49 protein-coding genes (2 of these 49 cut by a window edge) are annotated in these 57,671 nt (G+C 43.6%); 33 read left to right on the top strand and 16 right to left on the bottom strand.

Annotated features, from left to right (window positions below; all coding sequences use genetic code 11):
* The 4 genes in view from GQA99_RS13545 to GQA99_RS13560 are tightly spaced (each overlapping or abutting the next) and all read left to right on the top strand, a layout consistent with a single transcriptional unit that may run on beyond the window.
* Positions 1-2,626: the 3' portion of a helicase-related protein gene (locus GQA99_RS13545; protein ID WP_160054436.1), read on the top strand. 587 nt of this gene lie to the left of the window's left edge; only the last 2,626 of its 3,213 coding nucleotides appear in the window; its start codon lies beyond the left edge, outside the window; the stop codon is at positions 2,624-2,626.
* Complete coding sequence (gene drmB / locus GQA99_RS13550; protein ID WP_160054438.1) at positions 2,623-4,470, top strand: DUF1998 domain-containing protein; 1,848 nt, start codon at positions 2,623-2,625, stop codon at positions 4,468-4,470. Before GQA99_RS13545 ends, drmB begins: the two co-directional genes overlap by 4 nt.
* Positions 4,470-5,642 (top strand): AAA family ATPase, encoded by a 1,173-nt coding sequence (locus tag GQA99_RS13555; protein WP_160054440.1) that lies wholly within the window; start codon positions 4,470-4,472, stop codon positions 5,640-5,642. Before drmB ends, GQA99_RS13555 begins: the two co-directional genes overlap by 1 nt.
* On the top strand, positions 5,630-7,300 hold the full coding sequence (locus tag GQA99_RS13560; protein WP_160054442.1) for a hypothetical protein: 1,671 nt from the start codon (positions 5,630-5,632) through the stop codon (positions 7,298-7,300). Before GQA99_RS13555 ends, GQA99_RS13560 begins: the two co-directional genes overlap by 13 nt.
* Positions 7,301-7,541: 241 nt before the next feature.
* Here the strand turns inward: GQA99_RS13560 and GQA99_RS13565 are convergent, their stop codons facing one another.
* The 4 genes from GQA99_RS13565 to GQA99_RS13580 all read right to left on the bottom strand — a co-directional run bounded on the left by GQA99_RS13565 (position 7,542) and on the right by GQA99_RS13580 (position 11,659).
* Complete coding sequence (locus tag GQA99_RS13565) at positions 7,542-8,915, bottom strand: DNA cytosine methyltransferase (protein WP_160054444.1); 1,374 nt, start codon at positions 8,913-8,915, stop codon at positions 7,542-7,544.
* Between the two features lie 83 nt (positions 8,916-8,998).
* Entirely contained in the window at positions 8,999-9,340 is a 342-nt protein-coding gene (locus GQA99_RS13570; protein ID WP_160054446.1) for a hypothetical protein, read from the bottom strand.
* Positions 9,341-9,381: 41 nt separating this feature from the next.
* Positions 9,382-10,596, bottom strand: a complete 1,215-nt coding sequence (locus tag GQA99_RS13575; RefSeq protein ID WP_160054448.1) for a tyrosine-type recombinase/integrase — start codon at positions 10,594-10,596, stop codon at positions 9,382-9,384.
* 199 nt (positions 10,597-10,795) lie between these two features.
* Positions 10,796-11,659, bottom strand: coding sequence for a YicC/YloC family endoribonuclease (locus tag GQA99_RS13580; protein WP_160054450.1), 864 nt, complete (start codon positions 11,657-11,659; stop codon positions 10,796-10,798).
* A 242-nt stretch (positions 11,660-11,901) separates the two neighbouring features.
* Here GQA99_RS13580 and rph point away from each other — a divergent pair, with 242 nt between their 5' ends.
* Positions 11,902-12,615 (top strand): ribonuclease PH, encoded by a 714-nt coding sequence (rph, locus tag GQA99_RS13585; RefSeq protein ID WP_160054452.1) that lies wholly within the window; start codon positions 11,902-11,904, stop codon positions 12,613-12,615.
* A gap of 383 nt (positions 12,616-12,998) precedes the next feature.
* Positions 12,999-13,640 (top strand): orotate phosphoribosyltransferase, encoded by a 642-nt coding sequence (gene pyrE, locus GQA99_RS13590; protein WP_160054454.1) that lies wholly within the window; start codon positions 12,999-13,001, stop codon positions 13,638-13,640.
* A 196-nt stretch (positions 13,641-13,836) separates the two neighbouring features.
* Here the strand turns inward: pyrE and folE are convergent, their stop codons facing one another.
* The 5 genes from folE to coaBC all read right to left on the bottom strand — a co-directional run bounded on the left by folE (position 13,837) and on the right by coaBC (position 19,337).
* The gene (gene folE / locus GQA99_RS13595; RefSeq protein ID WP_101088524.1) at positions 13,837-14,487 is read right to left on the bottom strand and encodes a GTP cyclohydrolase I FolE; all 651 of its coding nucleotides are present in this window, start codon (positions 14,485-14,487) and stop codon (positions 13,837-13,839) included.
* A 466-nt stretch (positions 14,488-14,953) separates the two neighbouring features.
* Entirely contained in the window at positions 14,954-16,903 is a 1,950-nt protein-coding gene (locus tag GQA99_RS13600) for an alpha/beta hydrolase family protein (RefSeq protein ID WP_160054456.1), read from the bottom strand.
* Between the two features lie 156 nt (positions 16,904-17,059).
* Positions 17,060-17,653 (bottom strand): nucleoid occlusion factor SlmA, encoded by a 594-nt coding sequence (slmA, locus tag GQA99_RS13605; RefSeq protein WP_160054458.1) that lies wholly within the window; start codon positions 17,651-17,653, stop codon positions 17,060-17,062.
* Positions 17,654-17,688: 35 nt separating this feature from the next.
* On the bottom strand, positions 17,689-18,147 hold the full coding sequence (gene dut, locus GQA99_RS13610) for a dUTP diphosphatase (protein ID WP_160054460.1): 459 nt from the start codon (positions 18,145-18,147) through the stop codon (positions 17,689-17,691).
* Positions 18,144-19,337 carry a bifunctional phosphopantothenoylcysteine decarboxylase/phosphopantothenate--cysteine ligase CoaBC gene (gene coaBC / locus GQA99_RS13615; protein ID WP_160054462.1) on the bottom strand — a complete coding sequence of 398 codons (1,194 nt, stop codon included), beginning with the start codon at positions 19,335-19,337 and terminating at the stop codon, positions 18,144-18,146. Before coaBC ends, dut begins: the two co-directional genes overlap by 4 nt.
* 224 nt (positions 19,338-19,561) lie before the next feature.
* On the opposite strand from coaBC, the gene radC reads away from it, so the two are divergent.
* The 5 genes from radC to GQA99_RS13640 all read left to right on the top strand — a co-directional run bounded on the left by radC (position 19,562) and on the right by GQA99_RS13640 (position 23,258).
* Complete coding sequence (gene radC / locus GQA99_RS13620) at positions 19,562-20,239, top strand: RadC family protein (RefSeq protein ID WP_160054464.1); 678 nt, start codon at positions 19,562-19,564, stop codon at positions 20,237-20,239.
* A 121-nt stretch (positions 20,240-20,360) separates the two neighbouring features.
* A complete protein-coding gene (rpmB, locus tag GQA99_RS13625; RefSeq protein ID WP_160054466.1) occupies positions 20,361-20,597 on the top strand; it encodes a 50S ribosomal protein L28 in 237 nt (78 codons plus the stop codon).
* Between the two features lie 6 nt (positions 20,598-20,603).
* Positions 20,604-20,777 carry a 50S ribosomal protein L33 gene (gene rpmG / locus GQA99_RS13630; protein ID WP_160054468.1) on the top strand — a complete coding sequence of 58 codons (174 nt, stop codon included), beginning with the start codon at positions 20,604-20,606 and terminating at the stop codon, positions 20,775-20,777.
* 521 nt (positions 20,778-21,298) lie between these two features.
* Entirely contained in the window at positions 21,299-22,618 is a 1,320-nt protein-coding gene (argA, locus tag GQA99_RS13635) for an amino-acid N-acetyltransferase (protein ID WP_170293545.1), read from the top strand.
* 100 nt (positions 22,619-22,718) lie between these two features.
* The gene (locus GQA99_RS13640) at positions 22,719-23,258 is read left to right on the top strand and encodes a PH domain-containing protein (protein ID WP_160054472.1); all 540 of its coding nucleotides are present in this window, start codon (positions 22,719-22,721) and stop codon (positions 23,256-23,258) included.
* Here GQA99_RS13640 and rarD read toward each other — a convergent pair.
* The gene (gene rarD / locus GQA99_RS13645; protein ID WP_160054474.1) at positions 23,255-24,175 is read right to left on the bottom strand and encodes an EamA family transporter RarD; all 921 of its coding nucleotides are present in this window, start codon (positions 24,173-24,175) and stop codon (positions 23,255-23,257) included. The two genes, GQA99_RS13640 and rarD, sit on opposite strands and share 4 nt — an antisense overlap.
* Positions 24,176-24,313: 138 nt before the next feature.
* Complete coding sequence (locus GQA99_RS13650) at positions 24,314-24,778, bottom strand: thioesterase family protein (RefSeq protein WP_160054476.1); 465 nt, start codon at positions 24,776-24,778, stop codon at positions 24,314-24,316.
* A 188-nt stretch (positions 24,779-24,966) separates the two neighbouring features.
* On the opposite strand from GQA99_RS13650, the gene recQ reads away from it, so the two are divergent.
* Positions 24,967-26,811, top strand: coding sequence for a DNA helicase RecQ (gene recQ, locus GQA99_RS13655; protein WP_160054478.1), 1,845 nt, complete (start codon positions 24,967-24,969; stop codon positions 26,809-26,811).
* A 50-nt stretch (positions 26,812-26,861) separates the two neighbouring features.
* Here the strand turns inward: recQ and GQA99_RS13660 are convergent, their stop codons facing one another.
* On the bottom strand, positions 26,862-28,685 hold the full coding sequence (locus tag GQA99_RS13660) for a diguanylate cyclase domain-containing protein (RefSeq protein ID WP_160054480.1): 1,824 nt from the start codon (positions 28,683-28,685) through the stop codon (positions 26,862-26,864).
* Positions 28,686-29,237: 552 nt separating this feature from the next.
* Here GQA99_RS13660 and leuA point away from each other — a divergent pair.
* From leuA to glpK, 6 genes are all read left to right on the top strand, one after another.
* Positions 29,238-30,806: a 2-isopropylmalate synthase gene (leuA, locus tag GQA99_RS13665; protein WP_160054482.1), complete on the top strand. Its 1,569-nt coding sequence runs from the start codon at positions 29,238-29,240 to the stop codon at positions 30,804-30,806.
* Positions 30,803-31,897 carry a 3-isopropylmalate dehydrogenase gene (leuB, locus tag GQA99_RS13670; protein WP_160054484.1) on the top strand — a complete coding sequence of 365 codons (1,095 nt, stop codon included), beginning with the start codon at positions 30,803-30,805 and terminating at the stop codon, positions 31,895-31,897. Before leuA ends, leuB begins: the two co-directional genes overlap by 4 nt.
* Positions 31,897-33,309: a 3-isopropylmalate dehydratase large subunit gene (gene leuC, locus GQA99_RS13675; protein ID WP_160054486.1), complete on the top strand. Its 1,413-nt coding sequence runs from the start codon at positions 31,897-31,899 to the stop codon at positions 33,307-33,309. The genes leuB and leuC overlap by 1 nt, the downstream gene beginning before the upstream one ends.
* Positions 33,310-33,328: 19 nt before the next feature.
* Positions 33,329-33,934 (top strand): 3-isopropylmalate dehydratase small subunit, encoded by a 606-nt coding sequence (gene leuD, locus GQA99_RS13680; protein WP_160054488.1) that lies wholly within the window; start codon positions 33,329-33,331, stop codon positions 33,932-33,934.
* Positions 33,935-34,451: 517 nt separating this feature from the next.
* Positions 34,452-35,804, top strand: coding sequence for an outer membrane protein transport protein (locus GQA99_RS13685; protein ID WP_160054490.1), 1,353 nt, complete (start codon positions 34,452-34,454; stop codon positions 35,802-35,804).
* Between the two features lie 286 nt (positions 35,805-36,090).
* Positions 36,091-37,587 (top strand): glycerol kinase GlpK, encoded by a 1,497-nt coding sequence (glpK, locus tag GQA99_RS13690; RefSeq protein WP_160054492.1) that lies wholly within the window; start codon positions 36,091-36,093, stop codon positions 37,585-37,587.
* Between the two features lie 280 nt (positions 37,588-37,867).
* Here the strand turns inward: glpK and GQA99_RS13695 are convergent, their stop codons facing one another.
* The 3 genes from GQA99_RS13695 to GQA99_RS13705 all read right to left on the bottom strand — a co-directional run bounded on the left by GQA99_RS13695 (position 37,868) and on the right by GQA99_RS13705 (position 39,982).
* Positions 37,868-38,188: a hypothetical protein gene (locus GQA99_RS13695; protein WP_160054494.1), complete on the bottom strand. Its 321-nt coding sequence runs from the start codon at positions 38,186-38,188 to the stop codon at positions 37,868-37,870.
* A 91-nt stretch (positions 38,189-38,279) separates the two neighbouring features.
* A complete protein-coding gene (locus tag GQA99_RS13700; RefSeq protein ID WP_160054496.1) occupies positions 38,280-39,350 on the bottom strand; it encodes a PepSY domain-containing protein in 1,071 nt (356 codons plus the stop codon).
* The gene (locus GQA99_RS13705; protein WP_229785904.1) at positions 39,347-39,982 is read right to left on the bottom strand and encodes a peptidase; all 636 of its coding nucleotides are present in this window, start codon (positions 39,980-39,982) and stop codon (positions 39,347-39,349) included. Before GQA99_RS13705 ends, GQA99_RS13700 begins: the two co-directional genes overlap by 4 nt.
* Positions 39,983-40,464: 482 nt before the next feature.
* On the opposite strand from GQA99_RS13705, the gene mraZ reads away from it, so the two are divergent.
* The 15 genes from mraZ to lpxC all read left to right on the top strand — a co-directional run bounded on the left by mraZ (position 40,465) and on the right by lpxC (position 57,467).
* On the top strand, positions 40,465-40,923 hold the full coding sequence (gene mraZ, locus GQA99_RS13710) for a division/cell wall cluster transcriptional repressor MraZ (RefSeq protein WP_160054500.1): 459 nt from the start codon (positions 40,465-40,467) through the stop codon (positions 40,921-40,923).
* A 24-nt stretch (positions 40,924-40,947) separates the two neighbouring features.
* The gene (rsmH, locus tag GQA99_RS13715) at positions 40,948-41,889 is read left to right on the top strand and encodes a 16S rRNA (cytosine(1402)-N(4))-methyltransferase RsmH (RefSeq protein ID WP_160054502.1); all 942 of its coding nucleotides are present in this window, start codon (positions 40,948-40,950) and stop codon (positions 41,887-41,889) included.
* A gap of 14 nt (positions 41,890-41,903) precedes the next feature.
* Entirely contained in the window at positions 41,904-42,218 is a 315-nt protein-coding gene (gene ftsL, locus GQA99_RS13720; protein WP_160054504.1) for a cell division protein FtsL, read from the top strand.
* Positions 42,219-42,229: 11 nt separating this feature from the next.
* Entirely contained in the window at positions 42,230-43,978 is a 1,749-nt protein-coding gene (locus tag GQA99_RS13725; protein ID WP_160054506.1) for a penicillin-binding transpeptidase domain-containing protein, read from the top strand.
* Positions 43,962-45,455 carry a UDP-N-acetylmuramoyl-L-alanyl-D-glutamate--2,6-diaminopimelate ligase gene (gene murE / locus GQA99_RS13730; RefSeq protein WP_160054508.1) on the top strand — a complete coding sequence of 498 codons (1,494 nt, stop codon included), beginning with the start codon at positions 43,962-43,964 and terminating at the stop codon, positions 45,453-45,455. The genes GQA99_RS13725 and murE overlap by 17 nt, the downstream gene beginning before the upstream one ends.
* Positions 45,452-46,825, top strand: coding sequence for a UDP-N-acetylmuramoyl-tripeptide--D-alanyl-D-alanine ligase (locus tag GQA99_RS13735; protein WP_160054510.1), 1,374 nt, complete (start codon positions 45,452-45,454; stop codon positions 46,823-46,825). The genes murE and GQA99_RS13735 overlap by 4 nt, the downstream gene beginning before the upstream one ends.
* Positions 46,826-47,908: a phospho-N-acetylmuramoyl-pentapeptide-transferase gene (gene mraY, locus GQA99_RS13740; RefSeq protein WP_160054512.1), complete on the top strand. Its 1,083-nt coding sequence runs from the start codon at positions 46,826-46,828 to the stop codon at positions 47,906-47,908. It abuts the gene before it with no gap.
* Between the two features lie 21 nt (positions 47,909-47,929).
* Positions 47,930-49,252, top strand: coding sequence for a UDP-N-acetylmuramoyl-L-alanine--D-glutamate ligase (gene murD, locus GQA99_RS13745; protein ID WP_160054514.1), 1,323 nt, complete (start codon positions 47,930-47,932; stop codon positions 49,250-49,252).
* Positions 49,242-50,456 (top strand): cell division protein FtsW, encoded by a 1,215-nt coding sequence (gene ftsW / locus GQA99_RS13750; RefSeq protein ID WP_160054534.1) that lies wholly within the window; start codon positions 49,242-49,244, stop codon positions 50,454-50,456. Before murD ends, ftsW begins: the two co-directional genes overlap by 11 nt.
* Entirely contained in the window at positions 50,456-51,559 is a 1,104-nt protein-coding gene (gene murG / locus GQA99_RS13755; protein ID WP_160054516.1) for an undecaprenyldiphospho-muramoylpentapeptide beta-N-acetylglucosaminyltransferase, read from the top strand. Before ftsW ends, murG begins: the two co-directional genes overlap by 1 nt.
* Before the next feature lies 1 nt (position 51,560).
* Entirely contained in the window at positions 51,561-53,027 is a 1,467-nt protein-coding gene (gene murC / locus GQA99_RS13760) for a UDP-N-acetylmuramate--L-alanine ligase (RefSeq protein ID WP_160054518.1), read from the top strand.
* 112 nt (positions 53,028-53,139) lie between these two features.
* A complete protein-coding gene (locus GQA99_RS13765; protein WP_160054520.1) occupies positions 53,140-53,910 on the top strand; it encodes a cell division protein FtsQ/DivIB in 771 nt (256 codons plus the stop codon).
* Positions 53,907-55,142, top strand: coding sequence for a cell division protein FtsA (gene ftsA / locus GQA99_RS13770; protein ID WP_101088499.1), 1,236 nt, complete (start codon positions 53,907-53,909; stop codon positions 55,140-55,142). The genes GQA99_RS13765 and ftsA overlap by 4 nt, the downstream gene beginning before the upstream one ends.
* A gap of 26 nt (positions 55,143-55,168) precedes the next feature.
* Positions 55,169-56,335 carry a cell division protein FtsZ gene (gene ftsZ, locus GQA99_RS13775; RefSeq protein WP_160054522.1) on the top strand — a complete coding sequence of 389 codons (1,167 nt, stop codon included), beginning with the start codon at positions 55,169-55,171 and terminating at the stop codon, positions 56,333-56,335.
* Positions 56,336-56,546: 211 nt separating this feature from the next.
* The gene (gene lpxC, locus GQA99_RS13780; protein WP_160054524.1) at positions 56,547-57,467 is read left to right on the top strand and encodes a UDP-3-O-acyl-N-acetylglucosamine deacetylase; all 921 of its coding nucleotides are present in this window, start codon (positions 56,547-56,549) and stop codon (positions 57,465-57,467) included.
* 3 nt (positions 57,468-57,470) lie between these two features.
* Here lpxC and GQA99_RS13785 read toward each other — a convergent pair whose 3' ends face one another.
* Positions 57,471-57,671, bottom strand: the final stretch of a protein-coding gene (locus GQA99_RS13785) for a DUF721 domain-containing protein (protein ID WP_160054526.1). The gene runs 252 nt beyond the window's last position; 201 of the gene's 453 nt are visible here — the last part of the coding sequence; the start codon falls outside the window, past its right edge; the stop codon is at positions 57,471-57,473.

Below are 57,671 nucleotides of genomic sequence, written 5' to 3' on the forward strand. Positions count from 1 at the left end.
CAATGGCCATATTGGTACTTATCCTTCGCCCAATCGTTATTCTTGGGATAAAGAAGAGGAAGAGTTGGCACTGATTTATCAGCATAAAAAAACCTTTGCTATTGGTCATGGCTGTGCACCGATGTGGCCGATAGTTAAACAGCAGGCTTTTGTGGCAAGTATTGAGACGTCTTTTATTCCGCAATATGAGGTACCACCGGTTACATCTGAATTGGCTGATGATCATGCGCTTAAGCACAGTGATGTCTTCTCTCTTCAGTATTTAGCCAATGATTCGATTGAATGGGAGCAAAAGAAACTAAAATTGGAAGCATTTATTCTCAGCTATACCGACTGGGTTAAAAATGAAAGTGAGAGAAAGATCCCAGCAGGACTGAGTGAGGCATCAAAACGAATTTTGTCTCGGTTGGATACCGCAGTTGAAAGAATGAATAAAGGTCTGAGTTTTTTATGTGATAACCCTGGAGCAAGGAGTTGTTTTGTCTTGGCTAACCGAATCATGTTGATGCAGATGATACATTCTGATGATGCCTTTGGCGGCACTATGCGTCATGCGAATAGTTTTGATATTACAGTACCCGACTATATGGATTCAATATGGGGGAAATTTCGTTGGCGTCCATTCCAGTTGGCGTTTCAGTTGTTGGCGATTGAATCTATAGGTAATAGCAATTCTGACGACCGTGAGGTTGCTGACTTGATCTGGTTTCCTACCGGTGGAGGTAAAACAGAAGCATATTTGGCTGTATCAGTATTTGAGTTATTCCATCGCCGATATCAACATGGCGACTCCGGTGGTGGTACTGCTATTATTCTGCGTTATACGTTGCGCCTTTTAACCACACAACAATTTCAACGTGCAGCGACAATGATAAGTGCTTGTGAAGTAATTAGAAAGGCTGATGCTGAACAGTGGGGTGACGAACCTTTTAGCCTAGGACTTTGGGTCGGAGGTAGCACTACACCTAATTACCTAGATTCTGATTCGGAACAATCGTTGGGTTCCTATCAGAAATATAAGATGGTGCGTGAGCAGTCCCGGCCGGAGAACCCGTTCCAATTAGTGCAGTGTCCTTGGTGCGGGACCCGTATTGTGCCGGAGGTTCAAAGTCAAGAACCAAAGGATTATGGGATTAGAGCTAGTGCTGCCAGTTTCAGTTTTTTCTGTCCTTCAAAAAAATGTACTTTTAATAAGCTCTTGCCTATTCAGGTGATAGACGAAGCGCTTTATGAAAAGCCTCCATCATTTTTGATAGGCACTATCGATAAATTTGCTCGACTGGCTTGGCGGGATGAACCTAGCGCATTTTTTTCTGGTGGGAAGCATAAGCGCCGACCACCATCTATGGTACTACAAGATGAGTTACATTTAATATCTGGGCCTCTGGGTACTATAGCTGGTGTGTATGAAGCTGCTATGGACGTTGTAATGAAGCAGCATGGTGCAAACCCAAAATATATTGCAGCAACTGCAACAATTCGTCGTGCAGAAGAGCAAGTTCGACGTTTGTATGCCCGTGATTGTATGGTTTTCCCTCCAACTGGCATAACGGCTGAAGATTCATTCTTTTCCAGAGAAGAAGCATCCAGTGAAACTAACCCCGGGCGCTTATATGTAGGTGTGATGGGGCAATATCATACGCCGGTAACTTCACTGGTTCACACCAGTGCAGCATTGGCGCAATCGGCCATTGATGTAAAGTTATCAAAGCAAGCTGCAGACGGTTATTGGACGCAGATTATTTTCCATAATAGTCGGCGGGAGCTAGGTAAAACAATGACTATGTCGTTGGATGATATTCCTAAAAGGGCGGAGGTTATAGCTTTACATGCCGCACATTCAAGAAAAATTCAGCCTATCGAAATGTCGGCCAATATATCGTCGAGGGAAATCCCTGAGATATTGGAAGCACTTAAAGCGCCTAAGGGGAATGCATTAGCTATTGACTGTTTACCTTGTACTAATATGTTTTCTGTTGGTGTTGATGTAAAGCGATTAGGGCTTATTCTGATGAATGGACAACCCAAAACAACATCGGAGTATATTCAGGCTTCTTCACGAGTTGGGCGTGATCTTATTCCAGGTTTAGTTGTAGCGTTCTATCCAAATAACAAGTCTAGGGACCGTTCACAGTATGAATCGTTTATCCCCTACCATCAGGCGCTTTATCGTGCGGTCGAGCCTACGAGTGTTACACCTTATGCACTGCCGTCTATGGAGCGAGCCTTACATGCGGCGTTGGCTATTGTCATGCGTTATTGTGCTGGTTTGTCTGGTAATGAAGGCGCAAAACATTTTGATAAATATAAACCTGAAATTGCTCTGGCTATTAATGCCCTTCGGCAAAGAATGTTGCTGGCTGAACCTCACGACAGTAAAACTCAGGCTGGTATAAATCTATACCTTGATATCTGCATTGCTGCTTGGCAGGAAAAGGCCGAACTATCAAGACAGAGCGGCATTCAGTTACGGTATGACGTCAAGTCATCACCGAACTTAGACCCCTTACTTATAGACTATAGGCCGGGAGCTGCTACAAAACCTGAAATTCCATGGCCCACATTGAATTCAATGCGGAATGTAGACAGTGATTGCAAAGTGTATGTATGGGGAGAAACAAAATGAGTATTGATAGAACGGTTAGGCGAGCGCAAACCATTACGCCATTTGGGGTTGGTGGTATTTATGACTTTGGTTCTGAATCTTTCGTGGGCATGGATACTACTAAATGGAAAATTAAGGGTGACCCCGATGTTCGATTACCCCGTTTAGAGCGTATTTTAAAAGTACAGGGATTTAGAGCTGCACCAGTCGCTGGTCAGGCACTTTTCCCTGGAGCCTACAGAAGTGGTAGCCCTGTACCATATTTACGTTTTCCCAGTTGGTTATTTTGTCCAAATTGCAGGGCAGTGAAGCAATGGTTTGCACGCATGGAAAAAGATGGAGAACACCCATCCTGTGAGTCTTGTGGGAAAAAAAACCATCTAGTCCCTATGCGTTTTATGGCGGTATGTAAAGGAGGTCATCTTACCGATATACCTTGGGATAAGTGGGCGCATATAGGTACCCGAAGTAATTGTAATAATCCACGTTTAGAATTTAAATCCGATCCGAAACGTGGCGCTGGATTACAATCTCTAGTCGTTGCATGTTTGAACTGTAAATCCGAAAATGATTTAGAGCGTTTACCGTTTAAAGATTCTTTGACAGGGGTTATGAAAGGGTGCAAGGGGACTCACCCATGGCAAAGTGGAGACCTAGCGGAATCCTGTGATCAAGTTCCTCAAGTGGTACAGAGGGGTTCTAGTAATGCCTATTATCCCGTTGTCGCATCGGCGATTGATATCCGAGTGGGGGAGAAGAAAGAAGATTCACTTTTTGATCTGATAAGGATTCACCCTCAGTGGCAACCACTGGTTGCACTTAAGGAGCATCTTCAGTCCTATGACGAGCCGGTGGCCTCAACGTTTATCGGTCCTATTGTCGCAGATGAAAAGTTACAAAAACTCAATGTAACAGCAGAGATTGTTTGGGAATGCCTGTTTGATACAAGGCAAGAGGGAGGTGCTTTACCAAGAGCTAATGAAGATGAAAGCCTCCTGATTGACGAATGGAAAGCTTTTCTTAACCCCCCTGAAAGTCTACCAGGTGCTGAGTTTATCGCTGAGAAAGCTAATTTGGATGACTTTATAACACAGTTGCCAGATGATGAATTGCAGTCTTGGACTGAATTCCGAAGATTAATAGCACAGGTCACACTAGCCAAAAAACTGAGAATTGTTCGCGCACTGAAAGGTTTTACTCGGTTAGACCCAAATTACGAAAATATGGTTACTCCCTCGCTAGGTGCAAGTATCAACTGGTTACCCGCGAATGAAATTTATGGTGAAGGTATTTTTATTGCACTGGATTCTGAGGCTTTAGATAGTTGGGAGAAGCGGCTACCTGAGCAGGTACTTGCTGGCATGCGTAGCGCTAGGAATCGTTCCACTTTAGGTTTTTTACCTGAGGTTACAGATCGATTCGTCTTATTGCATACTTTATCTCACTTACTAATTCGTCAATTATGCTTTGAGTGTGGTTATTCTTCTTCATCATTATCAGAACGTATTTACAGCGATGAAAAAGAAGAAATGGCTGGAATATTGATCTATACAGCTTCCGCTGACAGTGAAGGTGCATTGGGTGGGTTGGTAAGAGAAGGATCTCCCGATAGGCTCTACAGCACTCTTAAAACCGCATTATTCCGTTCAAACTGGTGCTCTAGTGATCCAATTTGCAGTGAGATGGAACAACAGGGAGTGCAAGGTCTTAACAAGTCTGCTTGTCATGCTTGCACCTTGGTTGCCGAGACCAGTTGTGATCATGCTAATAGTTTGCTTGACCGTTCAGTTATTATAGGCACCGATGATACTCCGACAATAGGATATTTTAACTCTTTTATATCTTTAATTGAGGACTCAATTTAATGCGTTTGCCAAAACGATCTGAATTAAGTGTTCAGCAGGAAGATTTTTTGATGGAGGCTCCTTTTGATCGACCAGTATTGTGTGTTGGTCCGCCAGGTACTGGTAAGACTGTTTTGGCACTTTATCGTGGAGCAATGTTAAATAAAAAGGGGGAAAATGTTGACTTTATTATGCACAGTAAGTTGTTGAATCGGTATGTTGAGCGTTCCGTTGAAGAGCTTGATATGGATTTTGATTCAAAAACTTGGCATTCGTGGGTATATAGTTTGTGGCAAAAAGGCAATGGCCGCTCTAAGTTTCCGGAACTCGAAAAATATCTACCTGACTTTATAAAGGCTATTAGCTTGGTAAAGGAGGGGAAAACCACGAAGTTAAAGAATATGTATTGGGAACACCTCATTATTGATGAAGGCCAAGACTTCCCAAAAGAGTTTTATTTGTTTCTAACGGTTTTGCGACATGAAGAAAATATGCTTGCTGGACGACGGACACCAGCAATCACCATATTTGCTGATGAGAATCAACGTATGGAAGAGACACGGAATTCTACGATTCGAGATATACAGAGTTACACTCCGGATATTGTTAAATACGAAGTGACCTTCAATTATCGTAATTCTGGGCCAATTGCAAATCTGGCTAGTTATTTTTATGTAGGATTGTCTACTGGGATTCCTGATGCACATAAAAATCCGATCGGCTTAATGCCCCAAATTCGACGGTTTGATAGTCTCGAAGATGAACTACAATCAGTAGTGAGTTGGTTGCATAACAATGATGATCTTTCCGTCGGTATTATTGTACCTGATAGGACGGTGCAAAATAGAATTGTTAATATTATTAGTCCGTTGGCAGCAAAAAAAAATTTTAAGGTTCAAAAGTACTCTTCAGGTACTGATGCAAATACAATAGATTTTTATACTAATCGAACTATAACAGTAGTTTGTGATAAAAGTTGTAAAGGATTGGAGTTTGATAGTGTTTTCATCCCACAGATCCAATGTTATAAAACTGATGGAGCTAATGAAGACTTTTTTAAAATGAAGATGTATGTGATGGTCAGTAGAGCAAGAAGTTACCTTCAATTCTCCTTCTCTGAGTGTACTGAAAGTCCACAAGTATTAAAAATGTTACCTACTCCAGAACAGGAGCTTCTCAAATGGAGAATATAATTGATATGCAAGGGCTACATTTAAGTCACTCAAATGAAGATCGCTGTTATTTCATAACTAGCCAGCGAAACTTAATGTCCTTTCTTGGTGCCGGGATGATTGTCCCAGCTAGCAGTCAGTTTCGGTATAAAGAAGACAGTAGGCAACGTTTCGATGGTTTAATACCTTTTTGGAAAGGAGGGATCCCTGCGTTAAAAGAGAGCATGGGGTGGGTTGATAGAAAGCGGATGGTAGTTCTTGAATATTATATTGATGATATTAGGATATTTGCTGATAATTTTATAGTGGCAGAAAACATAAATCTGATGGTCGTGAACGCACCTATTCCACTATTGAATGTTGTTACCGTATATCTAGACTCAGATGAAGAGATTAAAGATTTTGTTATGCGCTTACCAAGTGACGTCATAGTTGAATCTAAATTATTCAAAGCCTTACCAAGTTTCAAACCCATATATGAAGAGCCTCTAGAGGAAATGAAAGGGGTAGTAGATATTGCTCCAAAAGTATCTTTTATTGATTCGTTTGGGGGAGGAGTAAGGGCTTTAAATCACTTAAATTCCCTGCATTTAGAAAATAATTCATACTTATCAGGTCTACTTTTATGTTGTTTGGATCATTATGGTTATAAAGCATTATGTTCACCTAATAGTTATCCTTTAGAGTGTAAAACAGAAATTTCAGATTCGGCCAAATGTATCATTCATCGATTATTACCAATACTCCAAGGAGTGAAAGTTGAGGAAGGGTATGATCAGTTTTATATTTTGGAAAGGCTCGAAGCATCCCTTCATCAAGAGGGCGAAAACTTCTCTGCTGAAGTTGATGAGTGGTTAACCTATGTAAGAAGAGTGTTAGAAGCAGATATTGAAGCTCCTGTTTTAGCTGATGATGGTGATCTATTTAAAAGAGCTATCCTTTTATTTTTGTTGCGTCCAAACTTATCTAGGCTAAAAGGATCTGCTGACTCTGCAATATCACCGGGTCCAATAGTTTTGTCTATTGCGGTTTTCTTTGCTGGGTATACTGACGGGTTGTGTCGATTAGATGCTGAATATAAAGGTCATTATGAAGAGTTTAACCAGTTTGCGAAGTTACTGATAGACAGCCTATGGAATAACTTTGAAGTAGTTATAAATATTTCTTGCTTGCAACAATCAGATAATAGTTCTTCTTTAATATATGAGTTAAATAACCAAGCGAGACAGCAAGTATTTAGTACAAAGTTTATGATATTGGATCAGGTTTTTAATTTATTAAAATTAGCTGGTTACGAGTTAATATTTGATCGTCAAAAACAAGAGTTATTGTATGATTTTAACTTGGAAGGTGGTCGGCATCAGGTTGTTTACATTGAAATGATGAAACCGAAGGTTGAAGGTTTAAATATAGTTAAAATAGTTTCACCATGTTTAGATCTTAGTGGGAGTAAACTAAAATCATTAACAAAAAATGTTGCTGTTGATTTTCTTAAACGAAATAGCTCTGATTCAATGTTTTGTTCTTTTGCTTTCAGTGAAAAACGACAGGCTATAGTAGCTCAATCATTACAGGTTGTTAATACCTTGAATGGAGAGGATCTCATTGCTTTTTTAAAGCATATTGCTGAAGTGGCAGATGAATTTGAAAGAGATATTCTTGGAAAGGATTATTTTTAGCAAGCATGCAATACACAGGGTAAGAACGTGAACGTTTTTCATACTGATTAAGTATGCTTTTAGAGCTATATTTGTTCAGTACGTTATCACTTCATGAATGATTGGAAGTTATTGAGTATTGAAATTATTCATAGTGTTCAAAAAACGCACACTCATGCGGTTGCCCTGATACAACATACTAGCTTAGCCATTCCAAATTAAGCTAGTTTTGTTACGAGCTTATACAAATATTAACTATTCACTATTGTTTAAAATAGCCTTCAATTGTTTCGCTATTTTCTTTGCCAATAGTGGATGGCGCTTTACTAAGCTGGACTCTAAACCTATCTGAGAATTTTCCACTTTCCCAGTTTTTATGCTCAGGCCGTAAACCCGGTAAATCAAATTCTTTATGCCCCTTCGGTGATTTACCAAACACTTTTGCAAAACATGCAGCATATCCATAACGACCTAAGTCACTATTCATGTGTCCACGAGTTTCATTGTTGAGCCAAACATTTAATTTTGAATCTAGATACCAGTCATCAAGATATGGTATCTCAGTCGAACCGTTACCGGATACCTTTGGATACCTTATACTACCAGGTGAGCCATTTTTGGTTATATACTTGGCTGTTTTTGACAGTTCTACAGAAAGTTTTTTGCTGGTGGTTGAACTTGCCAAAGCTTTAAGCTGTACTTCAATACAAACTTGCCAAGCTTCTGCAGAGTCAGGCCCTTTACTGAGTTTGCTTCGTAGTTCTGGAAGGTTACCAATCACCTTTTCAACTGTAACTGAATAGTGCTTTGTTAACGATTCAAGCTCACCAGAGATATCATCTCTGATACCGACAAGTATTACACGGTGCCGTGCTTGTGGGATCCCGAACTCCTCAGCTTTAATAATAAATTTTTTGGGGTCTAATAAACTGGGATCATCTCCTTTTCTAAAAATTTGATTATCAACTAGTGAACATATTCTGTACGTATGGCCTGATTTTGAGGCTTTAAGCGCTGTGTCGGGATCTACTAGGTCATTAAGTATTTCGTCAAATATTCTTTTACCTCCTACTTTGGCTGACAGGATCCCTTTTACATTCTCCATCACAAATATGGCAGGATGATATTGTTGAATAATCCTTAAATATTCTTTGTATAGAAAATGACGATGATCCTCTTCAGCTTTGTATTCTGCATTTCCTTTATTTCTCGCCCGGCCCACTAAAGAATATGCTTGGCATGGAGGACCACCGATTAGAACCCAAGGTTTATTCGTATCTAGTTTATTTTCGATAATTTGGTCTAGTTCTGTATTGCCTTCAGGGGAGCCTAATGTAATTTGGCGAGCTCCTAATCCTGCCTGTTCCCATTCTTTTATAGTTTTAGATGTATAGGGTTTATCAGTATTACCGTTACAAAAGTCATAATAATCATGTAACCCTTCAGTATTTTCTCTGAGTAATATCCTGAAGAAGGCCCGAAGCCTAAGTGTTTCATGAGCCGAAGAATCTTTTTCTGCAGATACGGTAATGTTGAAGCATTGATTATTTTTAAGTGATGAAAAACCTTCGCCAAGACCACCAGGGCCTGCAAATAAATCGATAATTGGTATTGGTGAATTAGGCATTTTAATCATTACATCTTGGAAATATTAGAATCGCCAGGATACCAGGATAATGATGCTTATACTAGTCTATCAAATACTCAATGTTTCAGGTATTAGCTAACTGTATGACCTTGTTGACAAGTAAGACTCTCCAAAAAAGTACTTATATCTTCGAACAATTCACTTTCAAAAATTATGTCACCATCAGAACTGTAGATTTCTGGATGTGTTTCATCCCTTTCGTTCGTAGCTTCTTGGATTAAGTAACGGCCGTTTGAGTCTTCACGTTCAGTTGGATCAACATGATCAACCCATAAGACGTAGTACTGTTGCCCGATGCTGAAGTAAAAGCTTGGACTTACATCGTTATGCCAACTTTTATCTTTAAGATAAGGGTAATCGTTTAAGTTGAAGCCTAAGTCAAAATCAGTACCAAATTCATTTTTGTATAACATCTGTATCTCCTTTAAGGCCGTAATGATTCTTATTATTAAATTTAGTTGTTAATGATAGTCTGCAATGATTTGGATAATGTATTTAGAGCTTCTTTCCTTTCTTCAAAATAATCATGCTGATTATAGATCCCTTCTACACCTTTAAGCTTATGATTCAGGCAACGCTCTGCTACATGTCCGAGCGTACCTTGCTTAGCTAGTAGAGTACGGCAAGTGCGGCGTAAGTCGTGAACGGTAAAGTGGGCCATATCACTCATTACGTTGGGAGGTTGTTTCTTTTTACCAGCTTCATGACCAAAGAGTTTGGTTATTGCACGGTTTAGAGTATCTCTACCCATGTGTGGGTTCTTGCTTGAACGTCTGCTAGGAAACACATACTCAGATCCACAAGCTCTTACCTTTAATTCTTGTATCCAGTTCATGACAACTTCAGGTAATGGAATAACAATACCAACACCTGATTTACTGCGCTCTTTCGATAAGTTCCAAACCTGCTTCTCTAAATCCAATTCCTTCCATGGCGCTTCTGCCAATTCAGACTTCCTAATACCCAATGTAACCAGTAATGCACAAGCTAGATAATTGTCACGGCTAAAGCTGTCTTTGTTGTCTCGTGCCGTATGAAAGAACTGAGTGAGCTCTTCGATGGTTAATGCTCTGTCTTTGCTTTTTTCCACGCCACCAGCATCAGTAACAGAAAATGCACTCGCTGGATTTGCACCAAGCAGATCCAGTTTTATGCCGTGATTGAAAAGTTGTTTACAGTACATCAGAGCGTCGTTAGCGATCGCTGGACGGCCAGTAGCGGCAATGGCCTTCAATACTTCTCTTATGTCTCTAGCGTTGACGCTATTGACGTTAAACGTACCTATATGTGGCGCAATGTCTTTGCGGTAGATGCGTTCGGGGATTTCGTGGTGTTTGAGTCTTTTAACGTTACCGATATGCCAATCGGCGAAGAGGTCATCGACGGTTTTAATTTCGGCTTGTTCGGCGCGTTTCTTCGCGACAAGAGGATCTAAGCCATCGCGAAACTGCTTCATTTTAACTGCGGCGTCGGCACGAGCATCAGCAAGAGAAAGATCACTGTATTTGGCTAGTGTCATTTCTTTGCGTTTATTGTTGGCCGTGTAGCGGAGCATCCAAAACGCTTTGCCGGATTTGGGTACAACAAAATACAGGCCTTCACCATCGGCGAATCGACCAGGCTCTCCCTTGGATTTTGCTGCTACTTCCTTTGCGGTTAATTTTCCCATCAGCTCTAGTTCTCCAGCCAATTATAAGGGTGGGTGCTTTACCCACCACTACACATTGACTAGATACTAGCATACTCACCATATTACCCACCAGTTAGTTCGAGAAAGTGGTGGGTATCTTTGGACCTCTATGGATTGAGTTTGAAAGCAAATCCTTTTAAAACAATGGATATGTTACGTTTTTGGACCTAAATGGACACTATTCAACGTTTTGGATCTGCTCGCGCATTTGCTCAATCAATACTTTTAATTCAACAGCGGCTGAAGTGATTTCTGCACTGATTGATTTTGAGGCTAAGGTGTTTGATTCGCGGTTAAACTCTTGCATCATAAAGTCTAAACGACGACCTTCGCTGCCGCCTTTTTTAAGGATGCGGCGAGCTTCAGTTACGTGGGCTTCAAGGCGATCCATTTCTTCGGCAACATCTTGCTTTTGCGCTAGGAGTACCATTTCTTGCTCAATGCGCGAAGGGTCGAGTTCTCCTGAGATATCGGCTAAGCGGTTGGTGAGCTTGTCGCGTTGGTATTGCATCACGGTTGGCATGTGTTCGCGCACAATATTAACCTGCTCCATTACGCCATCTAAACGGGTCAATAGCATGTCTTTAATCGCTTCACCTTCACGGCCGCGTGCTTCGATAAACTGATCGATTGCACTGTCGAAGGCTTTCATTAGCTCTGCGCCAATGGCATCCATGTCTTGCTCGGCTGATGCGAGCACGCCTGGCCAGCGTAATACTTCAGTGAGGCTTAATTCGCCTTGACCGGCTTCTTGCTTTAACCAGTTAGCTGCGCTTAATAATTGCTTTGCTAATGGTTGGTTTAGCTGTAATTCGTTGCTGCTGTTGTCGGCTAGCTCATAACGTAGATTCACTTCTACTTTACCGCGGTTAAGGCGTTTACGTAGGCGATCGCGTAAGACAGGTTCAAAGCTACGGAACTGCTCAGGTAGGCGCAGGTAGGTTTCTAGGTAGCGCTGGTTGACTGAACGAATTTCCCATGAGGCGGTACCCCATTGTGCTTTGTGCTCGATACGAGCGTAGGCTGTCATGCTTTGGATCATGAAGTGTCCTGTTAAGTTATTACGCAAATGTGGGTTGATTATAGCCGCTTTAGGCCTTGGGATTAAAGGATTAGTGCTGAGATTTGTGCTGTATCTTGGTTGATATCAATCATATGGATACTAAAGTGGGAGAGGTCATATGTTAGCGATGACGAATTGGATGGGTTTGTCGTGGCATCTGGCGGCGTGAACCTCTATAATATGCGCTCAAATCTGATATGAATTCGACTACAGGACTTTTCATGCGCCCAAGTAACCGTACACCAGCTCAAACTCGCCCTATTACTATTACGCGTTCTTTTACTGCACATGCTGAAGGCTCTGTTTTAGTTGAGTTTGGCGACACAAAAGTATTATGTACTGCCAGCTTCACTGAAGGTGTACCACGTTTTCTTAAAGGCCAGGGCCAAGGCTGGGTTACTGCTGAATACGGTATGTTACCGCGTTCAACTCACAGCCGTATGGACCGTGAAGCTGCTCGTGGTAAGCAGTCTGGCCGTACTCAAGAAATTCAACGTTTAATTGGTCGCTCTTTACGTGCAGCTGTAGACATGAAGTTGTTAGGTGAAAACACTATCGTTATCGATTGTGACGTGATTCAAGCTGATGGCGGCACACGTACTGCGGCAATTACTGGTGCTTGTGTTGCATTGGTCGATGCCCTGAACTGGGCTCGTGGCAAAGGCATTATTAAAGCCAACCCACTTAAGTTTTTAATTGCTGCTGTGAGTGTGGGTATTTACAAAGGCGAAGCGATCAGTGATTTAGAATACATTGAAGACAGCGCTGCTGAAACTGACATGAACGTAGTGATGACTGAAACTGGCAAGATTATTGAAATTCAAGGTACGGCGGAAGGCGAGCCGTTCAGCCATGAAGAATTAATTGAACTACTTGGTCTGGCTAAAAACAGTATTCGCGAAATCGTCGATGTGCAAAAAGCCGCATTAAGTTAATATGCTGTTGAAAAATGAGGACCGATTACGGTCCTTTTTTTATACCATTTCCATTAATTATGTGACCAATCAGAGCCACTCAGACTTTTCAGTTTGAGGCGCATTGTTGAAAGAATGGTTATTCCCTTTTAAGGCGATGCAACAAAGAAATGGAAAGTCTGAGTGTCTCCTACAAGGCGGGTTTCTGTGCCTTCTATACTGCTTAATAGCATTTTGACGTACGACTGCATGGATGCAGGAGGTAGAGTAACGCAGGAGCTGTTGCCGAGAGCAACTATGCCTACAATCCTATTACTTGCCTAGAAGACACAGAATTCCCGCTGAATGACCAGATAATTGCTGGAATTGGTATTAATCTAAAATTTGATGAAAGAGGAATAACCGTGAAAGCCTATCAACGCGAATTTATTGAGTTTGCTTTAGCCCGCCAAGTATTACGTTTTGGTGAGTTTACCCTTAAATCTGGCCGTACGAGCCCGTACTTTTTTAACGCTGGATTATTTAATACGGGTAAAGACTTAGCGCGTTTAGGTCGCTTTTATGCCGCTGCGTTAATGGATTCTGGTATTGAGTTCGATTTGTTGTTTGGCCCAGCTTATAAAGGCATTCCGATTGCCACCACGACAGCGGTTGCCTTGTGCGATCATCACGATGTGGATGTTCCTTACTGCTTTAATCGCAAAGAGGCTAAAACCCACGGCGAAGGCGGTAATTTAGTCGGTAGCGAGCTTAAAGGTAAAGTGATGCTGGTGGACGATGTGATCACAGCGGGCACAGCTATCCGTGAGTCGATGGAGATTATTAATGCCCACAATGCCCAACTTGCGGGCGTATTGATTGCGCTTGATCGTCAAGAAAAAGGCAAGGGTGAGCTGTCAGCGATTCAAGAAGTTGAGCGTGATTTTGGTTGTCAGATTGTGTCGATTATTAAGCTGGCCGACTTAATCAGTTACTTGTCTGAAAAGCCGGGCATGGAAGCTGAACTGGCTAGCGTCAGTGCTTATCGTGAGCAATATGGTATTTAACCTGAGTAAGGATCAGGTTAAATAGTCCTTTGTCTTTCTCAGGGCGTTGAATGAACTTGCAATAGGCTAGGTTTAAACTGATGCGCTGAGGCTGGACAATTAAAAAAGCTGCACAATAGTCATATTGATGCAGCTTTTTATTGCACATTTTGTGGTAATCCGTAATCCGTAATCCGTAATCCGTAATCCGTGTACGCTATTTCACTTGGTGTAAAAACTCAGCACGGGTTGCAGGGTTAGACTTAAAAATACCGCCAAGTGCCGTGGTGGTGGTTGAGCTGGTTGAGTCCATTACCCCACGGGATTTAACGCAGTAATGTACCGCATCCATTTTTACCGCGACGTCTTTGGTTTCAAGCAAGGTTTGCAACGCCACTAACACTTGTTGGGTTAAACGCTCTTGCACTTGTGGGCGTTGGGAAAAAAAGCGCACGATACGGTTAATTTTAGATAAACCGATAATTTTTGTGCGTGGCAAGTAAGCCACTGTTGCAAAGCCATCGATGGTCACTAAATGATGCTCGCAAGTACTGGTGAGGCTAATATCTTGCACTCGCACCATTTCATCAACGCCCATTTTATTTTCAATGACGGTGATTTTTGGGAAGTTTTCGTAATCAAGGCCCGAGAAAATTTCATCAACATACATTTTTGCAATACGGCGTGGCGTGTCTGCCAAACTGTCATCAGTTAAGTCGAGTGACATTAAGGTCAAAATCTCACGCATATGGTGTTCAATTTTAACTTTACGTTGTTCTGGCGTGGAAGTTTTGGGCAGCATTGGGGTTTCTAGCCCACGATCTTTTAGTGCTGCTTGTACTTTAATTGCGGCTTCACTGAGTGCCATATATCCTCCAACGACTCGATATCACTGTTTGTATGAGTGTACGCTAAAACGGGCTTAGCTGCTGCTAAGGGACGAGGAGAATAGCGCGATTTGCTGTAAATTAATACCGCAGCCAATAAAAAAGCCGATCCTATAGGACCTGGTGACCTTTCAAGGTTGTTTTTGCAACGAATTGTTGGCCATTACTTAAACATGAGCTATAAGGCAGAGACTTTGTCGTGTAGCTATTTATGTGACAGTCTATATCGCAGTAAAAAGGCCAATAATTCGCTGCCCGAAGGGTTCGGCTAAAAACGTTTTACTCTTTGTTGAATCACTCTTTGCGAATAAAGAGTTGCTTAGATGACTAGGCATCAATCTATTCGCCTCGATTAAAACGTTTTTAACTCGAACAAAACTCAACCAGCAAAGGTCAACAGGTCCTACTCAAGTATCGGCTTTTGTTAATTAAACGCTTAAGTGGTAACTACTTTACGTTTAAGTTCTCTTTAATGAACTTAAGCATGATGTCATAATATTTTTCACGATTTTCGGCGTTAAAGAAACCATGGCCTTCTTTTCTCCAAATCTCTTTTTGGAAAGGGTAGTTAGCTTGCTCCAACGCTTTTGCCATTGCTTCATATTGCTCTATCGGTGCGCGTTCATCTTCTTCACCATGAATTAACAGCACTTTAGCTTTTAGCTTACTCACATTGTGAGTCGGTGACATTGCACGAAGGCGTTGAATATCTGTGCCTAACACTTCTTCTAAGTATGCTCCACCACTGTAAGATTCAGGTACATCACCGGTTTTATACATTTGCTCTAAATCATAAACACCGGCAACGCCTACTGCGCATTTGAACATATCTGGCGCTAGCATTGGGCTCATTAGCGCTGAGTATCCGCCAAAACTGCCGCCCGAAATACACACTCTGTCTTTGTCGGCATAACCTTGATCGATGACATATTGGGTCGCATCAATAATATCGTATTGAATTTTGCTGCCCCAAGATAAGTAGCCTGACTCTTCAAATGCTGTGCCGTATCCACCAGAGCCGCGGAAGTTAACTTGCAGCACTGCAATACCATTATTAGCGAGTAATTGGTTTTCTGAGTTAAATACCCACAAGTCACGCGGACCATGTGGGCCGCCATGAGGATTAACCACAAGTGGCATATTTTTATGCTCTTTCATGCCGACAGGTAGCGTTAAGTAACCATGAATAGTTACACCATCACGGTTAGTAAAGCTGATTGGGCGTACTTCTGACATTTCGCTAGGGTCTAGCTTTGCGTTTTCAGCAAATAAGAATTTGAGTTTAAGTTTTTGGCGGTCAAATAAGTAATAGTCACCCGAGTTTCTATCATTCATCGCCATGACAATAAGCGTGTTACCGTCAACGGTTTCGCTGACAATACGAATGCGATGATCTGGAATTGCATCCATTAGCTGTCGTAGGGCTTTGGCTTTATCGCTTTGAGTATCAACAAAGCGATACTCTGGGTAGCCGTTTTCAAACTCAACAGCATAAAGGGCATTGGTTTGGTCACTGACCCATGTCATCAATGGATCGACAACATCGTGCTGGATAATTTTTTTATGTTTAGCTGTGGCGAGCTCAACTTCATAAATTGCGCGAGTTGCACCTTCACCATTTGCTAAAGCGTAAATTGATTTATTGTCTTCAGTGAACGAAAGCGGGTAGAAATCGGTGAGGCCGCCTCTAATTTTATCAGCATCAACCCATTCACCATTTTCATAGTAAAACAGTTGGTCATTGTTTTTCTCGTCTGTGGCGAAACTAAAGCGTATCTCTTCATTGTTATCAACAAGAAAGCCTGCATTGGCAATGGGTGATGTGGTAAGGCGTTTACGTTTACCTGAATAGACGTTGACTCTGTATGCCAGAGTGTATGCATAATTTTGTCTATTCCAAGGATAGGCCATCACATAAATGTATTTGTCGTCATCTTTTAACGTATCTAAAACAAATGCACTTGCACGGATAGCTTCGTTATTTGAAATACTGGTACCGGTTGATGTTCCGCCATTATAACCAAACAAGTATTTCGATTTACTGCCATCATAATTTACAGCTAATAACTCGCCATAATAGTCTGATACTTCGCGTTGGGCGTGTTTATAAAGTTTTTGTAATACTATTCGTTCGTCATTGACCCAATAGTAGCTACCGACTTCTTCATCGCCACTGAATTTTACCGCATAAGTTGGCTTCATTGATTCAAGATTTAAAATCAATAATGTGCGTTTTTCATCTTCCATTAGGATCACACCGAGGTGTTTACCGTCGGGTGAAATTTTTACGCCAGAAAACTCAGAATCAGCACTAAAATCTTTAATTGAAGGTGAGGCGAAGGTGTGGGTGGTGAATAAAATAAACAAACAGCAAGTGAGGTATAAAATGCGCAGCATGAATACAGTCCGTGTAATAAATGTTAAAAATGTAACGGCATTGTATTTTATCTGAGTTTTTGGAACAAGAGTTGCGGATTAATTATTCAATTAGATTAAGCGGATATAGGGAGGACACTAGAGCTACATACACATTGCATATAGCCCTAATGCTGGCTAGCTTCTCAACAATTGCTGCTGAATAAAGGTCCATTGTTCATCAAAATGTTGAGTGGGCTTTTGTTTAAATTCACTGCGGACAAATTGTGAAATTCTGCCTTCGGCAAACGCTAGTAACAAGTTAGCGAGTATGGCTTCATCGAGGTTGAAACCGACGCCTTCGCGTAAGGTTTTTTCACGCAGAATTTGTTTTATTTGGGTTTCTATTTTGGCAAATAATACATCGATACGGCTGCGTAAACGTTCATTTTCACCTAATAGTGCATCGCCGTTTAATACCCGTGAAATACCTGGATTACGTTCAGAAAATACCAACAATAATTGCAGCACGAGCTGGCAGCGGGTCATGGTGTCTTTTTCTTCGTCCATGATGATATTTAACCGCGAGAGAATCGCGTCTTCAATAAACTCAATCAGACCTTCAAACATGCGCGCTTTGCTAGGAAAGTGACGATACAGTGCAGCTTCTGACACACCCACTTCAGCGGCGAGTTTGGCGGTAGTGATCCGTTGACCTGGGCTGGTCTCAAGCATTTGCGCTAAGCATTGTAAAATATGCTCACGACGGTTTATTTTTGGGCTTTCGGCCATTATGTGTTCCTTGGCTCAGTGACTACTTGAAAAGGTTATTTGGTGCCTGAATGGCCAAATCCACCTTCTCCACGATCTGAGCTATTAAACTCATCCACTAGGGTAAATTCTGCTTGTACAACAGGGACAAACATTAATTGGGCTAAACGATCGCCAATGTCGAGTGTGAATGGTTTATCACTTCTATTCCAACATGACACCATAAGTTGCCCCTGGTAATCGGAGTCGATTAAACCGACCAAATTACCCAGCACAATGCCATTTTTATGGCCCATACCTGAGCGCGGTAAAATAACCGCTGCCAGGCTTGGATCGGCCACGTAAATGGCGATACCTGTTGGAATTAACACGGTTTGACCTGGCTCTATGACCATTGCCGTGTCGGTCATTGCGCGTAAGTCCATACCTGCGCTACCGGGAGTCGCATAAGCTGGCAGCGGGAATTCACTGCCAATACGCGAGTCGAGAATTTTTAGTTCAATGGGTGTTTTCATGATTTTTTTAGTTGTTGTTCTATCAATGTAAGTAATTGGCGTGCCAGTGTCAGTTTATCTGTTGCGGGCAGTTGTTGGCTGCCGTCTTGCCAAAATACTTGTAGTGCATTGCTATCGGCATTAAAGCCTAAGCCTTGAATAGAGACATCGTTAGCGGCAATCATATCCAGTTTTTTACGCTGTAGTTTACCGCGAGCGTATTGCTCTACATCGTTCGTTTCAGCAGCAAAACCGACGGTGAAAGGCCGTGTTGTGTGCTGAGCTACCGTGGCTAAGATATCAGGATTACGCACCAGTGCAAGTTGCATTTCTTCTGCCGATTTTTTAATTTTTTGATCGGCGACATCGGCAATTCGATAGTCTGCTACTGCGGCGCAACCGATAAAAATATCATGTTGTTCAACTTGTTGCATTACGGCGTCGAGCATTTGCTGTGCAGAGTCGACATCAATGCGCTTAACGCCAACTGGTGTGGCAAGGTTAACTGGCCCCGAAACAAGCGTCACTTCTGCGCCCATTTCTGCTGCAGCTTGTGCCAGAGCAAAGCCCATTTTGCCAGAGCTGTGGTTGGATATATAACGCACCGGGTCAATGGCTTCGCGGGTTGGCCCTGCGGTGAGTAACAATTTATGACCTTGTAAAGACTTTGGCCCAAAAAACTGCACCAGTTGCTCAGCTATGGCGACGGGCTCTTGCATGCGGCCTGGGCCAACTTCACCACAGGCTTGGTTACCTGAGGCTGGCTGCCAAATGGTTAAGCCTTTGCGAGCTAGATTGGCCATGTTCTCTTGAGTGGCGATGTTTTGATACATCTGTTGGTTCATGGCTGGGCACACAATGATTGGCGCGCTAGTGGCTAAACAGGTGGTAGTGAGTAGCTCGTCGGCCATGCCGGCATTAATGCGTGCCATCAAGTTTGCGGTAGCAGGAGCAAGTAACACTACGTCAGCCCAGCGTGCCAGCTCAATATGACCCATTGCGGCTTCTGCTGCAGGATCGAGTAAATCAGAAGCGACCGGATGGCCTGAAAGCGCCTGAATGGTTAATGGAGTAATAAACTCCATGGCGCTTTGGGTCATGATGACACGCACATCTGCGCCACGTTCTTTTAAGCGACGAATTAGATCGGCGCTTTTGTATGCGGCAATACCGCCGCCAATTCCGAGTAGTACTTTTTTATTTGTCAGCATGTTGTGCATTATCCGCCTCAAATCTCATTGCGGCTAACAATATCACAAACCTATGACAAGTTGCGTGGATCCAATCTCAAAAATATCGACCATACTGTGTAACTAATTTAAGAGAGTGTTTTCTAAAAATACAACAATTCAGGATTGGCGAAGTCGTTACGAATTTATGCAATGTGGTTGAATTTGTCGAGGGTATGACTTCTCACCGATAACAAGGAGCATACATGGGTATAAAAGATTGGCCTCAAGGAGAGGGGCCGCGCGAAAAGCTATTATTACATGGTGCAGGGCAATTGTCTGACGCTGAATTATTAGCGGTAATTTTGCGAAATGGTCTCGCGGGTCAAAATGCGGTGGATTTAGCCCGAGAAATGATAAATCAGTTCGGCGGTTTACGCAGCTTGTTAAGCGCCTCAAAGAGTCAGGTTTGTAAATTAGCCGGTGTTGGGCCGGTAAAATATGCTCAATTGCAGGCTGCGGCCGAAATTTCTAAGCGAATTGCGCATGAAAATCTACAAAGAGGGCAAATTTTGACAAATCCTGATTTAACTCGGGACTATTTAATGAGACAATTAGCAGACCGATCCTATGAAGTGTTCGCCTTACTATTGTTGGATACCCAACATAGAGTCATTCAATTTGTAGAATTATTTCGTGGCACCATCGATTCCGCTTCTGTTTATCCTCGCGAGGTTATTAGCCTTGTTTTGGAGAAAAAAGCAGCAGCAGTGATAGTGTGTCACAATCACCCGTCTGGCATTGCAGAGCCAAGTCAGGCTGATCGGCGAATAACTGAGCGAATAAAAAATGCATTGGCAACCATAGATGTTTCTTTGTTAGATCATATGGTTGTAGGTGATCAGGAGATAGTCTCCTTTGCCGAGCGAGGATGGATTGTATAAACACTGCTTGATCTTATATGGTCAATCGTGTATAAAATGCGCCCTCTTTGTGCCTCGGGCGACGGCCATACGAGGCACATTAATGCTCGAGCGTTAAAAATTTGTTTTGGAGAAGATTGACATGTCAAGAGTATGCCAAGTAACTGGCAAGAAGCCAATGGTTGGTAACAACCGTTCGCACGCAAAAAACGCGACTCGTCGTCGTTTTTTACCTAACCTACAAAACCACCGTTTTTGGTTAGAAGAAGAAAAGCGTTTCGTACAATTACGTGTATCTACTAAAGGTATCCGTATTATCGACAAGAAAGGTATCGAAGTAGTTGTTGCTGAACTTCGTGCCCGTGGCGAGAAGGTATAATAGAAAATGGCTAAATCTAAAGGTAATCGTGAGAAGATCAAATTAGTATCTACTGCTAAAACTGGTCACTTCTACACTACTGAAAAGAACAAGCGTAACATGCCTGAGAAAATGGAAATCAAGAAATTTGATCCAGTTATTCGTCAGCACGTTATCTACAAAGAAGCTAAAATCAAGTAATTGATTTTACTTCTTAAAAAAGCCCCTTAATTGGGGCTTTTTTTATGCCCAAAGAAAAGTAGGCTATACTGATACCAATCCGCATTAGAATGTGCTCTTTTAGCGAAAATTATCTATGCAGTCTTACGTTAACAAAGAAGTCCATGCTGATAAATTGGCCCTTCTGGGCTGTGCCACTAGCTGCATTACGGCTTCAAATGCCTTTGATGTAGGTGACTACACCTATACAGCCTCTAGTGATGCAGCCTAAAAAATAAGGATTGGTATGCTAAAGTTTATGCTGTTTGAGTGAGCTAAAGTGCGTAAGGTAAAACAGCCAATTAAGTTAAACTAACTTTATGGCTGTAATGATTTTTTCACACTTAACAGGCAAACTATTTTTTGTTTTGTGTGAAATAAAATGCTTTAAAAGTGAATTAAAATGCAATACCATCGTTAATCTATAGTACATTCTGGCTTGTAACCGCACTCAGGTTGCAAGTATGACTAACACCAAACTAATTACCGAGGTGAATTTGCCTGTGAGAACCACTGAACTGGTTGATGGATTTCGTCATTCTGCTCCTTATGTTAATGCCCATAGAGGTAAAACTTTTGTCGTCATGTTAGGTGGCGAAGCATTAGCACATCCGCAGTTCCGCGGCATTTTAAATGATGTCGCCTTGTTACATTCACTCGGAATTGAAGTGGTATTAGTTTACGGTGCCAGGCCGCAAATTGATGCAGGATTAAAAGCGGCAGGCATTGAGCCTGTTTATCATAATGGTGTGCGCATTACCGACGAAGACAGCTTAAAAATTATTAAGCAGGTTGCGGGCGCGACTCAGTTTGATATTACTGCAAGGTTGTCGATGAGCTTAGGCAATACGCCGATGCAAAATGCACAAATTAACGTAGTGAGCGGTAACTTCGTCATTGCACAGCCTTTAGGTGTTGATGATGGTGTTGATTTTTGTTTGAGTGGTAAGGTGCGCCGTATTGACGCGCAAGGGTTACGACGCCAGTTAGACAATAATGGTATTGTATTAATGGGGCCGATAGCGGCTTCTGTTACGGGCGAAAGTTTCAACTTAACCGCTGAAGAAGTCGCGACTCAAGTGGCTATTAAGCTTAAAGCAGACAAAATTATTGGCTTTAGTGATACTAACGGTCTTATTGGCAAAAATGGAGAAGTCATAGCCGAGCTCATGCCTGATGATATCGAAGAAATGCTGAAAACCATGACTGCAGATGATCATACCACCATCGGGACTATGGCATTTTTGAAAGCCAGTGTAGAAGCGTGTCGTCGTGGTGTACCGCGTTGCCACTTAGTGAGTTATTTAGACGATGGTGCATTACTGCAAGAGCTCTTTTCTCGTGAAGGTATCGGTACTCAGATTGTGACACAAAGTGCCGAGCGTTTACGCCGTGCGACGATCAGTGATATTGGCGGTATTTTAAACTTAATTCGCCCACTGGAAGAGCAAGGCATTTTAGTTCGTCGCTCTCGTGAGCAGCTTGAAATGGAAATTGAGCAGTTTATGTTGGTCGAGCGCGATAACTTAGTCATTGGTTGTGCTGCACTGTATCCGTTTGAAGAAGACAATGCTGGCGAGTTTGCGTGTTTAGTGGTGCATCCTGATTATCGTGATGCTGACCGTGGCAGTATTTTGTTGAATAACATTATTGGCCAAGCCCGAGTACGCGGTTATTCGCGTTTGTTTGCATTAACGACTCGTAGTATTCATTGGTTTTTAGAGCACGGCTTTAATATTGTTGATGTTGAAGAGCTGCCTAATAAGAAAAAGCAACTGTATAACTACCAGCGCCGTTCAAAAATTCTCGCGCTCGATTTATAAGCGTTTCGCACAATTAAAAATGCCGGTTATTCCGGCATTTTTTATGGGTAAAAGAAACGAATAAGAGCAGTATAATATGAGCTTTTAAAAGGAGGAACCGATGAATAATATCGTATTAGCCCCGCTTGATTCAGGCGCGATATACAGTTTTATCGCAATACTGTTAGGTTTATTAGCGCTAACCGTATTTATTTTTATTAAGTCCATCCCCAGCAACGCAAAATATTTAACCTTAGGGATTATGCTGCCATTAATGGGATTGTTTATATTTACGCTTTATCAATCATTTACCAGTACGATTTCGTGGGGAGACACAAGGCTGCAGGTCAATATTCCGCTGTATTCGAATACGATTGAGATTAACCAAGTTGATTTTGCACAAGCGCGTATTGTTAACCTGATTGAAGAGCCCGAATACGCCGCTAAATGGCGCACAAATGGTTTGGGCTTGCCTGGGTATGCTCTGGGTTGGTTTTCATTAAATAATGGCGTTAAAGCCTTGCTGTCTGTCACCGATCCTGTGCAGGTCATTCTTTTGCCAATAAGCCAAGATAGAGTGATTTTGGTTAGCGTAATCGATGCAGACGAAGCGCTAGCAAAATTGCATGCTAGCGCACTGCCCAAAAAGGCTATCGATTAAACCTTCACTGCGGCCGCTTTTTTATTGGCTACATGACGTCGCTGGCGTTGCAGTACCATGTCGCTAATAAATATCACCAGTGCGCCCCAGATAAAACAAAAAGTGATGCCTTTTTCAATGTCAAAAGGCTCATTAAACAGTTTTACTGCAAGAATGAACATGATGCTTGGGCCAATGTATTGGAAGAAACCTAAAATAGAAAATGGAATTCTGACTGCTGCACCCGCAAAACATAAGAGAGGGATGGTGGTAACAATGCCTGCGGCCAGTAAAAGTAAGTTAAGATTAAGGCTATTAGTTAACATGCTAACCGGTGAGCTGTCTAACGTTACTAATAAGTAACCGAGTGCAACCGGTAATAAAATGGCGGTTTCAACCAGCAAGCCAGATTTGGCATCAATATTGACTTTTTTGCGCAGTAAACCATAAAAGCCAAAGCTTGCAGCAAGGGCCAAAGACACCAACGGAATTGAACCAAACGAGATTAACTGCACCAGTACGCCCACACTCGCTAATGTAACTGCAACCCATTGTAATTTACGTAAGCGTTCGCCGAGAAACACCATTCCTAGCAATACGTTAAACAATGGGTTAATAAAATAACCTAAGCTGGCATCCAACATGTGGTCGTTATTGACTGCCCAGATAAAAATAAGCCAGTTTGCGGCGATCAATATCGATGTCGTCAGTAAAATGAGCAGTTGTTTGGGCTGTTTAAGAATAAGGCGTAAACGGCTAAATCCACCAATAAATTGCATTAAAATGATCATAAACAGAAATGACCATATCACGCGGTGCATTAATATATCAGTGGCAGGGACTTGATGTAATAATTTGAAATATAAAGGGGCGACACCCCAAATGGTGTAAGCGCAAATCGCGAGGAAAACCCCTTTACGGTATTCTAAATCAGGCATAATGGTCAACATTGGCAACAACGAAAGAGGGGCGATTGTAGGTCGCCCCCACTGATGGCACAAGTCATAAAGCAATTTGTTTATCGGTTTGCTGTCAGTTTAACGTGGCAATGAAGTTGATAAATTGTCGATTATGAATTAACCGACCATGTAAGTACCTGTACCAAAAGCAATATGAGTGCCTAATTCATTGTGCAACTCCATCCGGCAAACAGATACGCGATTGCCTGCGCGGATAACCGTGCCGGTACCGGTAAATATTTCACCGCGCCCCGGGCGTAAAAAATCCACCCGCATATCAATGGTGCCTAAGGTGGTTAAGCGCTGTTGTAGCTCTTCCATGGTCCAGTCGTCACGGCTGGCAACTAGCCCAGCAAAGGCGGTTAGACCACCCACTACATCAAGTAACGTTGCGGTAACGCCACCATGAAGAATGTTTTGATGGATATTACCAATCAGTTCGGGTTTCATTTTTATTACGACCTCAACCCCATTGATGTCGTAATGTTTAATGTCTAATCCGAGTAGATTATGAAATGGAACGTGTTTATCAAAAATCTCTGCAACCTGTTGTAAGGCTTGATCTTGAATAGATGAAGTCATGGGCAATCCTTGTCGTATTTATTATTTTTGTATGTATTTTCAATGCGCATAGAGTATTTAATCTAACGCTAAAGTGTTCAATACTCAATCATCATCGGCATGTTAAATAAACCAATTGCACTTTGCTTCAAGACATCTGTGGCTGAGTGCTTTAAAATGACCATCCTTTAAATGACATCATAGTGTGAATGGATAATCTGACTTCAACGCCAAGCCCAACTCTTGACACTGCTGCTGAGCAGGATGTGTTATCGGCCAGTTTACAGCAGGTATTTGGTTATCGTGCCTTTCGTGAAGGGCAGCGAGAAGTGATTGAACACAGTTTACAGGGCCAAGACACCTTAGTGATTATGCCAACAGGTGGCGGGAAAAGTATGTGCTACCAGTTACCGGCTTTAGTGTTGCCAGGTATGACAATAGTTGTGTCACCTTTGATTTCATTAATGAAAGACCAAGTCGACAGTTTATTGCAAAGCGGTGTTGCTGCAGCGTATCTAAATTCATCGCTGCCGCGCGAGCAAAGTGCAGAAGTGCTTCGTAAATTGCATGCAGGCGAGATAAAACTCTTGTATGTCTCACCTGAACGATTATTACGTCCAGACTTTATAGAGCGCTTACAATCGGTTGAATTGTCTATGTTTGCGGTAGACGAAGCACATTGTATCAGCCAATGGGGCCATGATTTTAGACCAGAATACGCAGCCCTTGGGCAGTTAAAAGCATATTTTCCGTATATTCCGTTAATGGCATTAACTGCCACCGCAGATCAAGCGACACGACTCAGTATTTGTGAGCGCTTAAATATTACTCCGTACACCTTATTATCGAGTTTTGATCGGCCAAACATTCGTTATACAGTGGCTGAAAAATTAAATGCAGCCAATCAGTTGCGTCAGTTTGTCACTATACAAAATGGTGCCAGCGGTATTGTATATTGCAGTAGCCGTCGCCGGGTAGATGAAGTGGCAGAGCGCCTGCGTTTACAAGGATTTAATGCCCAAGCATATCATGCTGGGATGAGCCAAGATGATCGCGCTGATGTGCAAGACAAATTTTTAAAAGACCAGATTGATATCGTTGTGGCTACGGTGGCTTTTGGTATGGGAATTAACAAATCAAATGTGCGTTTTGTGGTGCATTACGATATTCCTAAAAGCATTGAAGCTTATTATCAAGAAACCGGCCGAGCGGGACGAGATGGTCTAGAAGCAGAAGCGTACATGTTATTTGACCCAGCCGATATTGGCCGGGTGAGACATTTAATTGAGCAATCAGAACCCGGGCCACAGCAACAGGTTGAGTTTCATAAGCTGCATACTATGGCTGCTTTTGCTGAGGCGCAAACCTGCCGCCGCCAGGTATTACTGCACTATTTTGATGAAGCCGCATCTGAGCCTTGTGGTAACTGTGATATTTGTTTAGATCCGCCTAAACGTTACGATGGCACCGAAGATGCACAAAAAGTATTGTCGTGTATTTATCGTTTACAACAACGCTTTGGTATTCACCACGTAATCGATGTATTGAGAGGCTCTAAAGCTGCAAATGTGGTTGATAGAGGCCATGACAAGTTAACCACATGGGGGATTGGCGCCGATAAATCCACAGAGCATTGGTTGAGCGTGTTGAGGCAGCTAATTCATTTAGGGCTGGCCAGTCAAGATATAACACGGGGATCAAGTATTCGCCTAAACCCTGCTGCGCGAACAATTTTGAAAGCTGAAATGACCTTGATGCTAGCAGAGCCGCGGATCCAGTTACTTGATGTCAAACGTAAACCAAATACTCGTGCGGTTCAGCAATACGACCGTAAATTATTTGCTCGATTAAAACTATTGCGCCGAGAGTTAGCGGAGCAACATGATATTCCGCCATATTTGGTCTTCAATGATGCCACGCTTGCAGAAATGTCGGCCATGCTGCCTACCAGCCCGGGTGAAATGCTTGCGGTAAATGGTGTTGGCCAAATAAAACTCGACCGTTTTGGCGGTGAGTTTTTAGATGAAATTAGTGATTACTTAACAAAAGGCTAACGCGAAGCCGTTATGCTTTAAATGCGCAGAGTGTAATGCTCAAGTGCCAGTTAAGTGACTTTGGTGTCCTGTGGTTTCATTTTACTCAACTGATTTAATATCGCTCGCTTCATCAAGACTTCAAATGTGTCTAACTGCTGTAAACTCGCCAGACCTATGCTGGCTTTAACATCGCTTTTCCAATTGCTGAGTATCTGTTCTATCTGATGCATGACTCTAGTTGCTCCGGCTGATGATGTGTGAGGCAGTAAAATAATTAATTCATCAAGACTATGGCGAAATAGCAGATCTTGCTCTCTTAATGCTAACTGAAACTGCTGTTCAACATAGGGAATATCCACCTGACGGATATGATTGATATTAACCAGTAGCATGCTCATTTGGTAGTGGCCTTGTTTGGCATTGAGCAGTACGTTGTCAATCCGCTGTTTTTGAGTTTCTTCTTTCTTGTCAACGACTGTGACTTGTGGTTTTTTGGTTAAAAAGATCACTAAACCAATCGATAGCAATAAGATAATTAATGCGGTAATCGCGAGATTTTGATTGATGTTTGGGGTTGCTTCTTCGACAGGCGGAGTGTTGTGTTGCTCAGCTAAGCGGGCTTGATACTGAATAAAGTGAGCATTATTGAGTTTAGCTGCGGCTTGTTTGGCGGCCTCAAAGCGTTGAACTTGAAATTGATACGCTAATTCAAACTGGTTGTTGGTTGCGTAATATTCGCTGATGATGTGATTAAACTCTTCAAGATCGGAAAACTGCTTAAGTTCGCTAGCTTGCTCGATAATTTCATTGAGCAGTGATATTGCTTGAGTATCTTTTTTCTGAGCGAAATAAATCTTGGCTAGTGTCCGTTTTATGCGCATGACATAGAGCGGTTCTTGGAATTCGGTAAAGGCTTCTATACTGGATAGCGCTTGTTGTTCTGCCGTATCATTATGTCCAATATAAGAGTTAATGGCTGCAAGTAGGGCGTTGCCAACAGCTAAATCTCGTTCTGCAGTGTTTCTGTTATTTTCAGCTTCAGCTTTCTGTAGGTATAATAATACGCCTGACTTATTATCTATTTCTATGTTTATGCGCGCCAAATTAACTGCAAATGCAAAATTAAGCTTACCAAATGCTGATAAATCATTTGCAGCGACCTCTGCAAAATGGAGTGATTCTGTAATATTACCCATTGAGAAAAATACATTTGATATTTCCAGCTGTACAAAAGACTTTGGTAATAAATACCATTGCTGAAATTGTTCTTGTGCGTCATCAAAAATATCTAATGCTAAACGCAAATCTTCAATTGATTGGTTGTAGTTTTCTAAGCTTGTATTTTGCCTACTTTGCAAATACAGACCATTCACCATGGCTTGTTGTTCAGAATACCGCCTAGCTAATCTCAATGCTTCTTCTGTCTGAAGCTGTTCTTGTAATACATTACCAAGGCTTTGATTTGCAGCAGCTTCGCACTGGATAAAATAAGGCCTTGCAGAATCGTATTTTAACTGGCGAGCATTGAGTTCACCTTGCTTTGCCAGCGTGATTGCCTGATTGAATTCACCAAACTCGAGTAAATTAAAACAACGTAATAAGCTTAAACGAAGGGTTTCTACGTTGCTAAAAGATTGAGTGCTCTGCAATTGTTCTAACGCAGTTATGAGTGTTTTTGCGTCTTCTGATTTTTGCGAATTAAGACTATTAATCACATCCAATTGTTCACTAACATTGAGTAGCTGAGTTTTTTGAACTACGTCATCACTTAGCAGTAGTTCTTGCGAAGGAAGAGATAGTGCCGGTGCTGCAACGATAAAAAGCAATAAACTAAACATAAAGCTCATAATGCGATTTGATTTATATTTATTGATTTTTTTCGAACGGCTCATCGTGTACATCTACTCAAATTGGGTTGAACTGAGTATACGATTTTTTAAGCATTGATACATAAATATATAAACGATGCAGCCACTTAAGTTCACAAAATTTGATCTCACCCAGTTAGGTATAGATGATAAACATATGCTCACAAAGTCTGGGTGAGATGGTATGTGCTGACTGTAATGAGGTACTAGTACGTCGTAATCTTTCTCAAGTTGAGTAATTTAGGGTTGACAGCAGAGCCTGCTCGCGTTAAATATTAGCTATAGAGAAATCTACACAGAATATTTATTTACACAACATTGCTTAATGTGAATATAAAACTATTTAAAGTGAATACAAAAACCATGAACACACAATCGATTTTACTCGGACTCCTTCTCCTCTCTCGCATAACCTGCGCGGAGTCCTTTGTGTTACATGCAAGATAAATTATTCAGCATACACAAACCCCGCGCTAATAGTCGCGGGGTTTTTTGTTTATAGCCCTTTTGAAACGAGCCGGTTGTGATGTTTGCAGTTAGGTGAAATACATACAAGATGGTCGATGGAGAAATTCGATGTCCAACAGAGTCATAATTTTTGATACTACCTTACGTGATGGTGAACAAGCTTTAGCTGCCAGTTTAACCGTTAAAGAGAAGCTACAAATTGCGTTGGCTCTAGAGCGTTTGGGCGTTGATGTGATGGAAGTCGGTTTTCCTGTATCGTCTCCTGGTGATTTTCACTCGGTGCAAACTATTGCTAAAACCATTAAAAACAGCCGAGTGTGTGCGCTGTCTCGTGCACTGGAAAAAGACATTGATGCCGCCGCGCAAGCATTGTCTGTGGCTGAACAGTTCCGTATTCATACTTTTATTTCAACATCAACCATTCATGTTGAAAGTAAGCTAAAGCGCACGTTTGACGATGTGTTAGACATGGCCGTTGGCGCGGTAAAATACGCCAGACGTTTTACTGACGATGTTGAGTTTTCATGTGAAGATGCCGGCCGTACGCCAATTGATAATTTGTGTCGTATGGTTGAAGCAGCAATTAAAGCCGGTGCTCGGACCATTAATATCCCTGACACAGTTGGTTACACCGTGCCAAGTGAGTTTGGCGGTATTATTAAAACGCTTTTCAACCGTGTTCCTAACATCGACCAGGCTGTGATTTCAGTGCATTGTCATGATGACTTAGGCTTGTCTGTGGCTAACTCAATTGCCGCAGTTGAAATGGGCGCACGCCAAATTGAATGTACCATTAACGGTATTGGTGAGCGTGCAGGTAACTGCTCATTAGAAGAAATCGCGATGATTTTAGCGACCCGTAAAGGGTTGTTAGATTTAGATTGCGGCATTAACGCCAAAGAAATTCACCGTACATCGTCGTTAGTGAGCCAGCTTTGCAATATGCCAATTCAGGCAAACAAAGCGATTGTGGGCACCAATGCATTTTCGCACTCGTCAGGTATTCATCAAGACGGGATGCTAAAAGCAAAAAATACTTACGAGATCATGACGCCAGAAAGCATTGGTCTAAACCGTAATAACCTAAACATGACTTCGCGCTCAGGTCGCCATGTAATTAAACATCGTATGGAAGAAATGGGTTATCAGCCAACTGATTACGACATGGACACCTTGTACGAACAATTTCTTACCCTAGCAGACAAAAAAGGTCAGGTGTTTGATTACGACCTTGAAGCGTTAGTGTTCATGGAGTCACAAACCCAAGACGATGACCAGTATAAATTACAGCATTTGATGGTACATTCAGACTCTACAGAAGGTGTAGCCACTGCCACTGTGCGCATTGCGGTTGATGGTAAAGACTTTACTGAAGCGGCAACGGGCAATGGTCCTGTTGATGCAGCTTATAACGCCATTGCGCGGGCTACTCAACGCCAAATTAATATTACCAACTACAAACTTGGTGCTAAAGGCGAAGGCCAAAATGCGCTAGGTCAGGTTGATATTACCGCTAAATATAATGAACAAATGTTCCATGGCGTCGGCTTAGCCACAGACGTCGTCGAAGCATCAGCCCACGCACTCGTACATGTGATGAACCTAGTGTACCGCGCAGATAAAGTGGCTGACTTTAAACAACAGATCCATAAAGAAAGGGAGTTAGGCGGCGTATGAGTTATCAAATAGCAGTTTTGTCGGGTGATGGTATTGGTCCTGAAGTGATGGCAGAAGCACGCAAAGTGCTCAGTGCAGTGGAAGCACGCTTTGGACTAGACATTAGCTACAGCGAATATGATGTTGGCGGTATTGCCATTGATAACCATGGTTGTCCATTACCTGACTCTACCTTAAAAGGCTGTGAATCAGCCGATGCCATTTTATTTGGCAGTGTCGGCGGCCCTAAGTGGGAAAAATTACCACCTAATGATCAGCCTGAGCGTGGCGCATTATTACCATTACGTGGCCACTTTGAATTATTTTGTAACTTACGCCCGGCAAAATTACACGATGGGTTAGAGCATATGTCACCACTGCGCAGCGACATCTCAGCTCGTGGTTTTGATATCTTGTGCGTGCGTGAATTAACTGGCGGTATTTACTTTGGCAAGCCAAAAGGTCGACAAGGTGAAGGTGATGACGAAGAAGCGTTTGATACCATGCGCTATAGTCGCCGCGAGATCAGCCGCATTGCCCGCATTGCATTTGAAGCCGCCCGAGGCCGTAAAAATAAAGTCACCTCGGTAGACAAAGCTAACGTGTTAGCCTGCTCAGTATTATGGCGTCAAGTGGTTGAGGAGGTTGCTAAAGACTTTCCTGATGTGACCTTAGAGCACATTTATATTGATAACGCGACTATGCAGTTGCTGCGTCGTCCAGATGAGTTTGACGTGATGTTATGTTCAAATTTATTTGGCGATATATTATCTGATGAAATCGCCATGTTAACCGGCTCAATGGGCTTGTTATCGTCGGCCAGCATGAACAGCACAGGCTTTGGTTTATTTGAACCAGCAGGCGGCAGTGCGCCAGATATTGCTGGCCAGGGGATTGCTAACCCTGTTGCACAAATTTTATCAGCAGCATTAATGTTACGTCATAGCTTAAAGCAAGAAGAAGCTGCCAGCGCCATTGAGCGTGCAGTGACTAAAGCATTATCAAGTGGTTATTTAACCGGTGAGTTATTAGCGGCAGATAAGCGTAGCGAAGCAAAGTCGACAGCACAAATGGGCGATTTTATTGCTCAAGCAATTCAGGAAGGTGTGTAATGGCCCAGGTAACAGGTAAAACCCTATACGAAAAAGTGTGGGATGCACATATTGTTGCAAGCCCAGAAGGTGAAGCGCCAATAGTCTATGTTGACCGTCATTTAGTGCATGAAGTGACATCACCTCAAGCCTTCAGTGGCTTAAAAGTGGCCGGACGTCAATTACGTGCACCACAAAAAACCTTTGCCACCATGGATCATAACACCTCAACGCGCAGCGCAAGTTTAGATGCGTTAAGCCCAATGGCGCGTACGCAAGTTGAAACCCTAGCGCAAAACTGTAAAGAGTTTGGCGTGCGTTTATACGACATTCATCATCCAAACCAGGGTATTGTCCATGTAATGGGGCCAGAACTGGGTATTACCCTTCCGGGTACTGTGATTGTATGCGGCGACTCGCATACTGCCACTCATGGCGCATTTGGTGCATTGGCATTTGGTATTGGTACATCAGAAGTTGAGCACGTACTTGCCACCCAAACACTGCGTCAACTTAAAGCTAAAACCATGAAGGTTGAAGTGCGCGGCCAGGTGACTGACGGCGTTACCGCGAAAGATATCGTACTTGCCATTATCGGCAAGCTTGGTATGGATGGTGGAACAGGTTACGTGGTTGAGTTTTGTGGTCAAGCCATTGAAGCATTAAGCATGGAAGGTCGCATGACCTTATGTAATATGGCCATCGAAATGGGCGCCAAAGCCGGTATGGTTGCTCCAGACCAAACCACCTTTGATTACCTAAAAGGCCGTGAATTTGCACCAGAAGATGATGTGTGGGAGCAAGCTGTTGCTGCCTGGTCACTGCTTAAAACCGATGCCGATGCTGTGTTTGATGCTGAAGTGGTATTAGATGCTAACGACATCGCGCCACAATTGACCTGGGGAACTAACCCAGGACAAGTAGTGGCGATTGACGGTGTAGTGCCTAATCCTGAACAAGAATCTAATTTGATTAACCAATCCAGTATGATTAAAGCATTAGAGTACATTGGTTTAACGCCAGGTACTAAAATGACCGATATCAGCATTAATAAAGTGTTTATTGGCTCTTGTACTAACTCGCGTATTGAAGATTTACGTTCAGCAGCTGTGCATGCCAAAAACCGTAAGGTGGCAGAGGGCGTTGTGGCGATTGTGGTACCCGGTTCTGGCCAGGTAAAACTGCAAGCAGAAGCTGAAGGCCTAGATAAAATCTTTATCGAAGCGGGCTTTGAATGGCGCTTACCTGGATGCTCAATGTGCTTGGCAATGAATGATGACCGTTTAGAAGCAGGCGATCGCTGTGCATCAACCAGTAACCGTAACTTTGAAGGTCGTCAAGGCCGCGGTAGTCGCACACATTTAGTGAGCCCTGCCATGGCTGCAGCCGCGGCTATTGCCGGTCATTTTGTCGATATTCGTCAACCATACTAAACCGAGATAGGAGAGACACATGCAAGCATTTACTGCCCATACCGGTTTAGCGGTAGCCATCGACAGTACCAATATTGATACCGATCAGATTATTCCTAAACAGTTTTTATCTAAAGTAACCCGTGACGGCTTTGGAGTACATTTATTCCATGATTGGCGTTATTTAGATGATGCTGGCGATCAGCCTAATCCTGAATTTGTGTTAAATAAGCCACGCTACAAAGGGGCGTCGATTTTATTAGCCCAAGAAAACTTTGGTTGTGGTTCATCGCGTGAACATGCACCTTGGGCGTTAGCTGACTTTGGTTTAAGAGTGATTATTGCGCCAACATTTGCTGATATTTTTTACGGCAACTCGATCAACAATGGTTTATTACCCGTTAAGCTGCCTGCAGAGCAAGTACAACAATTGATGAATGAAGTCGCCGCCACTGAAGGCGCGCAAATTACCGTCGATTTACAAGCTTTAACGGTAACGTCACCTTCTGGTGAAGTATTTAGCTTTAGTCTGGTTGAGTCCGCTAGGCATAAACTGCTTAATGGTCTTGATGCGATAGGTTTAACCTTGTCATTTGAGCAACACATCAGTGACTATGAAGCTCAAATTCCACAGTGGTATGCGTAATACGATTTACACTCCGCAGTGAATACATATGACACTGCTGACTGGTTAATTAATGGGCTAGATAAATAAATCACAAGTGATCATTCTGTGTTGAAAACCTCTTTTTGCTTGCAAAGAGAGGTTTTTTTATTTTTATTTGTAAATTAATTTATGTTTGAAAACGGTTAACCCCTTCATCCTTCTATAAAAATCAGCGACTAAATGCAGCCATTAAAGCTAACTCGCGTGCTAATTTATTTGATTTATGGTTATGTTTTTTAAAGATAAATTCGTTACTTTATGTCAATGGAAATATTTGAGCGTACAGTTATTTATATTTTTACGTTTTCACCCCCTCATACAAATCAAAACATTGCGCGAGATCACAGTTTCAATTTTTACAATTGTCTTCATTGGGCAAGCTGGTGCCAGTTGCAAAGCGGTTTTGGATCCGTACACTGATGCCCTCATTTAAATCGAGCTTTTGCTCTATTTAGGTCGATTTAAGCCGTATGAATCTTAAACACAGAGAATGAAAATGAAAAAAACAGTGTTAACAGTGGCGATCAGCGCCATTGTTTTTGGGGCAACAACTCAAGTCAACGCAGCAGGTTTTCAACTTGCAGAATCTTCTGCTACCGGTTTAGGCCGAGCGTATGCGGGTGAAGCTGCCATGGCAGATAACGCCTCAACGCAAGCGCGTAATCCAGCGATGCTTGCATACCTTGAAGGCCGTCAGCTTTCTACGGGTGGTATTTACGTGATGCCAGATGTCGATGTGTTAGGCGACGTGAGTGTCACCTCTCCTTTGTTAGGCTCTGATGCAGTTGTGATGAATGCTGATGAAATCGATGTTGCTGATAATGCACTCGTACCAAACTTTTATTACTCTAACCAATTGAATGATCATTGGACCTGGGGCCTTGCGGTTAATGCTAACTATGGTTTAGCGACCGAAACCGATACGACAAGTGCGGCAGCTATTTTTGGTAGCCATACATCAATAACCACCGTTGAATTTAACCCAAACATCGCATATCGCATTGATGATGAGTTTACTGTGGGTGCCGGCCTGCGCATGGTATATGGTGAAGGTGAAGTTAGCGCAACAACGCCAGCCTGGATTGGTGCCATTAGTGCTAACCCTAATGTGCCAGCAAGCATATCAGCACGTTTACCATCAGCTGGTACAGAACTTAAATCAATGGAAGGTGATGACATTGGCTATGGTTGGAAAGCTGGCGCGAGCTGGCAAATCAATGCAAACAACCGCATCGGTTTAGCATACCACAGTGGTGTCGATCTCGATTTAGACGGTACCGTCTCAGGTGTGGTGTATAACGGTGGGCAAGACATTACCATCAAAGGCTACTTGCCGATCGAATTGCCAGCCTTTGCTGAGCTGGCGTCTTATCACCAACTAACTGAGAACTGGGCGATGCATGCCAGTATCAATTGGACTGAGTGGAGTACGTTTGAGCGACTCGTAGCATACTTCCCTGGAGAGGTTAAACCGACTGGTGATATTGAGTCTGATATTGTTAAAGAAGAAAACTTTAAAGACAGTATGCGCTATGCAATCGGTACGACTTATACTGTCAATGATCAGTGGACGTTACGCGCAGGTGTTGCACTCGATAACACCGCTGTAGATGATGAGCACCGTACCACCACTATCCCAGACACCGATCGTTTCTGGTTTAGTATGGGTACTGGCTACCAGGTGTCTGAAAACTTGAGTGTCGATCTTGGCGTGACTTATATTCGTATGCACGGTGATGCACCGATTAGCGAATCTCAAGACTTGCTTGGTCTGGCAACTATCGACTTCAATGGTGAAGCCACTGGCGATGTATGGTTAACCGGTGTACAACTAAGCTATAAGATGTAAAAGTCTTTGTAATCTAGCATTCTAGGCCTCGCATTTGCGGGGCTTTTTTATACTATGATGAGAACGTGGATGTTGCCAGCTCAGGTCCTCATTAAATATTAGGATGTTGCTATGTGCACTTTGCTATGTGCTCTTTGTTATGTACTAGCATAAGACGTTTGTAATTACTGTGAAACTCAGACTAATACTTGCATTAAATTTATATGTCGATGTAGGATGTGCTATTGGCTTATTAAGCAGATAAATCATATAAAAATAATCATGTCAAAATGATATAGGAAATCAAATGGTTGCTAAAAAATACATTGTCGCGTTAGACCAGGGCACAACCAGTTCACGTGCGATTGTGTTTGATCACCAAGCGAATATTGTTGCCGTTGCGCATCGAGAGTTTACTCAGCATTATCCTCAAGCTGGGTGGGTTGAGCATGACCCGATGGAAATTTGGTCATCGCAAAGCTCGGTATTGGTTGAAGTGTTAACGCGTGCAGGCATTAGCCGTCACGATGTGGCTGCCATCGGGATTACTAATCAGCGTGAAACCACCATTGTATGGAACAAACACACAGGTAAACCTATCTGCAATGCTGTTGTGTGGCAATGTCGTCGTAGCCAGAGCATCTGTCAGCAGCTAAAAGTGCAAGGTGCTGAAGAAATGGTACGCCAAAAAACTGGGCTGGTGTTAGACCCGTATTTTTCTGCTTCTAAAATCAAATGGATTTTAGATAATGTTGAGGGCGCACGTGAACAAGCCGAAGCGGGCGATTTACTGTTTGGCACGGTTGACACATGGTTAGTGTGGAAACTTACCCAGGGTGAAGTGCATGTTACCGAACCGACTAATGCGTCGCGTACCATGCTCTTTAATATTCATACCCAAGAATGGGATCAAGATTTACTTGAATTGTTTGATATTCCTCGCGTCATGTTGCCAGACATCAAACCGTCGTGCGCCATCTACGGTTATACCGAACTTGCAGGTAACCATGTACCAGTAGCGGGCATGGCAGGCGACCAACAATCGGCGTTATTTGGCCAGCTTTGTATAGCACCGGGTATGGCTAAAAATACCTACGGAACTGGGTGCTTTTTATTGATGAATACCGGTGAGAAAGCGGTTGAGTCGACACATGGGTTATTAACCACAGTGGCCATTGGCGCAGATGCTAAAGTCAATTACGCATTAGAAGGTTCGGTCTTTATGGGCGGGGCGGTAATTCAATGGCTGCGCGATGAGCTTGGCTTAATTGCTGACGCTTGCGATACCCAATACTTTGCCGAAAAAGTGGATGACACGAATGGCGTGTATTTAGTGCCTGCTTTTGTTGGATTAGGCGCGCCATACTGGGATGCCGATGCCCGTGGTGCCATCATTGGATTAACCCGAGGTGCAAACCGCAACCATATTATACGTGCAGCATTAGAAGCTATTGCATATCAATCTCGTGATGTATTGGATGCAATGAGTAAAGATTCGGATGTGCCATTAACAGAAATCCGCGTTGATGGTGGTGCGGTGGCCAATGACTTTTTAATGCAATTCCAAGCCGATATTACAGGGGCAAAAGTGATCCGCCCATTGGTGACCGAAACAACCGGTATGGGCGCAGCATTTTTAGCCGGCCTTGCGGTTGGTGTATGGGAGTCTACAGATCAATTGAAAGCCATGTTATCTACGGAGCGTGAATTCATTTCTACGATGGATCATGATCACAGAGCCGAAATTTATGCTGGCTGGAAAAAAGCGGTGTCGCAAGTGAGCCCTAATAGTCCTGCACAATAATTAAGCCGAGATAAATATACCATTGCGCATTAGTAAGTGACCACTCAGAATGCGTCCAGCGGTTTTTGATTAAGGCGTCGCTATGTAGTAATGGTTGTTCCCTTTCAAATAGCGAGAACGCAGAGCAAAAGGCGCTGGGGCATTCCTTTCAGGCGAGTTTTAAAAGGGCTTACACTGCGTTGCATGACTTCGAAAGAGAATAACTATTCATTCAGTCATTCGCCTTGTTTAAGCCCTTTTAAATTCTCGCTGAGAGATCACTTACTAACGCGCAATGGTATTATATCTCTATATCAATAAGCTGGCTGGCGGTTTCTCCACGAGTGGAAAAGCGCTCGTCAGTGTTCATTCTTCTTAATCGACTGCCATCATTCTTTTTGTCATCTATGCTGCGTAACGTTGAGCGACGTTCTTTGCGAACAAGGACTTTTTTGGCAACAACGGTTTTATGAGTGAGCTGAGGGGGCAGTTGTGATTGCGGCGCTTCATGGCTGTCGGCGCTAATAGCGCTAGAGCCTCGCACTTGTTCAACAATCCTTCTTCGCTCGCTCACCGCGCGCACAGGTCTTGCTAACATGGCATAAATGCTGTCGATACTCATGTCGCGTCCTCCTGAGCCAATAAATACAATCGTTATGTTGTTAACTATACCTGTTATCGGCATCGTCAGGCTAAAATTTAATCATCTTTCATTATTGATTAACATCCGATGTATTTTCATACCATTGGCTGACTTGCTGCGGGCTTAAACCAAGGTCGGCATTGCTGATGATGTGTTGGCAACTGAGGCGATAACCTAGCGCTAGCTTGCGTTTACTTAATTTGGCGATGTCATACTCGCAGGCGGAAGGCGGTGTCGATAAATACAGCACCACACATTGGCCGCATTGACCTCCACCGCCACATTCGGTGATTAATCCTTTAGCCTGCTGAGCATTCGCATGTTTGTTGATATTGTCGAGCATGCAACCTGAGTGCGCGCTAATTTGAGCAATTAACTGTTGCGACTCATAGAGATTTATTGTTACCGGCCGTTTTTTAATGGGCCAAAAATGGCCTTGATGCAATTGATAAACTAATAATCGGATACCGCTGATAATAAATATGAGGCTCAGCACGGCAATTATTTGAGTCCAGAAGTGATTAAAACTTACACCATTTTCCGAGTTGTAATCCATAAAATGCAGCATCAACAACCATTGTTGATAATCAGAGCGATTATTCTGATGCGCAATCACGCTACCTGAGTGGCGATTAACATAAATACGGGTATCGACCTCATCGTTAGCGGTTATCATTAATGTGCCAACAGGCATAGTGTTGTCGTGTTTAAGTGCTTTTGCTGGTGCAAGCTTGGCATCTCCTCGATAACTGGCACGGGCGATCTGATGTATTTGCAGATCAGTTAGGCTCACTCTACTTAATACCTGCTGATGCTTTGTCGTGGTTTGCAGGGTGTCGGCCCATACAAACACTTGCTGACCATTCACTTGAGTCAGTTGATAAGCCGGACGGGCTAGAATGGTGATTAATTCTATGTCGCTAAGCGGCAGGTGAGATAGCCTCACTACATCATTAATCGACACCGTTATCTGCAGGCTTATTGGTGTTGCTTGTGCTGATGCAGATTGTTGTTGATGCATGCTGGCAGAAAACCAGACCGACGGAATCATGTTTAGCAATAAGCCAGTAACTATCCACAGCAGTAGTTGCAAGCCAATCAATAACCCCAGCCATTTATGCAATTGTTGCCAGCGGATCATCGAGTCACCTTTTTATTGTGGCTCAATCTAAACCATAACAGCATTGTGCCGAACAGTGCCGTGAGCAAACTCAAACTGGCCATTAACGTCAGTAGATTGTTATGGATATTGTCGCGCGTATCGTAGTCCATAATATGCAGCATCCACATGACATCAAATAAACGCCAGTACACATGGCGCTTGGTCACGATTTCTCCAGTGTCTGCAGAGACATACAAACTACTTTGTTTAATATCGGCAAAATTTATTTGCCATACCGGTAGCCATTTAGGGTTTAACTCACTGGGGGCATCTTGCTCAAATAAATGCGCACTGCTAACAGTGCCGTTTCCTGTGTAAGCACTCACAGCAATATGTTTGGCCTGTTGTTCAGTCAGAGGTGCAAGTGGTAACCCCGTGTCGGCATTAAGAATAATTAACTGTGATTGCGAACTGAATTGATAAAATGCCTGCCCTTGTCGCTGAGTTAAACGTATTTTATTCGCGTCTGGATAGTGTTGCAGTAACGTTGTTATTGGATAAGACACAGGCTTAAGCGTAACGATGTTGGGTGTTGCAGTGAGTGTGTCACCGTGAATGAAATCGATGTCCATTAACACCATGTAGACGCCTGATAATATCCATATACTCATTTGCAACCCGGCAAAAAGAGCAAACCAGCGATGGGTACGGCGTAATCTATGACCATTGAGCATTAAGAGCTGCCGTGCAAATGAAGACGTGAGTGCTTTTTTAACACTATTTAATGATCAAGATCGACAATTTGTGAGTTTTAATTTTGATTAATGCGCCTCTACAGAGGAAATAATTCAATCAAAAGGTGGAGTATTTACATCATTAGACTGTGTTGATATAAAGATCGCCCTTGATTTTCGTCGATAAAATGACCGTTATGTGTCTGGTTTAACTCATTTACCCTGATTTTAAGCTGTTTTTAACCGCTGGCTTTGCCATTCATCCTGTTTGAGATTAATTTGCTGCTAACCCGCTTGGGGTCTGGATTTAATATATCTGTCCATCCCTTGACAACACTTGCATAGAGTCCCTAAACTTAGCATTTGTGGGAAAAAGTGGATCATTGTGGATCAAATGCTAACAAAAGAGGTGTCATAGGGTGTTTCGGGGTGCCAGTGCAATTAACATGGACGCTAAAGGACGGATCGCAATTCCTGCGAGATACCGTGATGCGTTGCGTGTAGAGCATGCCGGTACTGTGATTATCACTGTTGATATTGAATCCGCCTGTTTGTTGATTTATCCATTGCATGAATGGGAGCTGATTGAAGCAAAGCTGAAATTACTCTCAGATACAGTGCCACTTGAACGTTCCTTTAAACGAAAATTGCTAGGTCACGCCCAAGATTGTGAACTAGACAGCCACGGACGTATTGTGATTCCGCCGGCTTTACGAAGTTTTGCCAGCTTAGAAAAGAAAACCATGCTGGTGGGCTTACTGAATAAATTTGAACTATGGGAAGAGTCAGCTTGGCAGCAACAGATGGATGACGGTAATACACTCATCCACAGCCAAGATCTCGCCAGCAATGAACGCCTGGCACACTTTTCACTGTAGAGACCAAAAGGTTAGAAGAACACAATGAGCCAAGAGTTTGCCCATTTATCTGTATTACTGAATGAGACCGTTGATGGTCTCAATATCCAACGTGATGGCATCTATATTGATGGCACGTTTGGTCGTGGTGGACATTCTCGTCATGTGCTGAGCCATTTGGGTGAAAATGGTCGCTTAATTGCCATTGATCGCGATCCGCAGGCCATTGAGGCTGCAAAGCAATTTGCTGATGATCCGCGCTTTCAGATAGTGCATGGCGGTTTTGGTCAATTAGCGCAATACGTCGAAGAGTTAGGGCTGACCGGTAAAATTAATGGTGTGTTACTCGATTTAGGCGTGTCGTCACCACAGTTAGATGATGCCGAACGTGGATTTAGCTTTTTACGTGACGGACCATTAGACATGCGCATGGACAACAGTCAGGGGCAAACGGCTGCTCAATGGATTGCACGTGCTGAAATTGAAGACATGGCATGGGTATTTAAAACCTATGGCGAAGAGAAAAACGCTCGTCATATTGCCCGTTGTATTGCCGCAGACCGTGAAAAAACACCGTTTTTACGCACTAAAGATTTAGCCGATTTAATTGCACGTATCACTAAAAATAAAGAACGCAATAAGCACCCTGCAACACGCGTGTTTCAGGCGATTCGTATTTATATCAATAGTGAGTTAGAGCAGATAGATCAAGCACTTGAAGGTGCATTAACCGTATTAGCGCCACAAGGCCGCTTGTCAGTGATAAGTTTTCACTCATTAGAAGACCGTATGGTAAAGCGTTTTATTCGCCGTCACAGCCAAGCTGAGAGCGTGCCATATGGATTGCCTATTATGGAAGCAGAGCTTAATAAATCGCGTAAATTAAAGGCGGTTAGCAAGGCACTAAAGCCTTCTGATGCAGAATTAGAACAAAATCCTCGTGCACGCAGCTCGGTTTTACGAGTTGCTGAGCGCTTAGATTATTAGTTTTTGAGGGTAATGTGAGCCAATCGCCATTAAGTTTACCTCGCATTGTGTTGCAAGATCTCTGGCGTCACAAGTGGATTGTATTGCTGGGGATGTTGGTCGTCTCTAATGGCATTGTGGTGGTGTATACCAGCCATGTGACACGACAGTTGACCTCGCAGTGGGATCACTTACTGCAAGAGCAAGACCGTTTAGATATTGAATGGCGCAACTTATTATTAGAAGAGCAATCGCAGTCTGAACACAGCCGTGTGACGCGAATGGCAACAAAAGAACTCAATATGGCGCGGCCGCTTCCGAAGGAAGAAATCATCATCCGAGTTCAGTGAGCATAGGGATTATGGCAAGACAAGCAAAGCGAAAATTAAATCACGAACTGATCCCATGGCGTTTATACGTTGTGGTGGGCTTCGTGTTGTTGTTATTTTGCAGCCTGATTGCTCGTGCGGCTTATATTCAAATTATTGAGCCTGACAAACTTCGCCATGAAAGCGATATGCGCACCTTACGCACCACCAGTAATCAGGTGCAGCGTGGTTTAATTACCGATCGTAATGGCGATATGCTTGCTGTCAGTGTTCCTGTGCGTGCCGTGTGGGCAGATCCTAAACATGCTCATGATCAAAAGGCGTTTAAAGACATGCGTCGTTGGCAAGCCCTAGCCGATGTATTGCAAGAGCCTGTTGATGAACTGGTTCGCAAAGTAAAAGGTAATCCCAAAAAACGTTTCGTTTACTTAAAACGCCAAGTGACTCCCGCCGTAGCTGATTACATTGAACAGCTTAAAATTGGCGGGATTTATCTTAAATCAGAATCACGTCGTTATTATCCTAGTGGTGAAATTGCTGCTCAGTTAATCGGTATTACGAATATCGATGACGTGGGTATTGAAGGTATCGAAAATACCTATAACACCTGGCTGACCGGCACCCCTTCAAAACAGAAAGTACGCAAGTCGCGCGACGGTAGTGTGGTTGAGCGTTTAGATATGGTGCAAGAGGGCGAAAGCTCGAACGACCTTGTGCTCAGTATTGACCAACGTATTCAGCAATTGGCGTACCGTGAACTCAAACGCGCCACTGAAATGTACCAGGCTACATCAGGTTCTGTGGTGGTGATAGACGTGCACACCGGTGAAGTGTTAGCTATGGCCAATACGCCATCTTATAACCCTAATTCTCGTGACAATTTACAAACTCACCGCATGCGTAATCGCGCATTAACCGACACCTTTGAGCCAGGCTCAACTGTAAAACCGTTTGTGGTTGCAGCGGCGTTAGAAGCGGGCACGGTGAAGGCGAATGAACTGATTCAAACCTCGCCAGGCTGGATGCGTATTGGTGGTCGCCAGGTGCGCGACTCTAACAATTATGGTGACATGTCGCTGGCAAAAATCCTGGTTAAATCAAGTAACGTTGGCATCAGTAAGCTGGCATTATCAATGCCGGTACAACAATTATTGGGCACATATCAATCAATGGGGCTGGGTAATTATTCTGGCATCAATTTAACTGGCGAAAGCGCTGGGCTGATTCATGACCGTAATCGCTGGTCTGACTTTGAACGCGCCACCCTATCATTTGGATATGGCTTTACCGCGACGCCTCTACAAATTGCACGTATGTACGCCACGTTAGGCAGCGGCGGTGTGTTGTATCCCGTTTCGATTTTAAAACTCAAGCAAGCCCCTAAAGGCGAGCAAGTTATTTCTACTCAAGTGGCTAAAGATGTCATGCAAATGCTTGTGGGCGTGACCGAACTGGGCGGCACCGCGAGACAGGCTCATATTGACGGTTATCCGGTGGCGGGTAAAACCGGTACCAGCCGTAAAGCCGTTGCAGGAGGTTATGGCGATGATTATGTTGGCTTATTTGCCGGTGTTGCGCCGGTTCATAATCCTCGTCTAGCGATTTCGGTGGTGATTAACGAGCCGAAAGGCGACAAATATTACGGCGGCGATGTCGCAGGGCCTGCTTTTGCCAAGATTATGTCTGGGGCATTGCAAATGCTGAATGTTGAGCCAATTTCAGAGCGAGAGGCTATTCATTTAGCCACTGCACAAGGAGCGCAGCATGATGTTATTAAATGATTTATTAGCACCGTGGTTTCATTATGCTGGCTCAGAGTCGATTAACGACTTAACGCTAGACAGCCGCAGCGTCAGCCAAGGAGGGTTATTTGTTGCTCTGCCTGGTTATAAAGTCGATGGTCGCGAGTACATTCCGCAAGCTATTGCTGCCGGCGCAGCGGCAATATTGATTCATACTGATAATCCTGATCAGCACGGCTTGGTCGATTTACAGCAATACCAAGTGCCGTTGGTGTATTTTTTCCAACTGTCTCGACAGCTGTCTGCCGTTGCTGCCCAATTTTATGCAACTCATACCCATTCATTAGCATTAATTGGCGTAACTGGCACTAACGGCAAAACCTCTGTTAGCCAAATCATTGCACAAATCGTGAATTTGCTCGGACACCCAGCGGCCGTTATGGGCACGTTAGGTAATGGCATTTGGGGACAATTAGTCGACAGCGGTAATACAACGGCAGATGCCATTACCATCATGAAGCAATTAGCCGAGTTTAATACTCAAGGGGTAAAAGTGTGCGCCATGGAAGTGTCTAGCCATGGTTTAGTGCAAGGCCGTGTAGAGGCCGCCCCCTTTGAAACGGCTATTTTTACTAATTTAAGCCGCGATCATCTTGATTATCATGGTGATATGGATGCTTATGCCGCCGCTAAAAAGCGCTTATTTCATTTTCCGAGCCTAAAACACGGTGTCATTAACATCGATGACGCCACTGGTACCAAATGGTTTGCTGAGCTCGCTAATCGTCAGATTAAGTCGTTCAGTACTCAAGGCAATACTGGTGCCGACTTTTATTGTACCGAGGTGCAATACCATGATGCAGGTGTGAGCGCTGTGTTGCATTACCCTGCATTAAATGGCCAGAGCAGCTTGTCGGCCCACATTGAATCACCATTATTGGGCGCGTTTAATTTATCAAATGTAGTCGCAGCCATTGCAGCGCTGTATTTGCAAGGCATGTCGATGACCGCCATGCTCGCGGTGATGCCAAATTTAGTCCCTGTTGCCGGTAGAATGGAGCGTTTTTCTGCTGCGAATAAAGCTACTCTGGTGGTTGATTATGCACATACGCCAGATGCCATTGAGCAAGCACTTAAAGCATTGCGCGTACACTGCCAAGGCACCTTGTGGTGCGTGTTTGGTTGCGGCGGTGATCGCGACAAAGGTAAACGACCATTAATGGCGCAAGCCGCTGAGCAATATGCAGACAAAGTGATGATCACTAGTGACAATGCGCGTAGTGAAGACCCTCAAACTATTATCAACGATATTTTACAAGGCATCAGCCAACCCAATAATGTGCTAACACATGTTGACCGTATTGAAGCAATTACCCGTGTTGCAGCATTAGCACAAGCAGATGACATTGTATTGCTTGCAGGTAAAGGGCATGAAACCTATCAAGAAGTTGCAGGCAAACGCATCGATTATGATGAACGCGCTTTAGCACTCGCTTTGTCTAAGGACGCAGTATGATTAGTTTATCGCTTGCTCAACTCGCTGAGCACTTACAAGGTCAATTGCACGGTAAAGATCAAGCTATCTCAGCGGTGAGTACCGATAGCCGTAAGATAGACACAAAGTGTTTATTTGTTGCGTTAAAAGGTGAGCGTTTCGATGGTCATGATTTTGCCAAAACGGCCATCGATAATGGCGCTGCGGCATTGTTGGTTGATCGTGTTCTGCCGTTTGATGTTGCGCAAATTGTGGTTGCCGATACTCAAAAAGCCATGGGCAACATTGGCGCACTTGTGCGTCAACACGTTAACCCAATCAGCATAGCGTTGACGGGTTCTAACGGTAAAACCAGCGTGAAAGAAATGGTGGCGACTATTTTATCGCAACAACACCAGGTGTTATTTACCGCGGGTAATTTCAATAATGAAATCGGCGTACCGTTAACACTGCTGCGTTTAACTCAAGGCGATGAATATGGCGTGTTTGAGTTAGGTGCCAATCACCGTGGTGAAATCGATTACACCTCTTCATTAGTGCAACCGCAAGTGGCATTAGTGAATAATATCGGCAGTGCACATCTAGAAGGCTTTGGTTCGCTTGAGGGTGTGGCCGAAGCCAAATCAGAAATTTTTAATCATCTGGCTAACAATGGCACTGCGATTATTAATGCTGATGATAAATATGCCCCTTATATGATGCAACGCTCGCAAGGCCACAAACAGTTGCGTTTTTCGTGTCGGGCAGGCGTTGATGCTGATGTTAAAGCCATTGATATCGAAGCCGACGCTAATGGCTGTTGCCAGTTTATGTTGACCTTCAATGGCCAGCAAGTCGCAGTGCAATTGCCTCTGGCGGGATTACACCAAGTCAGTAATGCACTTGCTGCTGCGTCTATGTGCCTAGCACTCAATATTCCGTTATCGGTAATCGCAAAAGGGTTTGCATTACTGCAACCGGTTAAAGGGCGCATGCAACCGCATAAGCTCGGCCGCATGCTGTTAATTGATGACAGTTATAACGCAAATCCCACTTCAGTCAGTGCTGCAATCAATTGGTTGCAACAACGTGATGGTTATCGTTGTTTAGTGCTGGGAGATTTGGGCGAATTAGGCGACAATGCTGCCCCTTTGCACGCCAGCGTTGGATTGCAGGCGAAAAATGCAGCAATAGAGGGTTTATTCTGTTGCGGCCAACTTTCGGGCCATACCAGTGAGGCATTTGGTAGCGAGCATTTTTCAGCACAAGACAAATTGATTGTCGCATTACAACAACACCTCAAAGATGTTGAAGGCAATGTGACTATTTTAGTTAAAGGTTCTCGCAGCGCTGCTATGGAGCGGGTTGTCGACAGTTTATTGAATGCCTATGGGCGTGGGGAGTTAGTGTAGATGCTGGTTTATCTAGCCGAGTATTTAACCCAATTTTATAGCGGGTTTAACGTTTTTTCATATGTAACGTTCCGGGCTATTTTAGGCTTGTTGACTGCATTGGTGTTTAGTTTGTGGTGGGGACCGATTTTAATTAAGCGTCTGCAAATGCTGCAAATTGGTCAGGTTGTACGTGATGACGGTCCAGAATCGCATTTCAGCAAGCGTGGTACCCCAACAATGGGTGGGATCCTGATCCTTGCAGGTATTTTTATCAGTGTGTTGCTATGGGGTGATTTATCGAATCGCTACGTATTAGTCACGCTGTTTGTGTTAGGCAGTTTTGGTGCGATTGGCTTTATTGACGATTATCGCAAAGTGGTTAAAAAGGACTCTAAAGGCCTTATCGCTCGTTGGAAATATGCATTGCAATCTATAGCTGCAATCATCGTGGCCGTGTTTTTATACAGCTCGTCAACCATGGGCGGTGAAACGCAGTTAGTTGTGCCGTTTTTTAAAGACGTGATGCCACAACTTGGGTTGATGTTTATTGTATTGGCTTACTTCACCATTGTGGGCGCGAGTAATGCGGTGAACTTAACCGATGGTTTAGATGGTTTGGCGATTATGCCAACGGTTATGGTGGCAGCAGCATTTGCGCTAATTGCTTATTTATCTGGTCATGCACAATTTGCCAGTTACTTGCATCTACCACATTTACCGTTAGCCGGTGAACTGGTGATTGTGTGTACCGCGATGGTCGGTGCTGGCTTAGGCTTTTTGTGGTTTAACACATACCCAGCACAAGTCTTTATGGGTGATGTTGGGTCATTGGCATTAGGGGCAGCATTAGGTGTTATTGCTATTCTGGTTCGCCAAGAAATTTTGTTAGTGATTATGGGCGGCGTATTTGTAATGGAAACCGTGTCGGTGATCTTACAGGTGGGTTCGTACAAGTTGCGCGGTCAGCGTATTTTCCGTATGGCGCCTATTCATCATCACTATGAGTTAAAAGGATGGCCAGAGCCACGTGTTATTGTGCGCTTTTGGATTATCTCGTTGTTTTTAGTGTTATTGGGTCTTGCGACTCTAAAACTACGCTAAGCAATCATTAAGGTAGATATTATGCAATCTAAGTACACGCACATTGTTTTAGGCTTGGGAGCTACTGGGCTTTCGGTCGTGCGTTTTTTAGTAACTAAAGGCATAAAGCCTTTGGTGATGGACAGTCGTCGTAATCCTCCAGGGGCTGAGGCACTGGCACAAGAGTTTGCTGATATTGAATTGATAGCGGGCGGGTTTGATTGTCGTTATTTAGTGCAGGCGAGTCAGATTATTATCAGCCCTGGTGTACCTATTGATACACCAGAAGTTCGCGCAGCACTGGACATGGGTATTGAAGTCATTGGCGACGTAGAGTTATTTGCTCGTGAAATTGCCGATCGCAAACCTTGTGTTGTTGGTATTACCGGCTCAAACGGTAAATCTACCGTGACTACATTGGTTTACGAAATGCTGCAAAAAGCCGGTATGTCGGTGGCTATTGGCGGCAATATCGGTACGCCTGCATTGGATTTACTCTGCCAGGATGCTGAGTTTTATGTGCTCGAGCTATCAAGTTTTCAGCTGGAAACCACGCATTCATTAAATTGTATTGCCGCGACCTGTTTGAACATTAGTGAAGATCATATGGATCGCTACAGTGACTTAAACTCGTACCGCGAAGCCAAATTACGTCTATACCCGCAAAGCCGTTTTGTGATGTACAACCTCGACGATGAGCTTACCTATCCATTAGAGCCAATGAACCAAAATCATTTTTGCCTTGGCGTACCAGAAGGCGATGCATGGGGATTAAGTGATGGCAAGATTTTCCATGGCGACAGTGAAATCGTTAACTTAAATGAAGTCACACTTATTGGTAGCCATAACCACGCTAACTTACTTGCGGCAATGGCGTTAGCCTATGCCTGTGGTGTCGACAAAGAGTCAATGGTTGATGTCGCGAAGCATTTTGTGGGCTTAAGTCATCGCTGTGAACTGGTTGGCGTAAAACAAGGTGTGTCGTATATCAACGACTCAAAAGCGACAAACGTAGGTGCAACGGTAGCTGCACTTGAAGGATTAAATTCGCACCTGGGTGATTTGTATTTAATTGCTGGCGGTGACGGTAAAGGCAGTGATTTCAGTCCGCTTACTGAACCGCTGGCCAACATTACTCAGCTGATTACGTTAGGCCGTGATGGACCTAAAATTGCCAAGTTAAAAGCCGATTCAATAGCCGTAAATAGTATGGCTGAAGCGGTAGCAAAAGCGGCAGAATTAGCATCGTCTGGCGATATCGTTTTACTGTCGCCTGCGTGTGCCAGTTTAGATATGTATAAGAGTTTTATGGCTCGTGGCGATGACTTTAAACAATGTGTGGAGTCGTTACCCGATGGCGAGTAACGAGCAACAACTCAGCTTGTTTAAACAAGGCTTGAATTGGGCTTTACCGTCATTGTTGTCTGACAACAGTGCGCCAGGAATGCCGCTGTATGACCGCAGTTTTTTAGTGGCGATTATTGGCTTGATGTGTTTTGGTTTTGTCATGGTAATGTCGGCCTCGATGCCGGAAGCCACAAAGCTAACAGGCGATCCATTTTATTTTATGTACCGCCATGTGTTGTATTTAGTTGGCTGTGTGGTGATTGCGTTTTTTGTGCTGAAGTTTGATGTCAGTTACTGGGAAAAAAACAGTGGCATGCTGATGCTAGGCGTATTAGTACTGCTTATCGCAGTATTGTTTATTGGTACCTCGGTAAACGGCGCAAGGCGTTGGTTGTCTATCGGGCCAATACGTATTCAAGTCGCTGAAATGGCCAAGTTTGTGTTTATTGTTTACATGGCCGGCTATTTGGTTAGGCGTCATGGGGAGTTACGAGAAAACCGCAAAGGTTTTATTAAACCTATTGGTGTATATGGTTTATTTGCATTGTTAATTCTATTGCAGCCTGACCTGGGTACCGTGGTGGTATTGTTCGTGTGTACGGTAAGTTTATTGTTTTTAGCCGGCGCTAGAATCATCGACTTTATGGCGTTGATTTTGTTAGGGGTCATCACATTTGTGCTGCTGGTATTGTTTGAGCCATACCGTATGCGACGAGTCACCTCGTTTATGGACCCATGGGAAGACCCATTTGGCAGTGGTTATCAGTTAACACAATCATTAATGGCATATGGCCGTGGTGATTGGTTTGGCCAAGGTTTAGGTAACAGTATTCAGAAGTTAGCTTATTTACCTGAGGCACATACCGACTTTATTTTTGCCGTGATAGGTGAAGAGCTCGGTTTTGTTGGCATCATTATGGTGTTGCTGGCGTTATTTTTTGTGGCTATCCGGGCGATTAGATTAGGCAACTTGTGTTTAAAGATGCAGCGTCCATTTGAAAGCTACGTGGCATATGGCGTCGGGATTTGGGTGTGTTTCCAAACCGTCGTTAACGTGGGCGCCAGTATTGGTATGCTGCCAACTAAAGGGTTAACACTGCCCTTTATTAGTTATGGCGGCAGTAGTTTATGGGTCATGACCGCTGCGGTGATGTTACTGGTCAGAATTGATTACGAGCGCCGACTGAGTTTGGTGCAAGCCGTCCAAGGGAGAACAAGTTAATGAATAGCAATGTGAGTCGTTCTCCACGTATTTTGGTGATGGCAGGCGGCACTGGCGGGCATGTATTTCCTGCTCTGGCAGTAGCGAAATATTTGGCTGAAAAAGGCTGGCAAGTGCGTTGGTTAGGCACGGCTGACCGAATGGAGGCGCGTTTAGTGCCTCAGCACGGCTTTGATATTGAGTTTATTGATATTAAAGGTGTTCGCGGCAATGGCCTTATTCGAAAATTAGCCGCACCATTTAAAATAGTGCGCTCGATTATTCAAGCTAAAGCCGTGATAGATGATTTTAAACCGAATGTCATTTTAGGCATGGGTGGCTTTGCCAGCGGCCCAGGCGGTGTAGCGGGTAAGTTATCGGGTGTCCCAGTGGTGTTGCATGAGCAAAATGCCATCCCAGGAATGACCAATAAATTGCTGTCTAAAATTGCTAAAAAAGTATTGTGTGCGTTTCCGAATACTTTTGGTAGTAACGTCGCGAATGTGGAAGTTGTTGGTAATCCTATTCGCCAAGAACTTATCGCATTAGGCGAGCAAACCAAAACAGCCCAGGTCGATGCGTTAAGAATATTAGTGGTCGGTGGCAGTTTAGGTGCCAAAGTGCTTAATGATGTGATGCCAGCCGTTGTCGCTCATTTAAGTAAACATCATTCGATTACAGTATGGCATCAGGTGGGTAAAAATAACCACACTGCTGTTAAAGCCAGTTATCAGCAATTAGGCCAATTAGACACGGTTAATGTGGCTGAATTTATTGATGATATGGAAGCCGCTTATCGTTGGGCAGATGTGGTTGTTTGTCGCTCAGGTGCGTTAACCGTATCTGAACTCGCCGCAGTAGGGCTCCCAAGTATTTTGGTGCCTTATCCACATGCAGTAGACGATCATCAAACCGTAAATGCGTCAGTGTTGGTTGATGCTGGTGCAGGCTTTTTATTGCCGCAAACGATTTTAAATGCAGACAACCTTGCTGAAAAATTGCAGTTGTTTGCCGAACATAGAGAAGAACTCGCCCAAATGGGCCGAAAAGCACGAGGCGTTGCAGTGTTAGATGCCACTCAACGAGTAGCAGATATTTGTGCCTCAGTTGCAACAAAGGGTTGAAATGACAAAGACAGAAAGATACGCACAACTTCGTAGCATGATCCCTGAAATGAGACGGATCAAGCGCATTCATTTTGTTGGCATCGGTGGTGCTGGCATGGGTGGTATTGCCGAAGTGTTAGTCAATGAAGGCTATCAAATCAGTGGTTCTGACATTGCGGTTAATAGCGTAACAGAACGCCTACAAAGCTTGGGTGCAAAAATCATTATTGGCCATCAGGCCCAAAGTGTTGAGCAAGTTGATGTGGTGGTGGTGTCTACCGCAATTAACCCGCAAAACCCTGAGATTATTGCTGCAAAAGAATTACGTATTCCGATTGTTCGCCGTGCTGAAATGCTGGCAGAGCTGATGCGTTATCGTCATGGTGTAGCTATTGCTGGCACTCACGGTAAAACCACAACCACCAGTTTAATTGCCAGTGTGTATGGTCAGGCAGAGCGTGATCCAACGTTTGTGATTGGTGGACTGCTCAACAGCGCAGGCACCAATGCACGTTTAGGCACAAGCCGTTATTTGATTGCCGAAGCGGATGAAAGCGATGCCAGCTTTTTGCACTTGCAGCCAATGGTCAGTGTGATCACCAATATCGAAGCGGATCACATGGACACTTATGGTGGCGACTTTGAAAAGTTAAAAACCACCTTCGTCGATTTTTTACATAACTTGCCGTTTTATGGTGTGGCCGTTATGTGTATTGACGACGATGTCATCCGTGAAATTATGCCGCGTATTGGTCGCCAGGTAGTGACATATGGTTTTAGTGACGATGCCGATGTGCAAGCGATTAATTTTGCCCAAAACGGCCATCAATCAAGCTTTACTGTGAAGCGCCATAATAAGGATGATTTAGACATTGTCTTAAATCTACCTGGACAGCATAACGTGTTAAATGCGTTAGCCGCGATAGCCGTTGCGAGTGAAGACGACATAGATGACAACGCGATTGTACAAGCGTTAGCAGAGTTTGAAGGCATTGGCCGTCGATTCCAGCACCTAGGTGAATTTGCGACTCCTAACGGTAATGTCATGTTAGTCGACGATTATGGTCATCACCCTAGTGAAGTGCTGGCAACGATTAAAGCTGCGCGTGCAGGTTGGCCAGATAAACGCCTCGTTATGGCGTATCAACCGCATCGTTATAGTCGCACACGTGATTTATATGAAGACTTTGTCGATGTGTTGTCGCAAGTCGATTGTTTATTGCTACTTGATGTTTATGCCGCAGGTGAAGCGCCTATTCCTGGTGCCGATGGACGAGCGTTGTGTCGTTCAATTCGTTTACGTGGGCAAATTGATCCTATTTTTGTTGCCAGCCCAGATCAATTAGCCGCAGTCTTGCCAGATGTATTACAGAACGGCGATTTATTTTTTACTCAAGGTGCAGGCAATATCGGGGCATTATCGAAAGAATTAGCCCTTAGCGAGTTAGGCTTTAAAGTTCAGCAAGAAGAACAAGGAAATGATTGATTTTTCGTCAATTATTGTGTTGAAAAATCGAGCTTTAATCCTAAAGGAATGGTCGATATAATGGCCGATCTTTTGGGGCTAACCCCGGAACAACGTCAGAGGCGGATTTAAGGTGTCGTGGAGCGATAAAGGGCGCCAATTAAAACAGAATCTAGCACGTGTAAATTGGTATTTTTGCACTGGCTTACTGTTTTTACTATGTGTGCTCGGCACAGTTGTTTGGGGGGGAATACAGCTTCACAACCTGCTTAATGATGCAGATGCTCTGCCCATTGAGGCGGTAGCCATTAAAGGTGAGAGGCTTTACACCACCGATGACGAGATTAAAAATGCGCTGCAATCGTTAATGCAAAATAGTTTTTTTAGCGCAGATGTACTTGACGTGCAAAAAGCATTAGAAGCCTTACCGTGGGTTTATCATGCTTCAGTAAGACGAGAATGGCCGGCAAAATTTAAAGTGACTCTGCAAGAGCAACAAGCAGTGGCACATTGGAATAACACCGCGTGGTTGAATGTAAATGGTGAGGTGTTTGAAGCGCTTGCGCATGCTGAACACACCAGTTTACCACTCTTATCAGGTCCAGAAGGAACCGAGCAAGAGGTGTTAACCAGTTTTCAACAGTTAAATGATTTACTAACAATAAATGGCTTCACCTTAGTCAATTTACGTTTAAGTCCTCGTCATGCTTGGCATGCAGTATTAGCCAACGGGATTGAAATTGAGCTCGGGCGAGAAGATAAAATGTCACGGATACAACGCTTTATTAATGTGTATCCGACGTTGAAGCAAAGTAATAAACCAGTTGCAACCGTTGATTTACGTTACGATACCGGGTTTGCAGTAGGCTGGGGTGATTCAAAACAGAGAGTCGACAATAAATGACCAAAAATCAGGAAAGAAACCTCATCGTGGGGCTAGATATAGGGACATCCAAGGTCGCAGTGATCATTGGTGAAGTATTACCTGATGGTGAGATTAGTGTCATTGGTTTAGGTAACCATCCTTCACGCGGTATGGACAAGGGCGGTGTTAACGATCTCGACTCTATAGTACGCAGTGTGCAACGTGCATTAGATCAAGCAGAGTTAATGGCTGATTGCCAAGTGTCGTCAGTGTATTTAAGTATTTCGGGTAAACACATTGCTTGTCAAAACGAAAACGGCATGGTGTCGATTAACGACGAAGAAGTGACTCAAGAAGACGTTGATAATGTCATTCATACCGCTCGCTCAGTAAAAATACCGACAGAGCGCCGTATTTTGCATGTGTTACCGCAAGAGTATTCAATCGACGTTCAAGATGGCATTAAAAGCCCTATTGGTATGTCTGGCATGCGTATGGAAGCCAAAGCGCACATCGTGACATGCGCCAATGATATGGCCAAAAACATAACCAAAAGTGTTGAACGTTGTGGGTTAAAAGTCGACGACTTAGTGTTTTCAGGGATTGCATCAGCAGACTCTGTACTGACTAACGACGAGAAAGATTTAGGCGTATGTATCGTCGATATTGGTGGTGGAACGACCGATATTGCTGTATATACCAACGGCGCATTACGTCATTGTGCGGTTATCCCAGTCGCGGGTAATCAAGTGACCAGTGATATCGCTAAAATTTTTAGAACACCGTTAACGCATGCCGAGCAAATTAAAGTGCAATTTGCCAGCGCAAGAAGTTCAACGGTGAGTCGCGAAGACAGCATTGAAGTACCGTCAGTAGGCGGTCGTCCTTCGCGCAGTATGTCCAGGCATACATTGGCTGAAGTGGTTGAGCCAAGATATCAAGAATTGTTTGAGCTCGTGCTTAAACAGCTGCAAGACAGTGGGTTAGAAGATCAAATTGCAGCAGGTATTGTACTCACCGGAGGCACGTCCTCAATATCAGGTGCAGTTGACATTGCCGAGGCAACATTTGGTATGCCAGTTCGTGTGGCATCACCGTTGCCTGTAAAAGGGTTATACGAATATGTGGATCAACCTATTTACTCAACAGGAATAGGCTTGCTTCATTATGGCGCTAGGCGAGTTATCGAACGTCAGTTCGAGCGACCAGAGCGTCAAGGGGTTACCAGCTTTTTGAATCGGGTCAAAAGTTGGTTTAAAGGTGAATTTTAATAACGCAGACATACGGAGATCAGACAATGTTTGAGATCATGGACACTCATTCAGACGAAGCGGTGATTAAGGTCATCGGCGTCGGTGGTGGCGGCGGAAACGCTGTCGAACATATGGTAAAACACAGCATCGAAGGTGTTGAATTTATCGTCACAAATACAGATGCGCAGGCATTACGTAAATCAAGCGCGGGTTCTACAATCCAGCTTGGACGTGATGTGACTAAAGGTCTTGGTGCTGGCGCAAACCCAGATGTGGGTCGTCAAGCAGCTGAAGAAGATCGCGAAAATATTCGTGCAGCCATTAAAGGGTCAGATATGATCTTTATCGCTGCCGGTATGGGCGGTGGTACGGGTACTGGTGCCGCACCTGTTGTTGCTGAAATTGCACGTGAAGAAGGCATTTTAACTGTTGCTGTAGTGACCAAGCCTTTTCCTTTTGAAGGTAAAAAGCGTATGGCCTATGCAGAACTGGGCATTGCCGAGTTAGCTAAACACGTGGATTCGTTAATTACGATCCCAAATGAAAAGCTGCTTAAAGTGCTTGGCCGTGGTACTTCATTGCTTGATGCATTCGCTGCAGCTAACAACGTACTTCTTGGCGCAGTTCAAGGTATTGCTGAGCTCATTACTCGTCCAGGTCTAATCAACGTCGATTTCGCCGATGTGAAAACGGTAATGTCTGAAATGGGTAATGCCATGATGGGCACCGGTGTTGCACGTGGTGACGATCGCGCTGAAGAAGCTGCAGAAGCTGCAGTGGCTAGCCCATTACTTGAAGATATTGATCTAGCAGGTGCGCGCGGCGTATTGGTAAACATTACCGCTGGTATGGACATTACAATCGAAGAGCTAGAAACCGTGGGTAACCACGTTAAAGCTTACGCATCAGACAATGCGACTGTTGTTGTTGGTGCGGTGATTGATCCAGAAATGAGCGACGAGTTACGTGTAACTGTTGTTGCTACCGGTATCGGCGCAGAGAAAAAGCCAGACATTCAATTAGTGTCTAAGCCAGTTGCGCGTCCAGAGCCAGTTGCCATAGAGCCTCGTCCAGAGCCAGTTGAAGAGGTTGTGCCTCAAACTAGCTATGCGGCGCCAAAAGGCAATGCGGTACCACAGCAACAACCTTCTCAACGTCCAGATGCTGATTATCTCGATATTCCAGCATTTTTACGTAAGCAGGCTGACTAAAACTCGGATAAAACGTGATGTTTTAGCGTGATTAATGAGTACGCTGTTGTAATAAAGAGTATTTTGCAAGCCGGTTCACGGATTTGCTACTGGGTTAGTGATTTTTTTGTGAAAATCCAAACTTATGGTAGCATGTCGTACCAGCTCTGCATGATAGTCTTAGGCTATTTTTGCAACTATTTGTTTAATATTGATATTTACGGGTTACTGAATGATTTTTCAAAGAACTGTTCAAAAAATGGTGAAGAGCACTGGAGTCGGATTACATTCTGGCAATAAAGTGACTCTATGCATTATGCCCGCACCAGTAAATACAGGGATTGTACTTAAGCGTACCGATCTAAGCCCAGCTGTGTCTATTCCAGCCAAGGCAGATATGGTGCGTGAAACCACTATGTGTACAGCCTTAGTAAACGATGCAGGTATCAGAATATCAACAATTGAGCATTTGTTTGCGGCACTTGCCGGCTTAGGTATCGATAATGCAATTATCGAAGTCGATGCACCAGAAATCCCGATCATGGATGGCAGTGCAAGCCCGTTTGTGTTCTTACTGCAAAGTGCAGGCATCAAAGAACAAGCGGCGCCAAAAAAATACCTCAAAATTACCAAACCAGTGCGTGTTGAAGACGGTGATAAATGGGCTGAGCTAAAACCGTTTAAAGGCTTTAGGGTTAATTTTAAAATTGACTTTGCTCACCCTGAAATTGCCCGTAGCCAACAACACATGATTATGGATTTTTCAACTTCAGCGTTTGTAAAAGACATTAGTCGTGCCAGAACATTTGGTTTTATGCGTGATATTGAATACCTACGTGCAAATAATCTTGCATTAGGTGGCAGCATGGAAAATGCCGTTGTACTTGACGAATATCGTGTATTAAACCCTGATGGTCTGCGTTATGAAGACGAATTCGTTAAGCACAAAATTCTCGATGCATTTGGTGACTTGTATGTTGCAGGTCATGCCATCGTCGGCGAGTTTGTTGCTTATAAAACCGGACATGCGTTAAACAACCAACTCGTGCGTGCATTGCTTGCCCAGCAAGATGCATGGGAGTTAGTCAGCTTTGACAAAGAGGCTGATGTACCCGTCAGCTTCATGGTTCCGGGTGCGCTAGCGCACGCTTAATCGTTAAGATTGCCTATTACGGCTGGCTAATGCAGCCAGCCGTTTTAGTTTTTCACCTAGCGTTCCATCGACATGTTCTGCTAAAGCTTCAATGTGTTGTGCTGCAGTGGTACTAATAACGTTTTGATTGGTGCTAATTTGTGGTTTAACTAATGCAAGCCCAGGATTGACTTTTACCTCAATAGCGGTAAGCATCGGAAGCGT

The organism is Shewanella litoralis (genome assembly GCF_009828585.1).
Lineage (GTDB): Bacteria > Pseudomonadota > Gammaproteobacteria > Enterobacterales > Shewanellaceae > Shewanella > Shewanella litoralis.

What these genes read in the sequence shown, in the direction of transcription:
- murG (WP_160054516.1), top strand. Translation starts at nt 50,456, where the DNA reads ATGAATAGCAATGTGAGTCGTTCTCCACGTATTTTGGTGATGGCAGGC.
- GQA99_RS13695 (WP_160054494.1), bottom strand. Translation starts at nt 38,188, where the DNA reads ATGAGTATCGACAGCATTTATGCCATGTTAGCAAGACCTGTGCGCGCG.
- GQA99_RS13580 (WP_160054450.1), bottom strand. Translation starts at nt 11,659, where the DNA reads ATGATCCAAAGCATGACAGCCTACGCTCGTATCGAGCACAAAGCACAA.
- rpmG (WP_160054468.1), top strand. Translation starts at nt 20,604, where the DNA reads ATGGCTAAATCTAAAGGTAATCGTGAGAAGATCAAATTAGTATCTACT.
- rpmB (WP_160054466.1), top strand. Translation starts at nt 20,361, where the DNA reads ATGTCAAGAGTATGCCAAGTAACTGGCAAGAAGCCAATGGTTGGTAAC.
- ftsW (WP_160054534.1), top strand. Translation starts at nt 49,242, where the DNA reads ATGGCGAGTAACGAGCAACAACTCAGCTTGTTTAAACAAGGCTTGAAT.
- leuA (WP_160054482.1), top strand. Translation starts at nt 29,238, where the DNA reads ATGTCCAACAGAGTCATAATTTTTGATACTACCTTACGTGATGGTGAA.
- GQA99_RS13565 (WP_160054444.1), bottom strand. Translation starts at nt 8,915, where the DNA reads ATGATTAAAATGCCTAATTCACCAATACCAATTATCGATTTATTTGCA.
- GQA99_RS13600 (WP_160054456.1), bottom strand. Translation starts at nt 16,903, where the DNA reads ATGCTGCGCATTTTATACCTCACTTGCTGTTTGTTTATTTTATTCACC.
- rarD (WP_160054474.1), bottom strand. Translation starts at nt 24,175, where the DNA reads ATGCCTGATTTAGAATACCGTAAAGGGGTTTTCCTCGCGATTTGCGCT.
- GQA99_RS13685 (WP_160054490.1), top strand. Translation starts at nt 34,452, where the DNA reads ATGAAAAAAACAGTGTTAACAGTGGCGATCAGCGCCATTGTTTTTGGG.
- GQA99_RS13660 (WP_160054480.1), bottom strand. Translation starts at nt 28,685, where the DNA reads ATGAGCCGTTCGAAAAAAATCAATAAATATAAATCAAATCGCATTATG.
- murD (WP_160054514.1), top strand. Translation starts at nt 47,930, where the DNA reads ATGCAATCTAAGTACACGCACATTGTTTTAGGCTTGGGAGCTACTGGG.
- lpxC (WP_160054524.1), top strand. Translation starts at nt 56,547, where the DNA reads ATGATTTTTCAAAGAACTGTTCAAAAAATGGTGAAGAGCACTGGAGTC.
- GQA99_RS13555 (WP_160054440.1), top strand. Translation starts at nt 4,470, where the DNA reads ATGCGTTTGCCAAAACGATCTGAATTAAGTGTTCAGCAGGAAGATTTT.
- recQ (WP_160054478.1), top strand. Translation starts at nt 24,967, where the DNA reads ATGGATAATCTGACTTCAACGCCAAGCCCAACTCTTGACACTGCTGCT.
- GQA99_RS13650 (WP_160054476.1), bottom strand. Translation starts at nt 24,778, where the DNA reads ATGACTTCATCTATTCAAGATCAAGCCTTACAACAGGTTGCAGAGATT.
- mraY (WP_160054512.1), top strand. Translation starts at nt 46,826, where the DNA reads ATGCTGGTTTATCTAGCCGAGTATTTAACCCAATTTTATAGCGGGTTT.
- rsmH (WP_160054502.1), top strand. Translation starts at nt 40,948, where the DNA reads ATGAGCCAAGAGTTTGCCCATTTATCTGTATTACTGAATGAGACCGTT.
- GQA99_RS13725 (WP_160054506.1), top strand. Translation starts at nt 42,230, where the DNA reads ATGGCAAGACAAGCAAAGCGAAAATTAAATCACGAACTGATCCCATGG.
- GQA99_RS13570 (WP_160054446.1), bottom strand. Translation starts at nt 9,340, where the DNA reads ATGTTATACAAAAATGAATTTGGTACTGATTTTGACTTAGGCTTCAAC.
- murC (WP_160054518.1), top strand. Translation starts at nt 51,561, where the DNA reads ATGACAAAGACAGAAAGATACGCACAACTTCGTAGCATGATCCCTGAA.
- GQA99_RS13640 (WP_160054472.1), top strand. Translation starts at nt 22,719, where the DNA reads ATGAATAATATCGTATTAGCCCCGCTTGATTCAGGCGCGATATACAGT.
- GQA99_RS13705 (WP_229785904.1), bottom strand. Translation starts at nt 39,982, where the DNA reads ATGAGTATATGGATATTATCAGGCGTCTACATGGTGTTAATGGACATC.
- GQA99_RS13700 (WP_160054496.1), bottom strand. Translation starts at nt 39,350, where the DNA reads ATGATCCGCTGGCAACAATTGCATAAATGGCTGGGGTTATTGATTGGC.
- rph (WP_160054452.1), top strand. Translation starts at nt 11,902, where the DNA reads ATGCGCCCAAGTAACCGTACACCAGCTCAAACTCGCCCTATTACTATT.
- coaBC (WP_160054462.1), bottom strand. Translation starts at nt 19,337, where the DNA reads ATGCTGACAAATAAAAAAGTACTACTCGGAATTGGCGGCGGTATTGCC.
- dut (WP_160054460.1), bottom strand. Translation starts at nt 18,147, where the DNA reads ATGAAAACACCCATTGAACTAAAAATTCTCGACTCGCGTATTGGCAGT.
- glpK (WP_160054492.1), top strand. Translation starts at nt 36,091, where the DNA reads ATGGTTGCTAAAAAATACATTGTCGCGTTAGACCAGGGCACAACCAGT.
- ftsA (WP_101088499.1), top strand. Translation starts at nt 53,907, where the DNA reads ATGACCAAAAATCAGGAAAGAAACCTCATCGTGGGGCTAGATATAGGG.
- leuB (WP_160054484.1), top strand. Translation starts at nt 30,803, where the DNA reads ATGAGTTATCAAATAGCAGTTTTGTCGGGTGATGGTATTGGTCCTGAA.
- folE (WP_101088524.1), bottom strand. Translation starts at nt 14,487, where the DNA reads ATGGCACTCAGTGAAGCCGCAATTAAAGTACAAGCAGCACTAAAAGAT.
- radC (WP_160054464.1), top strand. Translation starts at nt 19,562, where the DNA reads ATGGGTATAAAAGATTGGCCTCAAGGAGAGGGGCCGCGCGAAAAGCTA.
- leuC (WP_160054486.1), top strand. Translation starts at nt 31,897, where the DNA reads ATGGCCCAGGTAACAGGTAAAACCCTATACGAAAAAGTGTGGGATGCA.
- ftsZ (WP_160054522.1), top strand. Translation starts at nt 55,169, where the DNA reads ATGTTTGAGATCATGGACACTCATTCAGACGAAGCGGTGATTAAGGTC.
- GQA99_RS13575 (WP_160054448.1), bottom strand. Translation starts at nt 10,596, where the DNA reads ATGGGAAAATTAACCGCAAAGGAAGTAGCAGCAAAATCCAAGGGAGAG.
- GQA99_RS13735 (WP_160054510.1), top strand. Translation starts at nt 45,452, where the DNA reads ATGATTAGTTTATCGCTTGCTCAACTCGCTGAGCACTTACAAGGTCAA.
- leuD (WP_160054488.1), top strand. Translation starts at nt 33,329, where the DNA reads ATGCAAGCATTTACTGCCCATACCGGTTTAGCGGTAGCCATCGACAGT.
- GQA99_RS13560 (WP_160054442.1), top strand. Translation starts at nt 5,630, where the DNA reads ATGGAGAATATAATTGATATGCAAGGGCTACATTTAAGTCACTCAAAT.
- drmB (WP_160054438.1), top strand. Translation starts at nt 2,623, where the DNA reads ATGAGTATTGATAGAACGGTTAGGCGAGCGCAAACCATTACGCCATTT.
- slmA (WP_160054458.1), bottom strand. Translation starts at nt 17,653, where the DNA reads ATGGCCGAAAGCCCAAAAATAAACCGTCGTGAGCATATTTTACAATGC.
- murE (WP_160054508.1), top strand. Translation starts at nt 43,962, where the DNA reads ATGATGTTATTAAATGATTTATTAGCACCGTGGTTTCATTATGCTGGC.